This is a genomic window from Halanaerobium saccharolyticum (assembly GCF_003259895.1).
Taxonomy (GTDB): Bacteria; Bacillota; Halanaerobiia; order Halanaerobiales; family Halanaerobiaceae; genus Halanaerobium; species Halanaerobium saccharolyticum_A.
Map to the genome: position 1 here is coordinate 390 of NZ_QLME01000028.1, position 42650 is coordinate 43039.

The window sequence follows — 42650 nt, forward strand, 5'->3', positions numbered from 1 at the left end:
AAAAAATTAGAACATATATGATTAAAGAATTATTTAAAAAAAGATGTTTTGAAAAGTATAGATATCTGGGTAAATGATATTTCCTATCAAAATCACAGTCTAAATATGGTAGAATTAAAGGAAATGAAAGATGATGAAGAAAAGAACTTTGTATTTTTAAGCAGTATAAGAATTATGAGCAGTAATGTTGTAGAGATTTGTAGGTTTGGACGTAAACGCTGGAAGATAGAAAATGAAGGATTTAAAAAATAAAGGTTATGAGCTGGAGCATATGTACAGCAGAGATCCAAACGGAATGAAAAATCATTATCTGTTAGAACAAATTTCTCAGATGATAGGGCAGTTGTATGATAAAGGAGTAAAAAAATTAAAATTATTAAGATCCAGCATAAAAAGAATGTCTTCCCTGCTGTTAGAAGCATTTCGCAACAAAGTCCTAACAGGAGAAGACATCAAATACGTAAATCTTACCAGAATACAGATAAGATTCACAACGTAGGATTTAATAATATACTAAAAGGATGTGATTTGCAATAGCAGGATTCAAAATTTTAAAATAAAAAAAGTAGGGGGACTAAAATGTTTAAAACAAGTATTTTGAAGAGAAGTAGAAAGTATTTTATTAGAAGTTCATTTTTTTCTATTGTATTTATTTTTCTAGTTATGTTTTCAGCTACAGCGCTGGCAGAACAGGTTGAATTTAAATTTTATCCAGCGAAAGTAGAATTTGAGGGTGAAGTTGAGGCTGTATATCTGGCGGGTTCATTTAATGACTGGCAGCCAGCCGACGAGAAGATGAACGGTCCTGATGAAGATGGTTTTTATACTTTAAAATATAATTTGAGGCCGGGAGAATATCAATATAAGTTTGTAATTAATGGTGAGCACTGGTTTCATGATCCAGATAATGAGCTAACTACAGCTGATGGGCATGGAGGAAAAAATTCGATTCTTGAGGTTGGAGAAAAGGACTTAGAAAAAGCTCAGGTTGGAGATGGAGTAATTAATGCAGAATTTGTTTTGCATGATCCAGAAAATAGAGTTTATTTAAATAAATTATCTCAGGATAAGGTTCAGATTAGGCTGGAAACCCGAAAAAATGATGTAGAAGCAGTGTCTTTATTGACAAAAATCAATTCTGAAAGAGCCAAAAAAGAGATGTTTTATTACAGTTCAGATAATAAGCTTGATTACTGGACTATTGACCTTGATAATTTAAATAAAGCATTGGATTATACTTTTTTAATTGAAGATGCAGATTCTCAACTGGTTTATCATAAAAATGGTAATGGTTTTGATAAATTAGAATATTATAGCTTTGATCCTGCCGAAACAGCAGTCTTTAAAACACCCGGCTGGGTTCAGAATGCTATTTTCTATCAGATTTTCCCGGATAGATTTTATAATGGAAATCCAGACAATGATCCAGAGTTAATTGAAACATATAAGAATAAGACTGAAAGATATAAAAACATTGTTCCTAAATGGCATCAGGGAATAAAGGAAAGCGAAAGTAATCTTATTGATCCTGATAACTTTACTGATCATGATCCATCCATTCATCCTAAATCAGGCTGGCGTATTTTTTATGGTGGAGATCTGCAGGGAGTAAAGCAGAAGTTTGGTTACCTAAAAGAACTTGGAATTAATGCTATTTATTTTAATCCAGTTTTTGAAGCGACATCAAATCACCGCTATAATACAGCAGATTACGGAAAAATTGATGATAATCTGGCAGTTAAAGATGATTTTGAGGCTTCAGAAGAATATTTTATAGAGTTTATACAGAATGCTCATCAGAAAGACATTAAAATTGTACTTGATGCAGTTTTCAATCACACCGGATTGGAATTTTTTGCCTTTGAAGATGTTGTAGAAAAAGGTAAAACTTCAGAATACAGTGATTGGTTTTATATTGATGATTATCCAATAACCACATTATATGAACAGCGTACTGAAAATAAAGAGCCAAATTATGAAGGCTGGGCTGGTTATGGGAATCACCCAGTTTTAAATTTAGATAATCCAGAAGTAAAAGATTATATCTATCAAATAACAGAAAAGTGGATGGATCCTGATGGAAATGGGAATCCCGATGATGGAATTGATGGCTGGAGATTGGATGTGGCAAATGATGTTAAAGCAAGACATCCTGAATTTTGGCGTGAGTGGAGAAACTTTGTTAAAGAAATTAATTCAGAAGCCTATATTACCGGCGAAATTTGGAATAATGCTGCTGGGTATCTCCAGGGAGATGAATTTGATGCAGTAATGAATTATCGATTTAGAGAGGCAGCCCTTGCTTTTATAGCTGAAGAAAGAATAGATGCTCAGAGTTTTATAAACAGAATCAATGCGCCAAATTTAGATTATCCAACACAGGCAATTTTTAGTCTACAGAATTTAATTGATAGTCATGATACAGAAAGATTCTTATACAGTTCTCAAGGAAATAAAGATAAGCTTAAAATGGCTGCTGCACTGCAGTTTACCTATCCAGGGGCACCAATGATCTATTATGGAACAGAAGTTGGTCTAAGCGGGGCTTCAGACCCGGACACACGCAGAACCATGATCTGGCAAAAAAGGCCAAATGGAAATCAACCTGATCAGGAGCTTTATGAGTATTACAGTAAATTAGCCAGCATCAGAAAAGAAAATGAAGTTTTAAGAACCTCTGGAGTTGAATTTGAAACTTTAGGATCTGAGCCAAAAATTGTAATAGTAAAAAGAAAAGATAAAAATGATGAAATCTATACAATTTTGAATGCTGCTTCAGAAGAAAAAACTTTGCAATTAGTTATTGAAGATGCTGAACAAGTTATAGAGCTGCTGACAGAAGAAAAATATAAAGTTGACAATGGGCAACTAAAATTAAAACTGGACTCTTTTTCTGCTAAAATCTTAAAAATAAAATAATAGTTCAAAAAAAGGGGCTGTACTGTTTAGTTAACGATAATCACTCCAAATCAAAAATTACAGTACAGTTTCTGAGACCAGCAATAAAGAATAAAAATTTTTCGAGTTAAAAAGCCCCTTTAATTCAATATTTTTGATAAAATAGAATAAAGATACAAAAATATTTTTTCGAATAAGGGGCTGAATTAAGTGAACAGGAAACAGAGCAGAAATATTACCTATAGATAATCTTGAAAAAATTAGAACATATATGATTAAAGAATTATTTAAAAAAAGATGTTTTGAAAAGTATAGATATCTGGGTAAATGATATTTCCTATCAAAATCACAGTCTAAATATGGTAGAATTAAAGGAAATGAAAGATGATGAAGAAAAGAACTTTGTATTTTTAAGCAGTATAAGAATTATGAGCAGTAATGTTGTAGAGATTCGTAGGTTTGGACGTAAACGCTGGAAGATAGAAAATGAGGGGTTTAATGTTCAAAAAAATAAAGGTTATGAGCTGGAGCATATGTACAGCAGAGATCCAAATGGAATGAAAAATCATTATCTATTAGAACAAATTTCTCAGATGATAAGGCAGTTGTATGATAAAAGAGTAAAAAAATTAAAATTATTAAGATCCAGCATAAAAAGAATGTCTTCCCTGCTGTTAGAGGCATTTCGCAACAAAGTTCTAACAGGGGAAGACATCAAATACGTAAATCTTACCAAAATACAGATAAGATTTACAACGTAGGATTTAATAATATACTAAAAGGATGTGATTGGCAATAGCAGAAGCCAAAATTTTAAAATAAATATAAATTTATAGGATAGTCTTTTTAGCAAAAAAAAAGAGAAATACTAATTGTAATAAAAACCCATAAATAGAAATAAAAGATTAAAGATTTTAACTTATATAATTCTGCAATTAATTTTTACTCTTTATTGCTGATTTAGAATAAATAAAAATTAGACACATACCTGTACCTTTTATATAATGTAATTAGCTAGATAAAAATCAGGAGGTGCAGTTAAGTTTGATTTATTCATCAATTCGACATGATTATAAAAATGAAATGCAGTCAGTAATTGATTTAAATACTTTAGAAATAACATTAGAAGCTGCTCGAGATGATATATCTCGAGTAGTATTAATTTATGGTCCCCGGTATTCTGATAATAAAGATGCCAATAATAAAATTGAAATGAATTTAAAATATCGGAGTAAATACCATGATATTTTTTCTGTCAGGTTAAATTTAGATGACACCCGGTTGAGATACTTATTTTATTTAGAAGATAATGGGGGGGACAGAGTCTGGTATAATGAAAAAGGATTTTTTAAAACCAGACCCCAAGGATATGATTCTGGTTATTTTCAAAAAGCTATTATCAACAAGTCTGATGTAAAAAAGTCTCCCGAATGGGCCCAGGACGCTGTTATATATCAAATATTTCCCGATCGATTTTTTAGAGCAGATTCTAATAATTATAAAAATAGGGAATGGAATCAGTTACCCAAAAAAGATTCAATTTATGGTGGAGACCTCAAAGGTATAATTAAAAAATTGGATTATTTGAAGGAATTGGGGATTAACACTCTATATTTAACTCCAATTTTTAAATCTCCCAGTAATCATAAATATAATATTGATGATTACTATCAAATTGATCCTAACTTTGGCAGTATTGAAGATGCAAAAGAATTATCAAAGGCAGCGAAAGAAAAAGGTATTAAATTAATTATTGATGCAGTATTTAATCATTCAGGCTCTAATTTTTTTGCATTTGAAGATTTATTAACAAAAGGTGAAAAGTCGAAATATATGAACTGGTATTTTCCAGAAAATTTTCCCATTTCAAAAGAAGAGGTGAATTATTCAACATTTGCTAATGATATCCAGGATATGCCTCGCTTAAATTTAGATAATCCTGAAACTCAGGAATATTTTTTAAAAGTTGCTGAGTACTGGACAGCTGAACTTGACTTAGATGGCTGGAGATTGGATGTTGCAGATGAAGTGTCAAGAGAATTTTGGGAAAAATTTAGAAAAAGAGTCAGAAAAATTAATAATGATATTTTTATTATTGGAGAAGTTTGGTATAGAGCTTCAAACTGGCTAGATGGTAATACCTTTGATTCAGTTATGAATTATGATTTGCAGCGTGATATTTTTTCATTAATAATCGAAGAAAATATGGATGTCGATCAATTTAGTTCTCAAATTCAGGAAAATTTTAGACATTATCACCCTGAGAAGCCAAATATTTTAGTTAATTTATTAGACAGTCATGATACAGCAAGATTTAATTGGGAATTACGAAATTATAATAAAAAAATTATTGATCAAAAAATGAAGTTTGCTATATCTCTGCAGTTCTTATTACCCGGGATCCCTCTGGTATATTATGGTAGTGAAGTTGGATTAACAGGTGCTGATGATCCTGACTGCAGAAGGACTATGATCTGGGACAAAAACAGGCAAAATCGAGACCTTTATAATTATTATAAAAAAATTATTTCTTATTATAATCAAAATAGAGATTTAAGAAAAGGAGACTATAAAGAACTTTTTATGGATCCTTTAAATAAAATTTTAATATTTTCAAGAAAAAATAAAAAAAGCAATGAAAATAGTACAGTAGTTATCATAAATATGTCTGATAAAAAGCAAAATATTAATGATAAAAATATAATTGAGCTCTTAAAAAACAAAAATTTATCCTTCTCAATCAATAATAACAATAATAATTCTTTTAATAATAACTGTCTAAAAATAGATAAAAAGCAAATTTTAATTTATTCATAAATTTGCGTTATTACTTATAAAGCTGATATGATTAATTTGTCAAATCAAATTATGAGGATTGATAAATATGCCTACTTTAAAAGATGTAGCAAAAAAAGCCGGAGTCGCACCTTCTACAGTTTCTCGAGTTATTAATAATAGTTCCCGCATAAGTGAAGAAACTAAAGAAAAAGTAAGAAAAATCATGGATGAGATTGGCTACCATCCAAATATTAATGCGCGAAACCTTGTTAAACAGAGATCACATAATCTGGGACTGGTAATTCCCTATTCAACAGAAGAGGCCTTTGCTGATCCCTTTTACTCAGAAATTTTACGTGGAATTGGAGTTCTTGCCCATTCAAAAGGATTTAATTTGCTTTTATTGACCAGTAGTGGGGAAGAAGAGGAAAAAAAGACGGTTTTAAATGCAGTTAGAGGGAAACAGATTGATGGAGTTTTGCTTTTAAGAGCAAAAAAAGAGGATCAGTTAATTGAGGAATTGACTAAACTTAATTTTCCTTTTGTGATTGTGGGAAGACCGGAAGAAAAGGATAAATATTATTGGGTTAATAATGATAATATTGCTGCAAGTGAGAGAGTTGTTGATTATCTAATTAAAAATGGTCACCGAAATATAGCGATGATTGTTGGTGACAAAAATTATATAATGAATGATGATCGGCTGCAGGGATATAAAAATTCTTTTCAGAAAAATAATTTAAATATTAATGAAGATTTAATTGTTCAATCAGAAATGATAGATTATCAGAGTATTTATATGCTTTCTCAAAAAATGATTAAAGAACATCCGGAAATAACTGCTTTTTATGGAATGAGTGATACAATGGCCTATACAATTATGCAGGCTATGAATGATCTACAGGTTAAAATACCTGAAGATATCTCGATAGTTGGTTTTAATAATAATCCTGTTTCCAAGTTGATTTCTCCACCCTTGACCACAGTGGATATTAATATTTATCTTCTGGGAAACAAGGCAACTGAATTATTGATTGGAGTTATAAATGGACAGATCAAAAAATATGAGCATACAATTGTCCCTGCAAATATTATTGAAAGAGACTCCTGTAGGAACTTAAATTAAAATAACTATTGTTTAAGCTTATAAATTCCGACAGACTTATACTGTCGGTTTTTTCTGTTAAATTCTTGACTTTATTAATTGTAATGATATAGTTAACTCTGGTTAATATTTAAAATAAGCAGGGAGAAGTATAATTATGAGTCTTCATTTTCTGGCCTTATTTAAATATTTATAAGACAAAAATTTAATAATAAATTAAGAAGTTAATTTTTTACTTTTAGCCCTCAATATAATATAATTAGATCAGCAAATAATATTTATTGGGGGTTAACTATATATTTATATTTATTTTTTTATTATGAATTTTTTATCTACTCCTGCGGCTAACAATATGAGCAATAACTGGTTTTAGTTATTTTATTATAACTAATAGGAAAGGGGAAAATAATGGCAGATAAGAATAAGAGTTTTATAGAAAAATATTTTAATATAAAAAATTCACTGCTATATTTTGGGCTTTTTCTTTTAATTTCTGCTGTAACCCTTTATTACATTAGAAGGGTGTTTTCTCAGGGTAGTAATTTAAATATTATTTTTAGTTTTCCAAATGAAATTTTAATTTCTCTTATAGTTTTGTTGTTTTCTTATTTTGCTATAGATGCTTTAAGACTATTTTTTGTTTTAAAGACATTAAATGCAGAAATTTCTTTCTGGAATGTTTATAAACTGGTATTTATTAATATCTTTATCTCAAATATAACTCCACTGGCTACAGGTGGTGGTTTTGCTCAGGTCTACTTTTTGCAAAAAAAAGGAATTCCACTTGGCAAATCTTCAGCTGCCATATTAATTAGAACATTATTATCAGCAACCATGCTTTTTTTGAGTGTACCACTGATAGTTTTTAGAAATCAATCAATGCTTAATCTGCTGCCCGGTGACTATGTATTTGTTTATTTAGCAATATTTATGGGACTTTATATTTTAATATTTTATTTTTTGATTTTTAAAGTTAGATTTATAATGAAATTAATTTATAAGGTTTTTTATTTTTTAAGATCGAAACATCTAATAACCAGAAAAAGATTTAGAAAGATTATCAGATATATTTTTAAACATCTACAACTTTTTTCTGAAGATCTGGCTTTTTTTATTCAGGGTAAAAAGATTTTTGTTTTCCTATCATTCTTATTTACAATAATATTTTTAGTAGCAGAATTTTCTTTTTCATATCTGCTCCTTAATGGAATGGGTTATCAAGTAGCTTTTTCTAAAGTTTTAACTTTACAGGTTCTTGTTGTCTTTATCATGTATTTTGCCCCGACACCAGGAGCAGCTGGAATAGCAGAAGGTGGATATTCCCTCTTATTTGCCAGATTTGTAGATCAAAGTGATTTATTCCCACTATTATTTTACTGGAGATTTTTCAGTAAATATGTAGGTATTTTTATTGGTATTTTTGTCTTTTTCTATTTAATTATTAAAGGGGGAGTAAAAGTTGAAGAGTAAAAGTAAAATTTATTTATTAATTTTAATTATAATTATTTTAATCTTAATCAGCTATAAGATTTATGCTCCCTATACAATTCAGGATTTTAATGCGGTTAATGTTCGAAACATGGATATTATAAAAAATAGAATAGAAAATGAGGATTATTCTTTTGCAGTAGTTGGAAATATAGAGAACTCAATTGCAATTTTTGATAATAGAATTCTGGAAAAAATTAATCAAAAAAATGCTGATTTTATTATCTCTACAGGAAATAATCTTCGGGATGGTGATGAAAGTAAATATCGAGTTTTTTATAGAACTTTAGAAAAACTAAATATACCTTTTTTAACTGCTATTGGCAGTAGAGAAATTAGAGATGGTGGAAATGAAAATTTTTATAAATATTTTGGTCCTTTTTATTACTCTTTTCACATAAATGACTCTTATTTTATTTTCTTAGATACTACTGAAAACACAAATCCAGACTGGCAGCAGCAGTGGCTGGTAAATGTACTGGAAGAAGCTGCAGCTTATGATAAAAAGTTTGTTATAATGAATAAAACTCCGCTGAAAATTGATGCAGAGTACTTACTGGATGACAGTATTAAATATATTGAATCTGCTGATTTAAGAAACTTTTATCAAAATATTTTTGCAGAATACAATGTTGAGGCTGTATTTTCTTCTAATCTGGAAATATTTCACCAGGAAAATATAGAAGGTGTTAATTATTATGTTAGTGGTGGTGCTGGTGGAGAATTGATTTTTGATAATAAAAAAAGCTTCTATCATTATTTACTGGTAAATGTGACAGCAGATGGGGTAGATGTCAGTGTTGAACGCCTGGAGAGCAATCCGGGAACTTTTTCGAAATTAATGGTTAATATCTGGGTAGCTTTCCAATCTTTTTTCTATGCAAATTATATTAATATTTTATTAGTCTTATTTATTGGCTCATCAATTTTTTATATTTTCCACAGAGAAATTAATAAAGAAGTAGATTATTATCGTGACTTTGCCTATGCAGAAGATGAAATAAAAGTTCAAAAATTAAAAATTGCGATGTTTACAAATAACTATTTTCCAGTTATTGGGGGAGTACCTATCTCAATTCAGCGCCTCTCTAAAGCATTAAGAAAAAGAGGACATGAGGTTAAGATCTTTGCCCCAGAATATAAAGAGCAGACTGAAAATGAAGAAAATATTATTCGGTGTAATTCCTTATATCATTATCAGGAATCAGGACTTGAGTTTCCAGTAACTAATATTTATTCACCCCAGATAAAAAAAGAGTTTGTAGCTGAAGATTTTGATTTAGTTCACGCTCATCATCCATTCTGGCTGGGTAATAAGGGCCGTAAATTATCAGAAAGGTTTAATCTTCCGCTTGCTTTTACTTACCATACGCGTTTGGAAAAGTATGCACATTATGTTCCTAATATCTTATTTATGCGAAAATTATTTGCTAATCGTCTTTCGCATTTTTTAATCAAAAGCTTTGCCAATAAAACTGATGCAGTTTTTGCTCCAACCGAATCGACTAAGGAATATCTGCGTAATGTTGGTGTTAGTAGGTATATTAAAGTTATGCCGACCGGAATTGACTTTGATTATTATAAATGCAGTCAGGAAAAAATTGATAATTTGCGAAGCAAATTGATCGGTGATTCTGAACATCTTTTGATTTCAGTCTCAAGATTATCTAAGGAAAAGAATTTATATTTTATTCTGGATGGAATAAAAAGATTGAAAGAAAAGAGTGACCTTAATTTTAAATTGATAATTATCGGCAGCGGCTCAGAAAAAGAATCTATTGAGCGGTTTATTAAAGACAATGATTTAGAAAATTATATTGAACTAATTGGAGCAGTTGACTTTAAAGAAATGGCAAAATATTATCTTGCTTCAGATTTATTTGTTTTTGCTTCTACAACTGAGACCCAGGGTATGGTTCTTTTAGAAGCTATGGCCGGCTATAATCCAGTAGTTGCTGTTAAGTCAAGTGGAATAGATGATGTAATAGAAAATGACTACAATGGATATAAAACTGAAGAAGATATAGAAAAATGGAGCAGCAGAATTGAAGAATTACTTAATAATAGTGATAAATTTAAGCAGAGCTCTCAAAATGCTCGTAAAATCGCTGAGAGTTATTCCATTGAAGAGATGGGTGCAAAAGCGGAAAAACTTTATTATAAAATATTACAGCTTAAAAAGTACCAATAATTAACACCTATTACACCTATTGTTTACTTGTCGATTTATAATGATTTTTATCGAAAACAAAATCATTTATTACTGGAGGGAATAAGATGTCAATTGAATTTTTTAAAGAAAGAAAAATTTTTCATCTGCAAAATGAAGAAATAAGTTATGCAATCAAAATTTTGAAAAATGGTCAGTTAGGCCACCTTTACTGGGGTAAAAAAATTAAAAATGCTGAAAGACTGAATCGGTATCCAATAACTCAGCACAGACCCTATGAGGCTTATGCGGTTAAAGACGACACTGGTTTTATCTTAGAAAATATAGCCCGGGAATATCCTTCTTTTGGGCAGTCAGACTTTAGAGAGCCAGCCTACCAAATCAAAGCAGAAGATGGCTCAATTATCAGTGATTTAAAATATAGGGATCATCAGATTTACAGAGGTAAAAAAGATTTAAAGGGGCTGCCAGCTACTTATGTTGAAAAGGATTCTGAAGCAGATAGCCTTGAGATAACACTTTATGATGAGGTCTTGGATTTAGAAGTGACTTTAATCTACACAATCTTTAGAGATTATCCGGTAATTACTAGATCAGCTAATTTTAATAATAACGGTAAACAAAATATTAATCTTAAAAGAGCTCTTTCAATGAGTGTTGATTTTGAGAATAGAGATTTTGAATTACTGCAGTTATCAGGTGCCTGGGGTAGAGAAAGAGATATTCTGCGGCGTTCTCTGGATCAGGGAATAACTAAGATTGACAGTAAAAGAGGGGGCAGCAGCCATCAGCAGAATCCATTTGCAGCTTTAGTAGAACCAGATACAGATGAATATAGTGGGGAAGCATATGGGTTCAGTTTAATTTATTCTGCTAACTTTATTGCTCAGGCTGAAAAAAATCATTATGGAAAAACGAGAATGATCATGGGGATTAATCCCTTTAATTTTAGCTGGCTGCTGGAAAGCGCTCAAAGTTTCCAGACACCAGAAGTTGTGATGAATTATTCTGATCAGGGCTTAAATAAGATGTCTCAGAATTTTCATCAATTATACAGAAGTCGTCTGGTACAGGGCAGACATCGAGATCAGGAAAGACCTGTTCTAATTAACAACTGGGAAGGTACTTATTTTGATTTTAATACAGATAAAATATTAGAAATGGCAGAAGCTGCTTCAAAAGTTGATATTGAATTATTTGTACTTGATGACGGCTGGTTTGGGAAAAGAAATGATGATACTTCTTCTCTTGGTGACTGGTATGTAAATGAAGACAAACTGCCTGGCGGTCTGGAATATTTGGCTCAAGAAATTAATAAACTGGGAATGGATTTCGGTCTCTGGTTTGAACCGGAAATGATATCTCCTGATAGTGACTTATATCGTGAGCATCCAGAGTGGTCTATTCAGCTTGAAAATAGAGAATCTTCACTTTCCCGTCAGCAGTTAATTTTAGATTTAAGCCGCAGAGATGTTCAGGATTATATAATAGAGAGAGTGTCTGCAATTTTAAATAAAGCAAATATATCCTATGTTAAATGGGATATGAACAGACCGATGACTGAATACGGCTCTCTGAAACTAAAAGCCAAACGTCAGCGAGAATTGAACCACCGCTATATTTTAGGTCTTTATCGAGTTTTAGAAGAAATAACATCCCGATTTCCTGATATATTATTTGAAAGCTGTGCCGGTGGGGGAGGCCGCTTTGATCCAGGGATGCTCTATTATATGCCTCAAACCTGGACCAGTGATGATACTGATGCAGTAGAAAGATTAAAAATTCAATATGGAACTTCAATGGTTTATCCGGCATCCTCTATGGGAGCTCATGTTTCAGCAGTGCCCAATCATCAGGTGGAGCGCAGTACTTCACTTAAGATGAGATATGATGTGGCCAGTTTTGGGAACTTAGGCTATGAGCTGGATATAACAGAGTTAAATCCTGATCAAATAAAAGCTGTAAAAAACCAGGTTAAAAATTATAAAGAAATAAGAAGACTTGTCCAATTTGGTGATTTTTATAGACTTCAGAGTCCATTTGAAAGTAATTTTACAGCCTGGTCTTTTGTAGCTGAAGCTAAAGAAGAAGTGTTAGTTGGATTTTATCAGATTCTTGCTTCTCCCAATCCCAGAGAACAAAGAATTAAATTGAAGGGCTTAGATGCTGACTCTGATTATAAAGAGCTTAACTCAGCCAATATTTATGGTGGGGATGAACTAATGAATTATGGAATTAAAATTCCCTATCTCAAAGGAGATTTTTCTTCTAAAGTTTGGAGATTCCAAATGATTTAATTAAGCTTCTCTTATAAATTATTAAAAGTATAAGTAAAAACATTTTTATCTACTATCTTTAAAGTTCAAGTCAAGAACTCATAAATTAAAATTAAACAAAAAAATGGTGCCTGAAGTTTTAGCCTTCTGGCACCATTTCTGCATTTATTCTGATATAAAATTTAAAGCTAAGTTATACATCATCTAATTCTAAATTACTTAGATCTTGCAGCTTCAATATTAACTTTAGTTCCTTTAATATAGTTATCCTTCATGATCTGTAATACTTCATGACCTTTTTCTCTGGGAACTTCAACAAAAGTAAAGTTATCATAAATATCAATTGCTCCAATTAAGCCACCAGGCATTCCTGTTTCACCAGCAATGGCACCTACAATGTGACGGGGAGAAACTCTATCTTTTTTACCGATATTGATAAATAATCTAACCATTCCTGGTTCAGCACCAGTATCACCAAAACTCTGACCTGAGCTTTCAGGTTCAGCTTCATTTTCTTTTTTATCAATTGATTTTTTCATTAAAGCAGCAGCAATTTCGATTGCAGAATACTGCTCATCAATTAAATCTTCAATTAACTCAATATATTTTCCTAAATCAGCAGAATCCATATAAGAACTCAGTTCATCACTAAATTGATCAAATTGAGCTGCTTCAATATCACCTTGAGATGGAATTTCTGCTCTTTTAATTTTTGACTTGGTATATTTCTGAATATCTCTTAATTTATAGATATCCTTGCCTACTACAAAGCTGTGAGCTTCCCCACTTTTTCCTGCTCTACCTGTACGTCCAATTCTGTGGACATAATAATCAGTATCCTGAGGTAAATCATAATTAAATACTGCTTCAACATCTTCTACATCAATACCCCGGGCTGCAACATCTGTAGCAACCAGAACTTCTATAATTCCATTTCTAAATTTATTCATTACTCGATCACGCTGATTTTGATTTAAACCACCATGGATGGCATCAGATAAGTAGCCGCGTGCCTGAAGTTTAATATTTAAATCATCTACCATTCTTCTGGTATTACAGAAAACGATAGCCAGTTCTGGACTGCTTAAATCAAGAATTCTAGTTAAAGCCTTAAGTTTATCGTGTCTTCTAATCTCATAATAATACTGATCAATAGAAGGTACGGTTAATTTTTCGTGAGCAACTCTTAAAAACTCTGAGTTCTTCTGATATTTTTTGCTCAATCTTTTTATTGACTGAGGGATAGTTGCAGAAAAGAAGAGAGTCTGTCTATCATCCGGAATATCTCTTAATACAGTTTCTATATCATCAATAAAGCCCATATCTAACATAACGTCAGCTTCATCAAGCACAAAATAATCTATATTATCCAATTTTAAAGTTTTACGACGAATATGATCCATTACTCTACCAGGAGTACCGATAACAATCTGAACCCCTTTATTTAAGGCTTTAATCTGTCTGCCGATTGACTGTCCCCCATAAACGGGAAGAGTATAAATTCTATTTTTATATTTTGCCAGTCTTTTTAATTCTTCTGAAACCTGAATAGCAAGTTCTCTTGTAGGACAGAGTATAATTGCCTGAGGATTTTTATTGTCAGCATCCATTTCCTCCAACAGAGGGATACCAAAAGCTGCTGTTTTACCAGTACCTGTTTGAGCCTGACCAACAATATCTTTACCATTAAGTATTGCCGGGATAGCATTAGTCTGGATCGGTGTCGTTTCCTCAAAACCCATTTCTTCAACTGCTTTTAAAATTTCATCTGATACATTTAATTCATTAAATTTAATCTTTTGCAAATTAACTTCCACTTCCTTTTTTATTATATTCTTATACTAAATCTACCAACCACACAATTTTCTTAACAAATAATACTGCATCAGGTTGATAAATCTATACTTATACGTAGACGCTAAAAAACCCCGACTACATTTATATAGTCAGGGCTTAGTTGCTATATTATCTATTAAGTTATAAAACATTAATTTTTTAGTCAGCCCTCTTAGTATATCTCAGGCAGTAGTTAAAGTCAAATGATATAGTCTGTAATCAAGCGGCTGCCATTATAATTTAATATATTATAAATATAAAGACAATTTTTAATTTATCCGATCGGTTTGACAGACCGGACTTAGTTTGTTATTCTTTTATAGAAGTAAGTAAATGGGTTAAAATTATCCCGGGTTATTATCAGAGGAGACCTTGTGCTGATAATAATTGAACAATAATTTTGAGTATATGGTTTAGAATTTGTTCGCAGAGAACATTTTCTAGACCTTTTTTTGTGCCAGAGTAATTTTAACAAAAAATAAAATAGAGAGGTGAAAATATTGAAAATAAAAGCAAAAAATCTCTATAAGATTTTCAATGGTAATGACCAGGAAGAAATTGAACTGCTCAAAGATGGTATGAGCAAAGATGATATTTTAGGAAAAACTGGGGCCACTGTTGGAATCAATAATGCCAGCTTTGAAGTTGAAGAAGGGGAAATTTTTGTGATTATGGGGCTCTCCGGTAGTGGTAAATCAACACTACTGCGCTGTATTAACAGACTGGTAGAACCAACTTCTGGATCAGTTGAAGTTGATGGGACAGATGTTATGGATTTAAATAAAGAGGAACTAAGGGAATTTAGAAAAGAAAAGTTTGGAATGGTTTTTCAACATTTTGCTCTTTTCCCATACCGAACTGTTTTAGAAAATGCAGAATTTGGCTTAGAAATTGAAGGTGTAGATAAAGAAACAAGAAAAGAAAAGGCGATGACTGCTCTAAAACAGGTTGGTCTGGAGGGTTATGAAGATCAAATGCCGGATCAGCTTAGTGGTGGAATGCAGCAGCGGGTTGGTCTTGCCCGGGCACTTGCTGTTGATACTGATATACTGCTGATGGATGAGCCTTTTAGTGCTTTAGACCCTCTGATTAAAAAAGACATGCAGGACAAACTGCTGGAGCTGTATGAACATATAGATAAAACAATTGTATTTATCACTCATGATCTGGATGAGGCATTAAAATTGGGGGATAGAATTGCTATCATGAAAGATGGAGAAATTGTTCAGGTAGGAAATCACGAAGAGATTTTGACAAATGCCGAAAATGATTATGTTGCAGAATTTGTGCAGGATGTTAATCGTTCTCGTGTTTTAACAGCTGAAGATATTATGGATAAACCAGAGGCTGTATTATACAAGCAGGATGGTCTGAGAACCGCTCTACACAAAATGCGTCGTAATGAATTGGGCAGTATCTTTGTACTGGGAGAAAATAGAGAGTATAGAGGTATAGTTACAATTGAAGACGTGGTAGAATCCATTAATAAAGATAAAGAAAACCTGGATGACATCATAAAAGAAGTGCCATTAGCAGAGCCTGACGAAAGTGTTAATGATCTGTTTTCAAAAATAGCTGATATAGATACACCATTACCAGTATTAGATAAAAATAATAAACTAAAAGGAGTTATTGTTAAAACACATGTAGTTGCCAATCTGGCTTCCGAAAAAGTTTAAAATAATTTTTAAAATAGTTTATAAAATTTACAGTTAAATTAATTAATAATATCTCTGGAGGGATATAAATGAATAAGATAAAATTAATTTCAACTTTGCTCATCGTTCTTTTAGGATTTGGAATATTTGCCGCAGTACCACAGGTTGCAGCTCAGAATAATACAATTAACTTTGGTTATGTACAGTGGCCTGGTGTAACAGTAAAAACACATGTTGCAGCAAAGATTGCTGAATATTTAGGTTATGAAACTGAAATGACAGCAGCTTCTCAGGCAATTATCTTTAAAAGTCTAGAAACTGAAGATCTGGATGTATTTTTAGGTAACTGGCTGCCAACAATGCAGATGCATTTTAATGAATACCAGGAAAAAGGTGTAGTTCATAATGTAAGAGTAAATTTAGAAGATGTAGTTTATCAGACAGCAGTACCTGAATATGTTTATGAAGCTGGAGTTCAGTCTCTTGCTGATTTAAATGAACATGCTGAAAAATTTGATAATAAAATTTATGGTATTGAACCAGGGAATGATGGAAATATAATCATTCAAGAAGCTATAGATAATAACACTTATAATTTAGGTAACTGGACCCTGCAGGCCAGTTCCACTGCTGGTATGCTTTCGTCTGTCCAGAGAGCAGTTAATAATAAAGAATGGATAGCTTTTAATGGCTGGAAACCTCACTATATGAATGTGATGTTTGATCTTAAATATCTTAAAGATCCAGAAGGTATCTGGGGAGAAAATGACAGTGTATATACTGTAGCCAGAAATGGTTATCAGGATGAAAATCCTAATTTCTATAAATTCCTGGAACAATTTACAGTAACTGCTCCAATCCAGAATCAGTGGGTTGATGAATATCAAAATAAAGATCGTGATCCAGAAGCCGTCGCAGAAGAATGGATTGCTAATAATTTAGATGTTGTCAATCAGTGGGTTTTTGGAGTAAAAAGTACTGATGGTCGAATGGGCAGAAAAGTAATAGCTGAAATAGTAAATAACTAAATCACATAAATAAGTAATATTATTATAAAGTAGTGCTGAACAAGTAAAGGCTGGTGGTGTCAATTAATTTTGATGCCACCAGTTAAAATTTAATAGGATGGTGATTATTATTAACAGTATTATTGAACTTTTAACAACCAAAATTCCTCTAGGGAACTGGGTTGAAAATTTAGTTAATTTTTTAATTAATAATTTCAGCGGACCTTTAAACAATTTTTCATCTTTTATAGAATTTATTGTAAATGGAATAGAGTCAATACTTGCTTTTCCACACCCTCTGGTATTAATTGCAATTTTTGCAGTTGCTGCCTGGAAACTTAAGGGGAAAAACATGGCGATATTTGTAGCTCTTGGACTATCACTTGTTTTAAATCTGGGAATGTGGGAACCTCTAGTAATAACTCTGGCTTCAATAATTACATCAGTTCTAATTGCGCTGTTTATTGGAATTCCAATAGGAATTATTAAAGCACATAATAAAGTTGTTGATCTAATTACTCGACCAATTCTGGACTTTATGCAGACAATTCCACCATTTGTTTATTTAATTCCTGCTTTAATGTTCTTTGGGCTTGGTAATGTATCAGGAGTAATTGCAACTGTAGTTTTTGCAATTGCACCACCAATAAGATTAACCTATCTGGGAATAAAACAGGTAGATGAAGAGTTAGAAGAAGCAGGTCATGCTTTTGGAGCTAACTGGTGGCAGATTTTATTAAAAATTGAGCTTCCAGGGGCTATGCCTTCTATCATGATGGGAATTAATCAGTGTATTATGCTTTCTCTATCCATGGTAGTTATTGCAGCTATGATCGGGGCTGGAGGACTTGGTAAACCAGTGCTAAGATCTCTAAATGTTGTTGATATTGGACTTGGTTTTGAAGCCGGTCTTGGTGTAGTAATTATTGCTATGGTACTTGATAGAATGTTTGGTAGAGATTCGTAATTGAAAATTTACTTCATTATAATAATTAATCCTTAAAGATAATAATATAATAAATGAAACACCAGTAAAATAAAAATCCCGCTCAGGCAGTAAAATGCCCGGCGGGATTTTGTTATATCAATATTAAATTATTTTTCATAAAATAAAATCTAAATTAAACTACACCCTGATCTAACATGGCATTGGCAACTTTTAAGAAGCCGGCAATATTTGCACCTGCTGCCAGATCACCTTTCAGACCATATTTAGCAGCAACTTTACTGGCGTTTTTATAAATATTGACCATAATCTTCTGCAGTTCCTGATCAACTTTATCAAATGTCCATTCATCAAACATGGCATTTTGAGTCATCTCAATAGCAGAAGTTGCAACTCCACCAGCATTAGCAGCTTTACCTGGAATAAAGAAAACACCATTATCTTTTACCAGTTTGACAGCGTCTGAAGTTAAAGGCATGTTTGCACCTTCACCAATAGCAATTACTCCGTTATCAATTAATTTCTGTGCTCCTACTGCATCCATTTCATTTTGAGTAGCACAGGGAAGAGCGATATCACAATCAATAGACCAGATATCACTATAATCTTCAGAGTATTCTGCCTCAGGATATTCTTCCAGATATTCCTTAATTCTGCCGCGATTTACTTCTTTAATTTCTTTAATCAGCTCAAGATCAATTCCTGTTTCATCATATAAATAACCGGAAGAATCACTCATTGCCACAACTTTTGCACCCAGCTGGGTAACTTTTTCATTGGCATAAATTGCAACATTACCAGAGCCTGAAATAACAACTTTCTTATCATTTAAAGATAAATCATTTTCTTTAAGCATTTCTTCTAATATGTAGACCAGACCATAACCTGTAGCTTCAGTACGAACCAGACTTCCACCCCAGTCCAGACCTTTACCTGTTAAGACTCCAGCTTCATATCTATTTTTAATTCTCTTATATTGCCCAAAGAGATAACCGATTTCTCTACCACCAACACCAATATCACCGGCAGGAACATCAGTCTTATCTCCAATATGGCGGGCAAGTTCTGTCATAAAACTCTGGCAGAAACGCATAACTTCCTGATCAGATTTACCTTTAGGATCAAAATCACTACCACCTTTACCTCCACCAATTGGTCGACCGGTTAAAGCATTTTTAAAGATCTGTTCAAAACCCAGGAATTTCACTATACCTGTATACACAGAAGGGTGAAATCTTAATCCACCTTTATAAGGGCCAAGGGCTGAGTTGAATTCAATTCTAAAACCGCGATTAACCTGAGTCTGACCCTGATCATCAACCCAGGGAACACGGAAAATAATCTGCCTTTCCGGCTCAACCAGTCTTTCTAAAATACCATTTTCCTCATATTCGGGATGTTTTTCAAAAACTGGATTCAATGACTCCAGAACTTCCTCGACAGCCTGATGGAACTCAACTTCACCAGGATTTCTGTCTTTTACCATTTTTAAAACTCGTTCAGTATAATTGCTCAAACTTCTCACTCCTCAAAAAAATTTTTTATCATTAAACTATCACAAATTAATCTTAATATATAATTCACTTAAAATCAATTAAAAAGCTAAAGTTTTAGTTGTATACATGGATACTTGTTTATTTGTGAAATTTAATAGAATCTACAAAATTATTATATTTACTAAAAATCTATTGAGATAAATTATCATTAAATTCTTGACAAGCTTTCTTCTATTATATATACTTAAACAAAGTAAAAACATAATAAATTTTAATAGGAAAATGCCTCATCATATCTGATGAGGTAGAGGCGCGAATTTAGAATAGTATTTTTCAACTTCAGCTTAAACCGCTGTTGGGAAAGAAAGGCTGATTCGCCGAAGTTTTCAGCCAGGGTTTAATGGCTGTCTGCTGGGTCTGTATAAAAAATATACAGGACTGTCATTAGTAGTTTAATCCAGACTGCTGATGTTGAGCTATCTCAAAAGATGGAAGAGGTGATTTCTCTGATTAAGTATTTAACTCAGCGATTTCGCTGAGTTTTTGTTATATATAGATATTTTTCTTTTAATAAGAAGTTATGATAAAATAATTTTAGAACAAAAATCTTTAAAAATGGAGTAGATTTATGAAAACAATAACTATACCTGAAATTAAAATTAGAGAAACAGTAAAAGAATATGGAACTCCGTTTCACATTTATGATGAGCAGACTATTGTTGATCGTTTAAACAATTTGATTTCTTCCTTTAGCTGGGCGGATTTTAAAGAGTTCTTTGCCATTAAGGCAAATCCAAATCCACATGTTTTAAAAATAATGAAGGAAAACAACTGTGGGGTTGATGCAGCAACTGTAACCGAAATTAAACTGGCAGAAATGGCCGGTTTTAGTGGAGAAGATATAATGTTCACCTCCAATCTGACTACAATTGATGCCTACAGGTATGCAGTAGATAAAGGGTGTATTATAAATATTGACTGGGCAGCAGATATTTATGAGCTATTTGAAAATGAGATCATACCGGAAAATATTTGTTTCAGATTAAACCCCGGCTCAATTGAAAATGAAATAATGGGAGACTCCAAAGAATCAAAATTTGGATCAACTGCCGAACAGATTAAAGAGGCAGTAAGTTTTCTGGCTGAACAGGGAATTAAGTCAATTGGACTGCACACAATGGTAGTTTCTAATGAAAACAATGCTCAAATTTTTGGTGAGTATACCGAGATGCTATTTGAATTTGCCAGAGAGATTATTAATGAGTATAAGATTGAGATTGATTTTATTAATATCGGCGGGGGAGTTGGAATCCCCTATCAACCAGAAGACTTTGTTGATCTAGATGCAATATCAGGGGCGGTAAATGAAGCCTACGACAAAGTTTTAAAGGCAAATGGACTGCAGCCCAAGATTTTTATGGAATCTGGCCGCTACATCACTGGCGAATCAGGTTATTTAATTACAGAAGTGATTAAGAAAAAAGAAACATACAAAAAATATCTGGGTGTAGATGCTTCGATGTCAGATTTAATGAGACCGGCAATGTATAGAAGCTATCACCATTTAACCAATATTGATGCAGAAGCTCGCGGGGAAGAAAAATCAAAAGAATATGATGTAGTCGGCTCCCTCTGTGAAAATAATGATAAATTTGCAATTGACCGCCGACTTCCTAAAAGTAAGGTGGAAGATCTGGTTGTGATTCATGATACAGGAGCTCACGGACATTCAATGGGTTTCAATTATAATGGAATGCTCAGAAACGGAGAATTTTTGTACACTACTGATGGTAAAGTGAAGCAGATCAGACGTGATGAAACTTTTGAAGATTATACAACTACTGTAATAGGAGGCTATTAATATGTTTAAAGGTGTAGGAACAGCTTTGATTACTCCTTTTAAAGACAATGGTGAGGTTGATTATGATTTATTTAAAAAGATTTTAGACCATCAATTAGAGAACAATGTTGATGCACTTGTGGTACTGGGAACCACCGGTGAATCTCCGACTGTACATCTGGAAGAAAGAAAAGAACTGACTAAAATCGCAGTTGCTAAGGCTGATGGTGAAGTACCGGTAATTATAGGTACCGGAACTAATGATACTGTAAAAGTAATCGAAATGAATAAACTGGCCGAAGAACAGGGTGCTGATGGACTTTTAATTGTAACTCCCTATTATAATAAGACAAGTCAGGCAGGATTGGTCGACCACTATACACATATTGCCAGTCAGACTGAACTTCCGATTATTGCCTACAATGTACCTTCCAGAACCGGAGTTAATATTGAACCGGAGACTTTTAAGAAAATGGCTCAAATGGAAGATAATATTGCTGCTATTAAGGAAGCCAGTGGAGATATGAGCCAGATCTTAAATGTGATCGAAATTGCTAAAGATAGTAAAACTATTCTTTCTGGAAATGATGACCAGGCTCTACCATTGATGCTGTGTGGAGGTAGTGGAGTTATTTCGGTATTTTCAAATCTAATGCCCGGAGTAATGAAGGAAATTACTTCTCATATTTTAGCCGGAGATTATCAGGCTGCGAGAGACTTACATTATAAATACTTAAAATTAATGAGGCTTATTTTTGTTGATGTTAACCCAATCCCAATTAAATTTGCGATGCAGCAGATTGGACTTTCTAATAATAATCTCCGGCGTCCTTTAGTTAAGCTGAGCAAAGAGCATCAGCAGTTAATTTTAGATGAAATGAAGGAGCTGGATATTGTATGAAATATGGAATTATAGGTCATTCAGGCCGGATGGGTCAGGCAATAGAAGAATTGTTTTCTGAAGCCGACCATAAGCTGGTCTATCAAAAAGATGAAAATGGTGAAAAAGAAATAGGAAAACCGGAAGTGATTATAGATTTTTCTCTAAAAGAAGCTTTTGCTGATACGGTAAGAGTCATTAAGAAAAAAGAGGTACCCTTGGTAATTGGGACTACCGGTTTAGATGAATCTGATTTTGCTAAATTAGATGAGTTGGCAGAAGAGGTGCCTGTTATTCAGAGTTTTAATTTTTCTATTGGAATCAATATCTTATCTGAGCTAATAAACAAGGTCAATCAGTATGTAGATCAGGACTGGGATATAGAAATTTCTGAAACTCATCACCGCTTTAAAAAGGATAAACCTTCCGGTACAGCAATTATGCTGGGAGCTCTTCTGGATAGGGATGTAGAAATGCATTCTAAAAGACTGGGCTCAGAGTTTGGTGAACACGAGATTGACTTTGCCAGCACAGGTGAAGTACTTACTTTAAAGCACAGAGCTTACTCCAGAGAAGCTTTTACCAGAGGAGTTCTGCTGAGTGCTGAGGCAATTTTAGATTTAGAGCCTGGATTTTATAGTTTTTCTGAGATTTTAAATGATTAAATTTGGATTTAAAATCAAGCTCCAAAACTTATTCAAAAAAACTAAGATTCATTATAGATAAAAATAATAGATAAAAACATATAACTGGAGGCAAAAAAATGAATTCTTATGATTTAATTGACTATATTTCAAATTCTACTAAGAAGTCACCTGTTAAATTTTATGTTAAGGGTGAAGGGTTAAAAGAAGTTTTAAATACTTACGAATATTATGGAGATGACAGTTCTGGAGTTGTTTTCTGTGAGCAGCAGGAAGCAGAAGCAATCAAGGAAGAACTGGGAGATAAGTTAACTCAATCCAGAATTGAAATGGATAGACTTAATTCTGCTATACCATTAGCGGATTACAATCAGTATAACTGCAGAATAGAGCCTGGGGTACATATTCGCGATCAAGTTGAAATTGGAGATGGCTGTGTCCTGATGATGGGAGCTGTTATCAATATCGGTGCTAAAATTGGTGCCAATACAATGATTGATATGAATACCGTGCTTGGAGGTCGAGCTACAGTTGGTGATAACTGCCATATCGGTGCTGGAACAGTGCTGGCCGGTGTTATTGAACCACCAAGTGCTGATCCGGTTATTGTAGAAGATAATGTACTAATCGGGGCCAATGCAGTTGTTTTAGAAGGGGTTAAGATCGGTGAAGGTGCTGTTGTTGCAGCCGGTTCGATTGTTATTGATGATGTTCCTGCTGGTGCAGTTTATGCCGGTTCTCCTGCTAAAAAAATTAAAGATGTAGATGATCAGACAAAACAAAAAACAGAAGTAATGGCAAGTTTACGCCAACTTTAAAAATCAACTTTAAGATTAAGGCTGGCTGAATTTATTTTGGCCAGCTTTTTCAAATTAGGCAGGCATATTATATCTATTCCCAAATATATTTATAAAGGATGTTTTAAAAATGCGTTATTTAAAACTTTATAACAATTATGACTTTACAATTGAAAAAGCTGAGGGTGTTTATATTTATGATACTGACGGTAATAAATATTTTGATACTTTTGCCGGGATTGGTGTGCTGGCCCTGGGCCACAGCCATCCCAAAGTTGTAAAAGAGATTTCTGCAAAACTGAAGCGCTATGCTCACACTTCCAATTATTTTTTAGATGAAGATACAGAAAAGGTAGCTGAGTTAATTAGCAATCAGGGAGAAAAAGTATTTTTTGTTAACTCAGGTACTGAAGCAACCGAACTGGCTTTAAAAGTAATTAAAAAGAAAATTGATGGAGGGAAAATTTTATTTTTTAGCAATTCCTTCCACGGCAGATCATTAGGTGCACTATCAGTTAATGGTTTTCCCGGAATTAGAGACCAGTTTAAACCCCTGCTTCCGGATACAATAGAAGCAGAATTTAATGATGTAGAGAGTCTAAAAAAGACTGCAGCAGATAATCCGGATATTAAAGCAGTTTTTTTTGAACCACTGCAGGGTTCTGGTGGGGTGCAGCCAGCATCTCAAGAATTTATAGCTGAACTTAAAAGTCAAATAGAGGCCAATGATTGGATTTTGGCTGTTGATGAAGTACAGGCAGGTCTTTACAGAACTGCTAAGCGATATTCTTATCAGCATTTTGATTTAAAACCTGATCTGGTTACAGTAGCTAAAGCCCTTGGGGGAGGTTTGCCATTAGGTGGAGTAATTATGGCTGGAGAAATGACAGAGGTACTTAAACCAGGTGATCACGGCTCAACCTTTGCTCCCAATCCACTTGCTTTAAGAGGGGCAAAAGTTGTTTTAGAAGAGCTGGAAACAATGGAAGATTCGATTGCTGAAAAAGGAGAATATTTTCTGAACAGATTAAAAGAACTTGATTCGGAAAAGATTGAGGATGTCAGAGGAATTGGCTTAATGCTGGGAATTGAGTTAAAAGAAGTAATTCCTAATTTAAGGGACAGAGCTCAGGCAGAAGGAGTTTTACTTAATCTTGTTAAAGGCAGGATAATTCGATTTTTACCTGCTTTAAATATCACTAAAGATGAAATAGATGAACTAATAGAAAAATTAGAAAAAATATTGGCTTAAAATAATAGTACCGGGTACTTGGATTAAATTTCCAGTTACCCGGTATTTTTTTTAAAAATCAGGCATCTCATCAATAGCATTTTTCTTTTCTTCTGTATCAACATGAGTATAAATCTGGGTTGTAGATAGATTGGCATGACCTAAAAGGTCCTGCAGTACTTTGATGTCTTTAGTCTGACGATAAAGAGTAGAAGCAAAAGTATGGCGCAGTTTATGAGGGGTTATTTTCTCAGCTCTGCTTAAACCCGCTTTTTTTGCATATTTTTTGACAAAAAGCTGAATAGTCCTCGGATTAATTCTTCTGCCGTGACGGGAAATAAAAACTGCCTGACGGGCATCATTTTCTTTAATTTCAATTGAATTTCTTTCCCGCATATAACGCCTGATTGCCAGAACCACATCATGGTGCAGCGGCACATAACGTTCCTTTTTACCCTTACCATAAAATTTAATGGAGCCATCTTCAAAATCAATATTATCAAAATCAAGATTGACTAGTTCAGAGATGCGGAGACCTGCATATAAAAAGAGCTTAACTATTGCCAGATCCCGAAGGCGGTTGATTCCACCATGTTCATCAATAGCCTGGATGAACTTTTGAGCTTCCTTTAATTTTAAATAAATTGGCTCCAGTCTGGTATCTGTTTTACTGCTTTCTATTGCCTCAGCCGGATTTTTAGTGACAATTCCATAATGAAGCAGATACTTGTAAAAAGAACGGACAGCAAAGAGTTTTCTGTTTCTGGTAACCGCCTTATTATCATTAACAATTACTGCATCAGCCAGAAACTCTGAGATATCAAGTCGATCAACCTCATCTGGTTTAAAACCCTCTTTAAAATCAAGTTCTTCCAGCAGATATTTATGTAATTGATGTAGATCACTATCATATTCCTTAATTGTTAGTTTCGAATAACCTTTTTCTACATCCAGATATTTTTTGAATTTATTTACAGCCTGTAAAAAATTAAGTTGAGAAATTTTAATCACTTCCTTTGTTTGTACTTTTTTTCTCTTGTACCAGGTACAAAAAGGCCTTTTTGTACCTGGTACCTACATATATTACTTATTCAATTAAAAAGATTAAATTCCTCTTTTAAAACTCTTGACCTTCTCTGACCTTTGTATTATAATTATATTATAGAAAGTAAATTAAAATTGAATAACTTGTATCAAAGGAGGAATAAAAAATGGATATGGAAAAGTTTACACGGAAAGCACAGCAGAGTCTGGTAGAGGCACAAAATGTTGCTAAAGACTATCAGCATCAGGAAATATTTCCGTCCCATTTATTTAAAGCATTGTTAAATCAGGATGATGGTATAGTAATCCCACTGCTGCAGAAGGCCGAAGCAAATCTGGCAGAACTTAAGTCGGAAAATGAAAAACTGCTTAAAAAACTGCCCCAGGTTTATTCTGAACAGGGTGGTCAGGCATATATGTCACATCAATTAAATGATATTATGCGCGAGGCTGAAAAACAGGCAGATGGACTTGGTGATCAGTATGTATCAACCGAGCATTTTTTGCTGGCTATTTTAAAAAACAGGAAAACTGACTTAGGTAAAATGCTTTATCAAAAAAATATAAACTATAATGATTTAAAACAAATTATTCAGGAAGTCCGTGGAGGCAGTAAAATTGATTCCCAGCAGGGAGAAGAAGGTTTTAATGTTTTAGAAAAATATACAATTGACATCACTGAGCTGGCCAAAAATGGAAAATTAGATCCAGTAATCGGTCGTGATAATCTAATCAGAAGAGTAATGCAGGTTCTCTCACGACGCCGTAAAAACAATCCGGTTTTAATCGGTGAACCCGGTGTTGGTAAAACTGCGATTGTGGAAGGACTGGCACAGAGAATTATCAATGGTGATGTTCCAGAAGGCTTAAAGAAGAAAAAGGTAATCTCTCTGGATATGGGTTCTTTAGTTGCTGGAACTAAATTTAGAGGTGAGTTTGAAGAAAGACTGAAATCAGTTTTAAAAGAAATCAAAAAAGCTGAAGGTCAGATTATTCTCTTTATTGATGAGATGCATACCTTAGTTGGAGCTGGTGCTACAGAAGGCTCAATGGATGCAGCCAATCTTTTAAAACCTGCCCTGGCGCGAGGTGAACTGCACTGTGTGGGAGCAACAACCTTAGCTGAATACAAAAAACACATCGAAAAAGATGCAGCCTTAGAGAGAAGATTTCAGCCAGTTCAGGTCTCTGAGCCGGATATAGAAGATACAGTATCTATTTTAAGAGGCTTAAAAGAAAAATACGAAATTCACCATGGAATTAAAATTACAGATAATGCAATTGTAGCAGCAGCCAGACTTTCTGACCGCTACCTGACTGAGAGATTCTTACCTGATAAAGCAATTGATTTAATTGATGAGGCGGCTTCTAAAATCAGAATTGAAATTGATTCGATGCCGATCGAGATCGACGAACTGGACCGCAGAGTACGAAGACTGGAAACCGAAAAAGAAGCATTAAAAAATGAAGAGACAGAAGAGGCTCAGCAGAGATTAGAAGAAATTGAGGAAAAACTTCAGGAATTGAAAGATCGACGAGATCCACTGCGTCTAAAATGGAAAAATGAAAAAGATCAGCTGGCTAAAATGCAGGAATTAAAAGAAAAAATTGACCAGGTTGAATATCAGGCTGAGGCTGCAGAAAGAGAAGCAAATTACGAAGAGGCAGCGAGGCTGCGATATGGAGAACTAAATGAACTGCGCCAGAAGCTGGCAGAAGTCAGTCAGAAGGTTGAAGAATCACAGCAGGATGCAACTCATCTGGTTAAAGAAGAGGTAACTGAGGAAGATATTGCCGAAATTGTTTCTCTCTGGACCGATATTCCACTGCAGAAGCTGATGGAAGAAGAAAAAGAAAAGTTGATTCATTTAGAAGATGAATTAGAAAAAAGAGTTGTCGGTCAGCATGATGCAGTTAAAGCAGTCAGTAATGCAATTCGTCGTTCCCGGACAGGTCTCCAGGATGCGGATCGACCACTGGCATCTTTTATGTTTATGGGACCAACCGGTGTTGGTAAAACAGAGCTTGCTAAAACACTGGCAGAATATCTATTTGATGACGAAAAAGTTCTGACCAGAATCGACATGTCAGAATATATGGAAAGACATGCAGTTTCTAAATTGATAGGTTCACCTCCAGGTTATGTGGGCTTTGAAGAAGGTGGACAGCTGACAGAAAAGGTCAGACGCAGCCCCTATTCTGTAATTCTTTTTGATGAGATAGAAAAAGCACACCCGGATGTATTCAATATTCTGCTGCAGATTCTTGATGATGGAGTTTTAACTGACAGTCAGGGAAAAGAGGTTGACTTTAGAAATACAGTAATTATCATGACTTCTAATGTTGGCTCTCAGTATATTCAGGATTTAGATGATGAAGACAGGATAAGAGAAGAAATTGATGAGGCACTTAAAGGTCAATTTAGACCTGAGTTTTTAAATAGAATTGACGAAAAAATTATCTTCCACTCTTTAACTAAGGAAGATATCTTTAAAATCATCGATATCCAGATTTCTTATCTGCAAAATAACCTGTCTGAACAGGATATTGAAATTGAACTGACTAAAGCTGCCAAAGAAGAACTCTTAGAGCTCGGTTTTGATCCAGCTTATGGAGCCAGACCTTTAAGAAGGGTTATTCAAAATCAGATTAAAGACGAACTGGCAATGCTGCTCCTTGAAGAAAGAATTACAGAAGGTGATCAGATTAAAGTTGATTTTAAAGATGGAAAATTTCAGTTTAAAAACTAAAATAACGATCAAATAGAGTAATTGATTGCTAAATAAGCTTCAAAAAATATTATTTTGACTCCAGACCGGTTAAATTGCCGGTCTTTTTTTATGTTCTGTTTTTTAATATAATGAAGGAATATAATTAATTACCAAGAACTATAATTATTGTACATACTATTTGAATAAAAAAATTAAAAATGTGAGGTTTTTAAATGTCTGAACAAAAGAAAAATATTAAACTTTTTGTTTTCGTCACTGCTTTTTACTGGTTTTCAATGTATGCCTATATTCCCACCTTTTCACCCTACATAGAATCTCTTGGGGCATCACATAAGATGATCGGTTTAATTTTAGGTTCATATGGTTTTACCCAGATGTTGATTAGAATTCCACTGGGGATTTATTCGGACAGAATTAATAAGAAAAAGATATTTGTTAATCTTGGGATTTTACTGAGTGTAATCAGCACCATCGGAATGTGGTTTGCAGAAACACCTGCTTTAATTTTAGTTTTTCGCTCACTTGCAGGAGCTTCCGCTGCTACCTGGGTCAGTTTTACTGTGCTTTTTTCTTCCTATTTTAAAGATGATGATACCGCCCATGCCATTGGAATTATCAATGCTTCCAATAAATCAGGTCAAGTTGTAGGGATGCTTTTAGGTGGAATAGTTGCTCAAAGCTTAAGTCAGCAGTATCCGTTTTTACTTGCTGCAGCTGCTGGAATAATCGGTTTTGCTTTAAGTCTGAAGGTTGATGAAAATAAAAAAATTGATCACAAAGCTATTACTTTAAAAGAAATAATAAAAGTTGCAAAAAATAGAAGTCTGCTGACGGTTTCTTTTCTGGCAATTTTAATGATGATGATTTCTCATTCCACCACTTTTGGTTTTATCCCGGTGGCTGCTAAAAATCTGGGAGCAACAAGTTTTCATTTAGGACTTTTAACAACGATTACAACAATTCCCGGAATCCTTTCTTCCTATTTAAGCGGCAGTTATTTTAGTAAAAAGCTGGGAGAAAAAAACACGGTTACAATTGGTTTTTCACTGCTGGCAGTTTCCTGTATTTTAGTACCCTTTGTCGAAGATCTTTATCTCCTATTTTTTGTTCAGATGCTGAACGGATTTTCTCAGGGCATGATCTTCCCGGTCTTAATGGGATTAAGTATTAAAAATGTGAGGGCAAATAAAAGGGGAACAGCAATGGGATTTTTCCAGGCAATTTATGGTCTGGGGATGTTTATGGGACCAATATTTGTTGGAACCATCAGTGATTTTGCCGGCCTGAAAATGGGATTCTGGATGATCGGTCTGGTTGGAATCCTGGGAGCCATTTTAACCCGCTTTTATCAGGCTGAAAAAGTTTAGAATTGAAATATATAAAGTTTAATGATAGACAAGAAAACCCAGATAGATAACTAGATTAAGTTAGGGAGATTAAGATGATTAAAAATAAGATTATCGAACAGTTAAATAAAAATAGAGCTAAAAATATCAGCCTTCTGGGAATAATAGAAAATTACGGGATCGAAAGTAGTTTGAAATATAAAGATTCTTATTTGATTACTATTAAAACAGACCACCTCTGGTGCTACCCGGCGGTTGAGAGTAAAAACGAATTAGTTGAGCTTTTAAAAAGATTAGAGGGGAGAACAAATTACTTTGCTGCTTTAGAAAATTGGATGATCCCGGTTGTCAGTCAGAACGGAAAATTTGAATGGGAGTTAAAAACCGAAAGATTAATTCTGCCTGATGAAGCTAAATTGGATTTCTCAATACAGAAAAAAATTAAAAGCAGCAGCAAAAATTTAGAGGCCGAAAAAGAAATTAAAATCAGAGAACTCAAAAATAAAGATGCCGACTTTATTTTTGCTCACTCCCACTATCAGGATTTTACCTCTAAAGCATATATAAAAGAACGGATAGCGGCAGATTGTTCTGCCGGAATTTTTATTAACGAAGAACTCGCAGCCTGGGGTTTAACACATGATGATGGTGCAGTTGGTTTTATCCATGTCAGAGAAGATTTCAGAAAAAACGGTTATGCCCACCTAATTATGGAAAAATTAATCAAAAATAAAAGGGAAAATGGAAAAGATGTTTTTTTGAATGTTGAGCCGGATAATTCAAAGGCAAAAAAGTTATTTTATTCACTTGGCTTTGAATTTGATAGAATAATCAGCTGGATTAAACTTAAAGAAGAATAACTTATTATAAAGCGGATAATAAAGTTTATGAATGCAGATTCCACGGTGGAATAATTAAATAAAGGAGGCCGACAGAAAAATGAACGAAAAAGAAATAATAAATAAAACTAAAAAGCCGATTACAAAAAAATCATTAATTAATGATCTAAAAAAGTTAAAGTTAAAAGGAGAAGTTGTCATTGTTCATTCTGCTCTCAGCAAACTGGGCTGGGTCTGTGGGGGAGCTGTGGCTCTGGTGGAAGCTCTGCAGGAAGTTATTACTGCAGAAGGAACTCTGATTATGCCGGCTCACAGCGGTGATTATTCCGAGCCTAAATACTGGGGAAAGGAAGCGGAAGCTATCACAGCTGATCATAGATTGGACTATGCTCTGGGAGAAAACTCTCCCCTGGCTACAATTTATGAGAGAGAAGGTAAAATACTCTTAATTGGAGTCGGCCATGATTGTAATACTTCACTGCATCTGGCAGAATATAGGGCGGATTATGATCTTAAAATTAAAATCTTTGGCTCTTCAATTTTAAAGGATGGTCAAAATGTCTGGGCTAAATACCAGGATATTGAATTTAATGATGAGCTTTTTCCTGCAATTGGTAAGGAATATGAGACGAAATATGAATACAACAGTGCCATAATTGGACTGGCAGAGGCAAAATTGTTTGATCAAAAAATAATGGTCGATTTTGCGGTCAACTGGCTGGAAAAAAGAGAAAATTAGTTAAGAGAGTTATATAATTTCTGGCATTTAAAAGGAGAATAAAATGAAAGCATTAATTTTAAATGGAGAAGAAGTAGATGGCCTTTCTTTAAAGCATATTTCAAAAAGTATTAAAGAAGAATTGAGAAGCTGTGATTTTGAAGTTGAAGAAATATTATTAAAAGAAAAAGAGATTGCAGACTGCCTGGGACTTTTTAAATGCTGGGTTAAAACTCCAGGAATCTGTATAATTGATGATTATGGAAGAAAAACTGCAGCTAAATTAATAAATTCTGAACTTGTAGTTTTTCTGACACCAGTAACATTTGGCAGTTATTCTTATCAACTCAAAAAAGCTTTAGATAGAATGATCCCTCTGATTTCTCCTTATTTCAAAAAAATTGAAGGAGAATTTCATCACAGAAAACGTTATTCAAAATATCCATCCATTTTAGCTGTCGGGGTAATGGAAAAGATTAACCAGGCCCAGAGTAAAATTTTTAAAGAACTGGTGAAAAGAAACTCTATCAACTTTCATTCTGCATATTGTGAAACTGAAGTTTTTGAGGTGGCTGATGATTTTAATAATAAAAAAATTAAAAATCTTGTTAAAGTGATTTCTGAAAAAGTAGGTGAACAGAATGATTAAATTTAAAAAAGCAGTTTTGCTAATCGGAAGTCCAAAAGGTAAAGACAGTTCATCAGCCAGTTTAGGTAGTTATCTGCTTTCTAAGGTTGAAGAATATGATGTTTCAACCGAGAAGGGTTATCTTCATTCTGAAATAAATACTGAAACTAAAAGAATTCAGTTTTTAGAAAAGATAGCAGAAACAGATATTATAATTCTTGCGGCACCACTTTATGTAGATACTCTTCCGGCAAAAGTGATCAGGGCTTTGAGCCTAATCGCAGAAAATAGAAAGAATATAAATAATGATCATTCTGATTTGAAACGGATAAGAGCTTTGCTGTAATAGTCAACTGTGGTTTTCCTGAAGCTGAGCAAAATAAAACAGCCCTTAAAGTTTATGAGCAGTTTGCTAAAGAAGCCGGGTTTAAATATCTTGGTGGAATATCGATTGGAATGGGAGGTGTAGTCAGCGGTAGATCTTTATTAGAAATGGGCGGAATAGCCAGTAATTTAATTAAAGGTCTTGAGCGGGCAGCTGATGATATTGTAAGAAGTCATAGATTTTCAGACTCGGTTATTGAAAAAACTTCTAAATCAATGATTTCACCCAGATGGCTTTATACTTTAATCGGTAATTTTTCCTGGAGATTTCAGGCCTTTCAAAATGGAGTCTACAGGAAAATGAATGATAAACCCTACCAGAAGGTGAAACATAATGATTGAAAATCTTAAGTTAAATAAAGGATTGTGGCTGATAACTGGAGTTTTCTGTTGCCCTGGGTAGTTTTTTGCGCCCAATATATAATATCAATTTCAGTGCAGAAGAAGCCTTTTTTTATCTTATACTGTCCTTAATCTTTCTGGCTCTTGCAGTATTAAATGTTCAACAGCTTAGAATAAAAAAATAAATTTATAAAATTAAAGGAAAAATAAGCCAGATGAAGAAATATAAGAATATGGAAACTAATAAGAGATGGGAGCATATATATTAAATGAGGTTGAAGTTAAACAAAAGAAAGAATCTGATCTGTGTTAGTTTTGATTATGATAAAGTTGTGATTAGAAAAATCAATTCAATTCCGGGGAGCCGCTGGAATCCAGAAAGAAAGTACTGGACATTTCAAAATAACTCTACTAACTTAGCCCTTTTTTTAGAAATGTTTAAGGGTGAGTATTTAATTTTTGAATCTAAAATTAAAGATTTTGCTGGCCCAGAATTAATTGCTGACTATTTTAATCATTATTATCTGCCACAATTTGAAAAGAAGCTGAAGTTAAAAGACTATTCTAGAAATTCAATAAAAGCTTATCTTAACCACAATAAATCCTTTATAAAATATATTCAAAAAGATTTATTTGGGATTAAAATGGCCGATGTTAATGATTATGTATTGTATATTTTAGAGGATTTAAACAATACTCATTCTTATGCCAACCAGTTTATCAGTGCTTTTAAAACTTTTAATAATTTAATTTTACAACTTGATGGAATTAACAATAAATTGCTGCGCCCAAAAAAGAAAAAGAAGCTGCCCAAGGTTTTAAATAAGAGAGAAGTAAAGGAGATTATTGCTTCTGTTGATAATTTAAAACATCAATTAATATTAATTTTGACTTATTCTGCTGGTCTGAGAGTTAGTGAAGTTGTGAGATTGAAGATATCTGATATTGACTCTGATAGAATGCTGATATATGTACGTAACAGTAAGGGTTATAAAGATAGGTATACATTGCTGTCCCAAAACGTTTTAACTAAGCTTAAACTATATGTAAAGGCTTTTCAGATACAAAAATACGATAAGCAGTGGCTTTTCCCCGGTCAGAATAAGGATCGGCATCTATCAAAGCGAAGTGCGCAGAAGGTTTTTAAGCGTGCCTGCAAGAAAGCCGGGATAAATAAAGAGGTTGGAATTCACTCGCTGAGACATTCTTTTGCTACTCATTTATTGGAGCAGGGAGTTGATCTGAGATATATCCAGAATTTACTGGGGCATAAAAGTTCTACCACAACTGAGATCTATACTCATGTGAGCAATAAGAATTTGATTGAGATTACTAATCCATTTGATAGTTTATAGAATGAAGATCTAAACGAAATAACAGTCGTGAAGATTTGCTATTATTGTCTTAATGAACTTTTATTCGCAAAGAAGTGAGTTATACGCAATAATAACTGAACATCAGCAAATAAGAGAAAAAGATAAAAGAAGGGTTGGATCATCGCAAACTGGCATGAACTAGCTCCTGCAAATGAAGGAAATAATAATTGTAAATTTTCAGCGGCTTTACCAATTAACCTGGATGATTATAATCTACAAAGGTATTTACATATATCAGAAGCTAAATTAGTCACTGTTTGATTTTCACGCACTTCGTGAAGATGTAATATAGTACAAAGTTAATGAACTTATTTGCTGGTTAAGGAAGAAGAATGATATTTCATTAAACTGAAGTAAAAAATACTTTTAACGCGGCAAGTTATTACAGCGTATAACATGGGATTGGCGTCATGCCTTCTGTCATAAAGCTTGCAGGTTAACCAATTACGGATACGGAAAAGCAAGCTTTACGCCAGTTCCTGCGGAATCAGGCACGAGCGCAAATCCCAGGGACGTTATATGACATTATAGCAAAAGTTACTGCAGCTAAAAAGATCAGAAAAAAGGTTTGGTTATTGCAGGATGATATTTTTATACTTTCTCTGGTGAAAGTAAATAGAAACTGAAAGGTTTTTAACTTAACTAAGTGCTCTAAGAAAAGAAAACCGTGATCAATTTTATGAGCGGTTACAGCACTATCTCCAAAACTTCAGACTGATGTTTAAAGTTTTTTGCGGGCAGGCCGTTGCAAAAAAGGAGATAGAGGTTCGAAGTTTTGAAGATAAATGAGAAATAATAGAGTCGATGTTGCTATAACAGTCATATAACATGGGATTAACGGCATGCCCTCTGGCACAAAGTTAGCACCTGAACAATTGCGGATATGAAAGCTAACTTTGCCCCAGGTCTGTGGACACCGGGTACACCGCGAATCCCAGGGACGTTATATGCAATAATAACTGAACATCAGCAAATAAGAGAAAGAGATAAGAGAAGGGTTGAATAATCGCAAACTGAGATGAACTAACTCCTGCAAATGAAGAAAATAATAACTGCAAGCTTCAAATGGTCTTAACAATAGACTTGGGCAATTATAATTTACAAAATTATTTACATATATCAGAAGGTAAATTAGTCACTGATTGATCTTCACGTACTTCGTGAAGATTTAATATAGTACAGAATTCATGAACCTATTTGCTGGTTAAGGAAGAATTTTGATATTTCATTAAGTTGAAGCAGAAAGAAAAACTTTTTACGTGGCAAGTTATTACAGCATATAACAGACCATTGGCGCTACTAGGTATAAAATTGAGCAGCAAGACATCCGTGCCCTTCGGGACATGGCTTTTGTCACATCTCTTGCAGCAGCTTAAACAAAAAATGCTGATGAAAGGCAAGAGATGCGCCAACCTAAAGAACAGGACAGCCACGTCGCAAATGCTCGGGACGTTAGACGAAAGAACACTAAAGGAGGATTTTATGAAATTTGAAAAAGTTCTAACGGATGATCCTATAAAAGAAATGTGGAATAGATTAGATATACTCTCTACTATTTCTGGAGCTAAAAAATTCTTGAAAGAAAGAATTAATGAAGACTCAGAGATAAGTGAAGAAATTTTAGAAGATAAAGCAAAAGGAATTGCATTTTGTATTAGAAGTGCTCGAGAATTTTTTCAAACAGAGATAGACCACAATATGTCTACAGCTAGCATTTCTTTTTATTATGGAACTTTTAATTTTTTAAGTGCATTATTATTAGCGGATATTGAAAATAATTATACTTTAAAAGATATTGAAAAATTTTCAAGTTATGGGCATGGATTTAAACTTTTTAATAATACTGATGAAGAAAAAATATTAAAAAGAGACAATTTAATTGTTAATTCTAATGGTTTCTTTTATAAATTTTTAAAAGAATTAAATTATGATGAAAACTTAATATCTATGCAAGGTAAATATTATTCATTAGAAGAGGTTGAAGAGGAAGAAAAATATAAAATAATTGATATAAAAGAACTTATTTCTAGAATACCTGAATTGAGAAATACTTTTATTGAAATTTTTAATGAACAACCATTATATTTAAATTTAAATTGTAGATATAATTTAACTGATCAAGAGCTATTTGTTAAATTTCCTTTCGACAAAAATTCTCCTTATCTATCAGATGAAGATATCTATCAAATTTTGGATTGGCCAAATGATATTGAGTTATCTCAAAAAATAGAGACTTCAAGGTTAAAAATTATTACAAGGGACAAAATAAATAAAAATATAATACCTGATAAAAAAGAATTACATAAAAGTGTTTTGTGTTACGATTGTTATATTAAACCTTTATTGGGTATAGAAGATATATTTTTAATTTACTTTATGTTTTTATATGTGTTAAGTATTTGGACAAGATATAGACCTAATTTATGGAGAGAAATAGTTGAAGGTAGGTTTGATATATACAGACCCCTTATAACTAAATTTTTAACCTCTTCTGAAAGGATATTACCAAATATTTTTTTAAATAAAATATATAATAGAAGATTTTTATTTACCGGACATTCTTATTTGGGTTAACAGCACAGTGTTCCTTCGTCTAACATGGGATTGGCGCCATGCCTTCTGTCATAAAGCTTGCAGATTAACCAATCACGGATATGGAAATGCAAGCTTTACGCCAGTTCCTAACGGAACCAGGCACGAGCGCAAATCCCAGGGACGTTATACGACATTAAACTGAGCGAGTATGTTTTCAATTTGGAAGGAACGAGATGGATTTGTAAAATCCTCTTAGGTAATTCAAGAGCATTAATAATAATTAAATCAGTAATTTTAGATCTTATGGTTAAGATCAAAATAATTACCGGTTAATCGCTTTTGAAAAATTTTAGATGTAAAGTCTTAATGAGCAAAAAGTGTAAAAAGTTATTGAGCGTTAAAAAATATTTTTAGTAAATCTTTAATGAAGTAAGTTTCATAAAGATAGCAAATTCAATATATCAATGAGAGATACTGCACCATATGGTTATAATTTAATAAAAGAAAAGAGATAATAAAAGATTTATCCGCCTAACAGTCATAGTCGTGACATTAGGCTGGGTCAAGTGTCTTTATTGCTTAGAAGTTCCGAGATGGATTTATAAAATATTCATAACTAAAAAGGAATAATTAAAAGTTTTCTCCTGTAAAATAAAGGTGATTTTTTCTTTTAATTGAATTATTAATTATAGTTTAGAATATTATAGAATTGAAAAAAATTTAAAGGGGAGAGATATTATTTAATATGGCAAAAACAAAAAAGATTGATCAAAATAAAATGATGGAAATTTTAGATTGGAGTTATGATAAAGCTTTAAACGGATTACCTAGATGTCCTACAGCTCAAGAATTAGCAAATGACTATTTAAGTAAAAAAAATAGTGTAGATGAAGCAGTAAATTCTTTGATTAAGTGGCAAAATAGTAAATGTGGAACATCTGGTTTTATATCTGGACTAGGAGGAATAATAACATTACCTGTAGCATTACCAGCAAATATTACAAGTGTTATATATATTCAAATTCGAATGATTGCTGCAATTGCTTACATGGGAAAATATGATCTAAAATCTGATCAAGTGAGGTCATTAGTCTACATATGTTTATGTGGAAACTCTGCAAAAGATATCTCTAAAAATATAGGAATTAAATTAGGAACAAAATTATCCAAAAGTGCTATAAATAAAATATCTGGAAAAACATTAACAAAGATAAATCAAAAAGTTGGATTTAGACTGGTTACAAAATTTGGCCAAAAAGGTGTAATAAATATGGGTAAAGCTATACCTGTAGTTGGTGGATTAATTGGAGGCACAATGGATGTAGTAGCTACAAATACTATAGGAAAAGTATCAAAGAAGACATTTATAAATAACTAAAAAATAGAAATAATGATACTCGTTAACTCATTAAATGAATATGTTTAAGAGTTAATGAGTATATTTTTTAAGAAATCAAAATAATAAAGAAATAGTAATTAAGAGAGCTGTCGTTTAACAGTCGTATAACATGGGATTGGCGTCATGCCTTCTGTCATAAAGCTTGCAAAATTCAGCAGCAAGAAATATTACAGCAAGCTTTACGCCAGTTCCTAACGGAATCAGGCACAAGCGCAAATCCCAGTAACGTTATATGACATAGGGCTAAAACTATTTGGAGATGAAACTATTATGGATATTTTAAGTAGAATTATTTCTGTTATTTCTTTATGTGTTGCAATAATAGCAGCTTTATATGTGAAAAAGCAAACAGAAATTAATAAAGATCATCTTACAGAATATAAAAATCAATATATTTTAAAAAACGATGTAGTTTTTTCAATTAAATGGGGCACAGATATTCTTGTTCCTAAATCTAAAAGATATATAGAAAACAAAAAACTTCTTGGTAATTCCTCAGTTTATAAAGATAAAGACGGGATTTTAAAAGAAATAGATGATAGAATAGTTACTTTATCAATAGAAAATATAAGTGAAATAAAGGCAAAGAACTTAGAAATTGAATGGGAAATTCATATGCCTTCAATTTATAGTTTTATTCATGAAATGGAGTTAGAATTTCAAGAAGATAATGAGATAAAGAAATATGGTTTTAAGACATTAGGAAAAAAGAATTATAACCAAATAAATTCTTTTGAAAGTAAAAATATACCTGCTTTTTATATTGGCAAAATACCAATTGTTATTTTAAAAATTAACAAGATTTTCTATCAAAAAGAAGGTGAAACAAATTATAGAGTTGCTAATTGTAAAAATATAAAAGGCAATATTAATTTTAAAGTTCAACATAAAAATGTAGTAGAAGATATTAATGAGGATATAATATTAAAAGGTAGCAAAAATGACTGGAATAATTTCAAGAACTTTGATAATTAATCACTAGACAGCCCTACGTCATATAACATGGGATTGGCGTCATGACTTCTGTCATAAAGCTTGCAATTTAACCAATTACGGATATGAAAAAGCAAGCTTTACGCCAGTTCCTGCGGAAACAGTCACGAGCGCAAATCCCAGGGACGTTATATGAAACCGTAGCAAACGCTTTAACAACTAAAAACTTATAGCATAAAGAAAACAGTGCCATTGACCTTCAGCACTGTTAATTAAATCTAATTTCAAGTTTTTTACCAAGTGCGTGAGCAACTTTATCAAGAAATTCAACACTTGGATTATAATCATCATTTTCTAGTCTGGAGATAGCAGATTGTTTAGTTCCTATTTTATCTGCCAATTCTTTTTGAGTTAAATTATTTTCTATTCTATACCTAATAATTTGTTTTTTTATTTCATACATAACTTTCAATTTTTCATATTCTTCTTTAACTTCTTCAGATTCAAATAGTTCATTTTTAAGATCTTTATGATCTATAAATTCCATTTTGTTTCACCTCACTTGATAGAATTAAGTCTATTAAGAGCAATATTTATTTCTCTCTGTGGAGTTTTGTTAGATTTCTTCTTAAAGATATGCAAAAGAACAAAGATACCATCCTTATAATTTAAAAAGAAGACCCTAAATATATTAGAACTATACTTTATTCGTAATTCCCAAAGATCATCATATCCCTTTAACTTTTTAAGATGTGGCATACCAAGAAATAGACCAAATTCTTCTAGAAGTTCTATTTCTCTTAGAATTTTAGCCTTTTCTTTAGCTGACTGTTCTTTAATAAATTCAATTACTGGAGATTTATTATTTTTTGCATAATACTTAATTTTATACATAATTTATTCACTCCAATTTCTAAATTTATTATATCACACATATGTTATAAAAGGAAGTAAAAATTTAAGATTAAGCTTACTCAAACTTCGCACTTGTAAAAGTGCTTTTGCACCTTGAAATTTCAATATTATTTAGCAAAAAAATAGCATGAAACCCCCGTTTCTGGTATAATTGAATAGCAAAAAACAAAAAACCATAACGGAGGTTCATGCTATGAAAATTATACCACAAATTTACCAGAATGATAAGAAGATTTTTTCTACTGTTTCAACTTTTTTTAAAAAATATCGAATAGCTTCTGTTTTAAAAGCTGCAAACGCCTATAAAACTAAGGGAGTTCCTGTAAGCTCAATCTTTTTCTATCTGTTTTCTCTGATTTTTGATAACCGTTCCATGTATATGGATATTTTAACAGGGAAAAATGAAAAAGATTTTGCTAAAGACACTGTTTATCGCTTTATGAAATCTATCAATATTAACTGGATACAGTTCACAACCCTTTTATCTGGTAGAATCATTGATGACAGCATTGAGCATTTAACAAATAATGATCGTGTAAACGTTCTGATTATTGATGATACAACCTTTGAGCGTTCAAGATCCAAAAAAGTTGAACTGCTTGCCAAAATATATGATCATGCCAAAAAACAGTATAAATTTGGCTTTAGATTACTTACTCTCGGCTGGTCAGATGGAAACACATTCCTGCCAGTTAATGGCTGTCTGCTCTCTACTAAAAACTCTAAAAATCGAATTAATGAAGCAGTTGAAGTTGACAAACGTACTGTCGGTTATTCCAGAAGAAAACTTGCTCAGACTAAAGCTACTAAAGTTATGCTTGAACTGCTTGAAGCTGCTAAAAAAGCAGCTATACCGGCATCTCATGTACTTTTTGATACCTGGTTTTGTTCTCCATCTTCTCTGATTGCTGTCAAAAATATTGGCTATGATGTAATAGCCATGGCTAAAAAGACTTCTAAAGTGCATTATCTTTACAATGGTGAAATGCAGCCTTTAACAAAGATCTTCAGAGAAAACAGAAAACGTCGTGGTAGATCTCGTTATCTTCTTTCTGTAGAAGTTACTGTAGTTAAAGATGGACAGTCTATCCCTGCCCGTATTGTCTATGTTCGCAACCGAAACAAACGAAATGAATATCTTGCTCTAATAACTACTGACATGAAGTTAACTGAAGAAGAAGTTATCAGAATCTACGGCAAACGCTGGGAGATAGAAGTATTCTTTAAGGTTTGCAAGTCATATCTAAAACTGAGTAAAGAATGCAGATCATTATCGTATGATGCTATGACAGCTCATACAGCAATTGTCTTTACAAGATACATGTTACTGTCAGTAGAAAACAGAAAATATGCAGATGACAGAACACTTGGGCAAATGTTTTATCTTCTGGTTGATGAAATGGTGTAGATGATAAAATAGATTTTACAGAAAACGATAAATAAGATTTTACGGATATTGCTAGATAATGTAAAAACACAGATTTTGTGTTGGTAAATATGTTAAATTAATCCAGTATCATAATCTGCTCTTTTAGGATATAATATTCTTTAAATAATCCTAAAAGGAGGCAGAAATATTGAGTAAAGTAGATGGATATAAAGTGTATATACAACTCCAGCAATTAAAAGAAATGGGGTTCAGCAAATCCCAGATTGCAAGGCAACTTGAAATAAGCAGGCCAACTCTCAATAAATACTATGATTTAAATATTGATGAATACGAGCAACTGCTGCAGTCAATGACCACAAGAGCTAAAAAGGCAGATCAATATCATGATTGGATTTTAAACTATCTCAGAGAATATCCCGACATAAAAGCATCTGAAATATATTACTGGATTCAAGAAAAAACTAATGGTGATCCTGGTTTTTCTGAAGGCACTCTTAGAAACTACATCAGGGAATTAAGAAAAGAATATAACATTCCTAAAACAAAAAGTCCCAGACTTTATGAGGCTATTGAAGATCCACCAATGGGTCAGCAGATGCAGGTAGATATGGGTGAAAAATGGGTGTTTAAAGCAGATAAAATAAGAGAAATCAAACTTTATCTGATTGCATTTGTCCTCTCCCATTCTCGCTACAAATATGTAGAATGGTTTGATAGACCATTAACCACAGCTGATTTAATAGCAGCCCATGAAAATGCTTTTCAATACTTTGAAGGAATACCAGAGGAGGTAGTCTATGACCAGGATAAATTGATACTGTATAAAGAAAACTATGGTGATTTAATCTATACTCACCAGTTTGCGTCCTACAGGCATAAAAGAAAGTTTAGAATCCATATGTGTAGGGCCGCCGACCCTGAGTCGAAGGGTTATGCAAAGTATATGATTATGTAAAGTAAATTCTTAGACTATAATGATAACAGGATAGTTTCCAAATTTACTTTACATAATTCCATTA

34 protein-coding genes, 1 pseudogene and 1 riboswitch are annotated in these 42650 nt (G+C 33.0%); of the genes and pseudogenes, 30 read left to right on the plus strand and 5 right to left on the minus strand.

The window, feature by feature from the left end:
- Positions 1 to 48: 48 nt before the first annotated feature.
- The 9 genes from C7958_RS13440 (at position 49) to C7958_RS13480 (ending at position 12736) form a co-directional block, all read left to right on the plus strand.
- Positions 49 to 252, plus strand: a complete 204-nt coding sequence (locus C7958_RS13440; RefSeq protein WP_111573197.1) for a hypothetical protein — start codon at positions 49 to 51, stop codon at positions 250 to 252.
- Positions 233 to 499, plus strand: coding sequence for a hypothetical protein (locus C7958_RS13445; RefSeq protein WP_208320777.1), 267 nt, complete (start codon positions 233 to 235; stop codon positions 497 to 499). Before C7958_RS13440 ends, C7958_RS13445 begins: the two co-directional genes overlap by 20 nt.
- An 80-nt stretch (positions 500 to 579) precedes the next feature.
- Entirely contained in the window at positions 580 to 2919 is a 2340-nt protein-coding gene (locus tag C7958_RS13450) for an alpha amylase N-terminal ig-like domain-containing protein (RefSeq protein ID WP_111573198.1), read from the plus strand.
- Positions 2920 to 3200: 281 nt separating this feature from the next.
- The gene (locus tag C7958_RS15785; protein WP_208320778.1) at positions 3201 to 3659 is read left to right on the plus strand and encodes a hypothetical protein; all 459 of its coding nucleotides are present in this window, start codon (positions 3201 to 3203) and stop codon (positions 3657 to 3659) included.
- 283 nt (positions 3660 to 3942) lie between these two features.
- Positions 3943 to 5715 carry a glycoside hydrolase family 13 protein gene (locus tag C7958_RS13460; RefSeq protein WP_111573199.1) on the plus strand — a complete coding sequence of 591 codons (1773 nt, stop codon included), beginning with the start codon at positions 3943 to 3945 and terminating at the stop codon, positions 5713 to 5715.
- Positions 5716 to 5782: 67 nt separating this feature from the next.
- On the plus strand, positions 5783 to 6802 hold the full coding sequence (locus tag C7958_RS13465; protein ID WP_111573200.1) for a LacI family DNA-binding transcriptional regulator: 1020 nt from the start codon (positions 5783 to 5785) through the stop codon (positions 6800 to 6802).
- 387 nt (positions 6803 to 7189) lie between these two features.
- A complete protein-coding gene (locus C7958_RS13470) occupies positions 7190 to 8251 on the plus strand; it encodes a lysylphosphatidylglycerol synthase transmembrane domain-containing protein (RefSeq protein ID WP_111573201.1) in 1062 nt (353 codons plus the stop codon).
- Positions 8241 to 10460 (plus strand): glycosyltransferase, encoded by a 2220-nt coding sequence (locus C7958_RS13475; RefSeq protein WP_111573202.1) that lies wholly within the window; start codon positions 8241 to 8243, stop codon positions 10458 to 10460. Before C7958_RS13470 ends, C7958_RS13475 begins: the two co-directional genes overlap by 11 nt.
- Before the next feature lie 86 nt (positions 10461 to 10546).
- On the plus strand, positions 10547 to 12736 hold the full coding sequence (locus C7958_RS13480; protein WP_111573203.1) for an alpha-galactosidase: 2190 nt from the start codon (positions 10547 to 10549) through the stop codon (positions 12734 to 12736).
- Between the two features lie 194 nt (positions 12737 to 12930).
- Here the strand turns inward: C7958_RS13480 and C7958_RS13485 are convergent, their stop codons facing one another.
- Complete coding sequence (locus C7958_RS13485) at positions 12931 to 14520, minus strand: DEAD/DEAH box helicase (RefSeq protein ID WP_111573204.1); 1590 nt, start codon at positions 14518 to 14520, stop codon at positions 12931 to 12933.
- A 528-nt stretch (positions 14521 to 15048) separates the two neighbouring features.
- Here C7958_RS13485 and C7958_RS13490 point away from each other — a divergent pair.
- From C7958_RS13490 to C7958_RS13500, 3 genes are all read left to right on the plus strand, one after another.
- Positions 15049 to 16230, plus strand: coding sequence for a quaternary amine ABC transporter ATP-binding protein (locus C7958_RS13490; RefSeq protein ID WP_208320779.1), 1182 nt, complete (start codon positions 15049 to 15051; stop codon positions 16228 to 16230).
- Between the two features lie 68 nt (positions 16231 to 16298).
- Positions 16299 to 17237: an ABC transporter substrate-binding protein gene (locus C7958_RS13495; RefSeq protein ID WP_111573206.1), complete on the plus strand. Its 939-nt coding sequence runs from the start codon at positions 16299 to 16301 to the stop codon at positions 17235 to 17237.
- A 97-nt stretch (positions 17238 to 17334) separates the two neighbouring features.
- Complete coding sequence (locus tag C7958_RS13500; RefSeq protein ID WP_111573207.1) at positions 17335 to 18183, plus strand: ABC transporter permease; 849 nt, start codon at positions 17335 to 17337, stop codon at positions 18181 to 18183.
- A 154-nt stretch (positions 18184 to 18337) separates the two neighbouring features.
- On the opposite strand, the gene gdhA is transcribed toward C7958_RS13500, so the two are convergent.
- Entirely contained in the window at positions 18338 to 19678 is a 1341-nt protein-coding gene (gene gdhA, locus C7958_RS13505; protein WP_111573208.1) for an NADP-specific glutamate dehydrogenase, read from the minus strand.
- Between the two features lie 277 nt (positions 19679 to 19955).
- Positions 19956 to 20145: riboswitch (Lysine riboswitch) on the plus strand.
- Positions 20146 to 20286: 141 nt separating this feature from the next.
- Between gdhA and lysA the strand changes: the two genes are divergently transcribed.
- From lysA to C7958_RS13530, 5 genes are all read left to right on the plus strand, one after another.
- Positions 20287 to 21519, plus strand: coding sequence for a diaminopimelate decarboxylase (gene lysA / locus C7958_RS13510; protein ID WP_111573209.1), 1233 nt, complete (start codon positions 20287 to 20289; stop codon positions 21517 to 21519).
- Position 21520: 1 nt separating this feature from the next.
- Positions 21521 to 22399: a 4-hydroxy-tetrahydrodipicolinate synthase gene (gene dapA, locus C7958_RS13515; protein WP_111573210.1), complete on the plus strand. Its 879-nt coding sequence runs from the start codon at positions 21521 to 21523 to the stop codon at positions 22397 to 22399.
- The gene (locus C7958_RS13520) at positions 22396 to 23043 is read left to right on the plus strand and encodes a 4-hydroxy-tetrahydrodipicolinate reductase (RefSeq protein ID WP_111573211.1); all 648 of its coding nucleotides are present in this window, start codon (positions 22396 to 22398) and stop codon (positions 23041 to 23043) included. Before dapA ends, C7958_RS13520 begins: the two co-directional genes overlap by 4 nt.
- Before the next feature lie 98 nt (positions 23044 to 23141).
- Positions 23142 to 23840 (plus strand): 2,3,4,5-tetrahydropyridine-2,6-dicarboxylate N-acetyltransferase, encoded by a 699-nt coding sequence (dapD, locus tag C7958_RS13525; RefSeq protein WP_111573212.1) that lies wholly within the window; start codon positions 23142 to 23144, stop codon positions 23838 to 23840.
- Positions 23841 to 23949: 109 nt separating this feature from the next.
- The gene (locus C7958_RS13530) at positions 23950 to 25071 is read left to right on the plus strand and encodes an aspartate aminotransferase family protein (protein ID WP_111573213.1); all 1122 of its coding nucleotides are present in this window, start codon (positions 23950 to 23952) and stop codon (positions 25069 to 25071) included.
- Between the two features lie 51 nt (positions 25072 to 25122).
- Here C7958_RS13530 and xerA (C7958_RS13535) read toward each other — a convergent pair whose 3' ends face one another.
- The gene (xerA, locus tag C7958_RS13535) at positions 25123 to 26061 is read right to left on the minus strand and encodes a site-specific tyrosine recombinase/integron integrase (protein ID WP_111573214.1); all 939 of its coding nucleotides are present in this window, start codon (positions 26059 to 26061) and stop codon (positions 25123 to 25125) included.
- Between the two features lie 200 nt (positions 26062 to 26261).
- Between xerA (C7958_RS13535) and clpB the strand changes: the two genes are divergently transcribed.
- The 11 genes from clpB (at position 26262) to C7958_RS13590 (ending at position 39368) form a co-directional block, all read left to right on the plus strand.
- Complete coding sequence (clpB, locus tag C7958_RS13540; protein WP_111573215.1) at positions 26262 to 28844, plus strand: ATP-dependent chaperone ClpB; 2583 nt, start codon at positions 26262 to 26264, stop codon at positions 28842 to 28844.
- A gap of 194 nt (positions 28845 to 29038) precedes the next feature.
- The gene (locus C7958_RS13545; RefSeq protein WP_111573216.1) at positions 29039 to 30193 is read left to right on the plus strand and encodes an MFS transporter; all 1155 of its coding nucleotides are present in this window, start codon (positions 29039 to 29041) and stop codon (positions 30191 to 30193) included.
- A 74-nt stretch (positions 30194 to 30267) separates the two neighbouring features.
- Positions 30268 to 31032, plus strand: coding sequence for a GNAT family N-acetyltransferase (locus tag C7958_RS13550; protein ID WP_111573217.1), 765 nt, complete (start codon positions 30268 to 30270; stop codon positions 31030 to 31032).
- Between the two features lie 79 nt (positions 31033 to 31111).
- Positions 31112 to 31750, plus strand: coding sequence for an aminoglycoside N(3)-acetyltransferase (locus tag C7958_RS13555; RefSeq protein ID WP_111573218.1), 639 nt, complete (start codon positions 31112 to 31114; stop codon positions 31748 to 31750).
- Positions 31751 to 31793: 43 nt separating this feature from the next.
- A complete protein-coding gene (locus C7958_RS13560; protein WP_111573219.1) occupies positions 31794 to 32378 on the plus strand; it encodes a flavodoxin family protein in 585 nt (194 codons plus the stop codon).
- Positions 32371 to 32703 (plus strand): hypothetical protein, encoded by a 333-nt coding sequence (locus tag C7958_RS13565; protein ID WP_111573220.1) that lies wholly within the window; start codon positions 32371 to 32373, stop codon positions 32701 to 32703. Before C7958_RS13560 ends, C7958_RS13565 begins: the two co-directional genes overlap by 8 nt.
- A 110-nt stretch (positions 32704 to 32813) precedes the next feature.
- Positions 32814 to 33083 carry a hypothetical protein gene (locus C7958_RS13570; protein WP_111573221.1) on the plus strand — a complete coding sequence of 90 codons (270 nt, stop codon included), beginning with the start codon at positions 32814 to 32816 and terminating at the stop codon, positions 33081 to 33083.
- Positions 33084 to 33352: 269 nt separating this feature from the next.
- Positions 33353 to 34438: a site-specific tyrosine recombinase/integron integrase gene (gene xerA, locus C7958_RS13575; RefSeq protein WP_111573222.1), complete on the plus strand. Its 1086-nt coding sequence runs from the start codon at positions 33353 to 33355 to the stop codon at positions 34436 to 34438.
- 1503 nt (positions 34439 to 35941) lie between these two features.
- A complete protein-coding gene (locus tag C7958_RS13580; RefSeq protein ID WP_166668557.1) occupies positions 35942 to 37033 on the plus strand; it encodes a YaaC family protein in 1092 nt (363 codons plus the stop codon).
- 706 nt (positions 37034 to 37739) lie between these two features.
- Positions 37740 to 38372 (plus strand): EcsC family protein, encoded by a 633-nt coding sequence (locus C7958_RS13585; protein ID WP_111573224.1) that lies wholly within the window; start codon positions 37740 to 37742, stop codon positions 38370 to 38372.
- Between the two features lie 291 nt (positions 38373 to 38663).
- Complete coding sequence (locus C7958_RS13590) at positions 38664 to 39368, plus strand: hypothetical protein (protein WP_111573225.1); 705 nt, start codon at positions 38664 to 38666, stop codon at positions 39366 to 39368.
- 226 nt (positions 39369 to 39594) lie between these two features.
- On the opposite strand, the gene C7958_RS13595 is transcribed toward C7958_RS13590, so the two are convergent.
- A complete protein-coding gene (locus C7958_RS13595; protein WP_111573226.1) occupies positions 39595 to 39873 on the minus strand; it encodes a helix-turn-helix transcriptional regulator in 279 nt (92 codons plus the stop codon).
- 11 nt (positions 39874 to 39884) lie between these two features.
- Complete coding sequence (locus tag C7958_RS13600; RefSeq protein WP_111573227.1) at positions 39885 to 40220, minus strand: type II toxin-antitoxin system RelE/ParE family toxin; 336 nt, start codon at positions 40218 to 40220, stop codon at positions 39885 to 39887.
- A 214-nt stretch (positions 40221 to 40434) separates the two neighbouring features.
- Here C7958_RS13600 and C7958_RS13605 point away from each other — a divergent pair.
- Both C7958_RS13605 and C7958_RS13610 read left to right on the plus strand, forming a co-directional pair.
- Positions 40435 to 41643, plus strand: a pseudogene (locus tag C7958_RS13605) (IS4 family transposase); the annotation flags it as partial.
- A 175-nt stretch (positions 41644 to 41818) separates the two neighbouring features.
- Positions 41819 to 42586, plus strand: coding sequence for a DDE-type integrase/transposase/recombinase (locus C7958_RS13610; protein ID WP_111573229.1), 768 nt, complete (start codon positions 41819 to 41821; stop codon positions 42584 to 42586).
- The last annotated feature ends 64 nt before the right edge of the window (positions 42587 to 42650 follow it).

Excerpts from the sequence above, each read along its gene's own strand:
- C7958_RS13550 (WP_111573217.1), top strand. The coding sequence starts at position 30,268 with ATGATTAAAAATAAGATTATCGAACAGTTAAATAAAAATAGAGCTAAA.
- C7958_RS13580 (WP_166668557.1), top strand. The coding sequence starts at position 35,942 with ATGAAATTTGAAAAAGTTCTAACGGATGATCCTATAAAAGAAATGTGG.
- C7958_RS13495 (WP_111573206.1), top strand. The coding sequence starts at position 16,299 with ATGAATAAGATAAAATTAATTTCAACTTTGCTCATCGTTCTTTTAGGA.
- C7958_RS13570 (WP_111573221.1), top strand. The coding sequence starts at position 32,814 with ATGGGAGGTGTAGTCAGCGGTAGATCTTTATTAGAAATGGGCGGAATA.
- C7958_RS13520 (WP_111573211.1), top strand. The coding sequence starts at position 22,396 with ATGAAATATGGAATTATAGGTCATTCAGGCCGGATGGGTCAGGCAATA.
- C7958_RS13465 (WP_111573200.1), top strand. The coding sequence starts at position 5,783 with ATGCCTACTTTAAAAGATGTAGCAAAAAAAGCCGGAGTCGCACCTTCT.
- C7958_RS13565 (WP_111573220.1), top strand. The coding sequence starts at position 32,371 with ATGATTAAATTTAAAAAAGCAGTTTTGCTAATCGGAAGTCCAAAAGGT.
- C7958_RS13450 (WP_111573198.1), top strand. The coding sequence starts at position 580 with ATGTTTAAAACAAGTATTTTGAAGAGAAGTAGAAAGTATTTTATTAGA.
- C7958_RS13590 (WP_111573225.1), top strand. The coding sequence starts at position 38,664 with ATGGATATTTTAAGTAGAATTATTTCTGTTATTTCTTTATGTGTTGCA.
- C7958_RS13470 (WP_111573201.1), top strand. The coding sequence starts at position 7,190 with ATGGCAGATAAGAATAAGAGTTTTATAGAAAAATATTTTAATATAAAA.
- C7958_RS13560 (WP_111573219.1), top strand. The coding sequence starts at position 31,794 with ATGAAAGCATTAATTTTAAATGGAGAAGAAGTAGATGGCCTTTCTTTA.
- dapA (WP_111573210.1), top strand. The coding sequence starts at position 21,521 with ATGTTTAAAGGTGTAGGAACAGCTTTGATTACTCCTTTTAAAGACAAT.
- xerA (WP_111573222.1), top strand. The coding sequence starts at position 33,353 with ATGAGGTTGAAGTTAAACAAAAGAAAGAATCTGATCTGTGTTAGTTTT.
- C7958_RS13545 (WP_111573216.1), top strand. The coding sequence starts at position 29,039 with ATGTCTGAACAAAAGAAAAATATTAAACTTTTTGTTTTCGTCACTGCT.
- lysA (WP_111573209.1), top strand. The coding sequence starts at position 20,287 with ATGAAAACAATAACTATACCTGAAATTAAAATTAGAGAAACAGTAAAA.
- C7958_RS13555 (WP_111573218.1), top strand. The coding sequence starts at position 31,112 with ATGAACGAAAAAGAAATAATAAATAAAACTAAAAAGCCGATTACAAAA.
- dapD (WP_111573212.1), top strand. The coding sequence starts at position 23,142 with ATGAATTCTTATGATTTAATTGACTATATTTCAAATTCTACTAAGAAG.
- C7958_RS13480 (WP_111573203.1), top strand. The coding sequence starts at position 10,547 with ATGTCAATTGAATTTTTTAAAGAAAGAAAAATTTTTCATCTGCAAAAT.
- clpB (WP_111573215.1), top strand. The coding sequence starts at position 26,262 with ATGGATATGGAAAAGTTTACACGGAAAGCACAGCAGAGTCTGGTAGAG.
- C7958_RS13445 (WP_208320777.1), top strand. The coding sequence starts at position 233 with ATGAAGGATTTAAAAAATAAAGGTTATGAGCTGGAGCATATGTACAGC.
- C7958_RS13500 (WP_111573207.1), top strand. The coding sequence starts at position 17,335 with ATGGTGATTATTATTAACAGTATTATTGAACTTTTAACAACCAAAATT.
- C7958_RS13530 (WP_111573213.1), top strand. The coding sequence starts at position 23,950 with ATGCGTTATTTAAAACTTTATAACAATTATGACTTTACAATTGAAAAA.
- C7958_RS13585 (WP_111573224.1), top strand. The coding sequence starts at position 37,740 with ATGGCAAAAACAAAAAAGATTGATCAAAATAAAATGATGGAAATTTTA.
- C7958_RS13600 (WP_111573227.1), bottom strand. The coding sequence starts at position 40,220 with ATGTATAAAATTAAGTATTATGCAAAAAATAATAAATCTCCAGTAATT.
- C7958_RS13595 (WP_111573226.1), bottom strand. The coding sequence starts at position 39,873 with ATGGAATTTATAGATCATAAAGATCTTAAAAATGAACTATTTGAATCT.